The following is a 57,671-nucleotide window of genomic DNA, read 5'->3' as shown; positions in this document are numbered from 1 at the left end:
CAGTCTAGCGAATGGTTGCAATATCGGTGGTATTCGCCATCAGTTTCGCGACACAGAAAAAGGTCTAGAAGCCCGATTCTGCGTCGAATTCCCCAGCCTTTGTCCAGACAGCCTTATCAAAGAACACCAGCTCCACCTGGCCGCCGAATGGTCAAGGTGGATAGCTTGGTGTAGAGAACATAAAGAATGAATTCCCTTTCCTAAAAAATACCTATCAAGCCATACAAAAACAGCCTACTGCCATCTTAAAGAGACCGCAGCAAGACTGTTTTCTTCTTTACCTAATCAAAGACAATCATGGACTTAATGGTCTTGCGTTCATCCATATCTTTATAAGCTTGATCAATATCTTCCAGTTTGTAGCTTGAAGTAAAGACCTTGCCTGGATTAATATCACCATCAAGAACTGCCTTGAGCAAGATTTGCTTGTCGTAAGTTGTGACAGAGGCTGCTCCGCCTGCCACTGTAATGTTTTGAGCAAAGGTAGAACCGAGCGCACGGTTATTGTAATGAGGAACACCAACGAAACCTAAACGTCCACCATTGTGAAGAACCCCAAGGGCTTGATCTACGGCTACTTCTGTTCCGACACATTCGAGAGCAGCGTCGGCTCCGCCACCGAGAATTTCGCGCACTTTGGCAATTCCTTCTTCGCCACGTTCAGCCACAACAGCTGTCGCACCTGATTCCAAGGCCATCTTTTGTCGATCTTCGTGACGGCTCATAAGAACGATTTGGGAAGCGCCACGCATTTTAGCAGAAATCACAGCGCATTGCCCCACAGCTCCATCACCAATCACGACCACCTTATCACCAGGCTTAACATCTGCCACTCGCGCAGCATGATAGCCAGTCGGCATGACATCAGCCAGTGTCAAGAGGGATTTGAGCATGCCTTCTGTATAATCAGAAGGCTGACCCGGAATTTTGACAAGAGCCCAGTTGGCATATTCGAAGCGAATGTACTCCGCTTGCACCCCATTAGACCAATTGGTGCCAATATGGCGGTCACAAGTCCCATCATAGCCAGCGCGACAGGCATCACACTCCCCACAGCCATGGGTGAAAGGTGCAATGACAAAATCTCCCGGTTTGACCGTTGTAATAGCCTCTCCGATTTCTTCGACAATTCCAATGGCTTCGTGCCCACTATTTTGATGGCCGGATTCAATATCTGGATTACGATAACTCCAGAGATCCGATCCGCAAACGCAAGTACGGACAATGCGGATAATAGCATCATCTGCTGCCTCAATTTGCGGGCGACCAATTTCTGCTAGACCAACTTGGCCAGCTTTTGTATAAACTGTTGATTTCATAGTTTCTTCTCCTCTGATATCTTTATAGCAACTATTATACAACTTAAAGCACCCTTCAAGTCAAATATTTGACATCATTTAAGATAAAATTCTTATAAAAAAGGAAACTCCTTTCTCAGAGTTTCCTAGTTTGATTCCCTCACTGCTCATCCTGTTGTCCTGAGCGGAATGAGAAGCGCTTTACTGCTTGGTAAATGTCAGAGTGTCTGGATCATCATCCAATTCGTCCACAATCAGCTGATTGCCATTTTGGCGGTAACTTTTGACATCATCACCAACAATCAGTCTTTGGTTAGCAGCATCTACTTGTACCTGCTTGATTTCCTTACTGCCATCGACCTCGGTCTCAGTCCAGGTACCAGTCGTACCATTGATTTCTAGGACATGCTGGTCACCATCATGGTCGGTTGCTTGGTAGCGCCCGTCTAGATTAGTAGCCTGCCCTGCATTTGATGATGACGAAGGCTGATTAGAGGAAGATGCGGCTGATGACTGCGAAGTCTGATTCTGCGCAGATTGTGATGTCTGGCCTTGTGTATTCTGTGATGAACTAGTATTCCCTCCTTGGTTGGTATTGCCTGAGCAGGCAGCTAATAGGACTGCTGCTGTCAGAGATAGAATTCCGATAAAGGCTTTTTTTGTAATAGTCATATCGCTTTCTCCTTTTTCTACATTTGTAGTTTATACTTATATTCTACACTTGTCTGTTTCATTTGTCAAGAAAAAGCAGTTTTTATTATAAGGAAAATACATCTAAAGGAAATGAAGCACTCTGACTGAACTTTGCTATTCAGACGCTGCTTGTTCTGTTGTCTTTCCGAACTCTCTTGACAAAATAGTTCCCTGTCGTATAATGATTCTTAAAAAGATAAAAGGAGAAGATCATGCCAATCAGAAAAGCCCAAGTCAGCGATATTCCTGCACTCCAAGAACTCCTTCAGCAAATCTTGCTTGTCCACCATCAGGCTCGTCCGGACATTTTCAAGGCCAAGGGCAGCAAGTTTAGCAATGAAGAATTAGAGAAGATTCTGGGTAAAGAGTCCACCCCTATTTTTGTCTTTGAAAATGAAGCTGGAGGAATCCTCGGTCACCTCTTTTTCTCCATCAAGGAACCTGTCAGTCCTGTACTCAATCCCATCAAGACACTTTTTATCGAGGACTTATGTGTAAATGAGAAAGCCAGAGGGCAAAAGGTTGGTGAGCAACTTTACCGCTTTGCGGAAGACTATGCTCGGAAAATCGACTGCTATAATCTGACTCTCAATGTTTGGAACGACAATGTCGGAGCTCTGCGTTTCTATGAGCGGTTAGGGCTTCAGCCTCAGGAAACTGTAATGGAGAAGATACTTTGATTTGAAGGAAAAATTTCAGGAAGCGCGAGCAATAGTTTTCGGCTATACCCTACCAGTATAATTAACTATTTTATTTGCCGAGGAATTTTCGATACAATAGAGCATAATGCCTAATGAAAGTGAGAAAACTTATGACAAAATCAAAATTCCAACTGGTTGGATCTCTTCTGCGCCCAGAAAATCTCCGCCAGTATAAAACAGAAATTGAGCACCGCGACGACATTCAATACCCCTTCTACGACAGCTTCCCAGGCTACCATGAGACGGAGACAGCTGACATCAAGGAGATTATCGCTGAGCAAAAGTCTAAGGGAATTGACATCCTGACGGATGGAGAATACTCCAAGTCTATGTGGCATCTGGACTTTGTCTGGGGACTTAAGGGAATCGAGCGCTACATTGCTGACCACGGCTATACCTTCAAGGACCACGACGGTGGGCAATACGAGACCCGCAAGGATATTGGTATCCGTATCACAGCACCACTCTCTGGTAAAAACCATCACTTTATCGAAATTTATAAGCTAGTCAAGGAAGACGCTGCTGGTGAAGATACTAAGCTGACTGTCTGGGGACCTGCCCATGCTTATACTGAGTTAGCTGTCTTTGACCGCTTGGCTGGACCAGGACAAGTTTACGAGACCAATGAAGATTTGAAAAAAGGCTTGATTCAGGCCTACAAGGAATTTTTGGACGACTATAAGGCTGCTGGCGGACAGATTATCCAGTTTGACGACTGCCTCTGGGAACTCTTTGACGAGTCCAATCCTGCTAGCTTCTTTGCTGAAGGCAATGCCAGTCTGGCTGACCTGGCAGACGAGTTTGTCGCTATTAATAACGAAGTCGTAGACTACGCTCATGAGCTTGGACTGACTGTCTGGACCCACAACTGCCGTGGTAACTACGAAAGCCGCTCTGCTGCTGAAGGTACCTACGAAGCTATCGCGGAAAAATTCCTGCGCGACCAACACTATGATCGCTACTTCCTAGAGTGGGACAGCGATGTAGCTGGTGATGTATCAGCTCTAGCAGCTTTGAAAGACAAGGATGCTGAAGTTGTTTTAGGACTGCTTTCCAGTAAGACGACAGGCTTGGATGATGAAAAGCGTGTCCTAGACCTCCTCGAGAAAGCAGCAACCGTTCTACCGAAAGAGCGTCTCCTGCTCTCCCACCAATGCGGCTTCGCCTCTTGTGACTCTGGAAACGAACTCACCATTGAACAACAATGGGCCAAAATCAAACAAGGCCAAGAAATCGCCCAGAAATTCTGGGGATAATAAGCAAAAAAAGCGGTGTGACCGCTTTTTTCTATGCTTTTAAAATCAATTGTGGACTGTATTAGATCTCTTAGATGAACTCCAGTTTCATCTGCATCTGTTCAACATATTAAATCTTGGAGTATCAGGAAAGTTCAATTCGCTTGAGCCAATTTTCAACCAAGGCCGTAAAGAGAGCCTCCTGATCTATCTGTGCATTATGGCCAGCAAGATCCATTACAGCATGAGTTGCCCTAGGATAATAGTGAGACAGCTGGGCTAACTGCTGGAAGCCCACGACTTGATCCTGCTTTCCTGCTATAAAAAGGCTGGGCTTGTCATAGCCCTTTTCCTGTAGCTCTTGATCCACTTCAAACGAAAAAGCATAGTTTTCTTGCAGCTTTTGGACAAAGGGAGCATTCATCATCTGAAGCCCTGCTAGGATTTCTTTTTCAAATCGTTGATAAGTTTCTTTAGTCTGCAAAATCGCTAAATCAACAAAATCTTCGCTTTTGCCTGCTATATCAAAACCTACCTCTCTAATTAGCAAGCTGTCTTTTGGCAGAATTCTTTCTTGCGGATCGGGTACAACTACTGGACAAATAAGCAGCAAACCATCAATCTCCGACCTTTTCTTAGCCAAAATTCCTCTAGCAAGATAGCCACCATAAGACTCTCCAGCTAAGAGAAAGGTCTGTCCGCCGATTACAGTCTCTATAAAGTTCAAGAGCATCTCTAAAATCGCATCTGCACTTGCAAAAGCAGGATTGGCATCAGACCTACCCATGCCAGGCAAATCTAAATAAATCCTTTTATAGTCAGCTTGTTTCTCAAAAATAGGTTCCAAACATCCTTCCATCAATTCAGATGAACAGCCCAAACCATGAATTGCCAAGACCGGCTTTCCTTGACCAATCACTTTATAATATAATTTATTTTCCTGATAAGTAAAAAACATTATTTCTCCAATCATACCTTAAAGACACGTTTTGCTCGAGGTGAAGCCTTTATCGAAACCAGTCAAAATAATATTGTTTATGAGCCTAACAAATTATTCTTATCATCTACACCCCTCAAAGCTACTAGACGAGCAAGCTTATTCTTTCCCCTTGATTTCAGAGCTTCATGCCTCATCCCCAAATAACAAAGTCGATTTTTGCAGATATGGATTGGGATACTTGAATAGCAGGTCCCTTACAGCTCTTACCAATTCTTTTTGCTCAACCTGACCGGATTGGTAACGAAGCAAAAGATGCATAAAATCTTCTTTTTCTGAAGTGCTGACTTTTTTCTTAAAATAGCCCCAAACATGCTGAAAGGCATTGCAGACCTGACCTCGGTTTTCAGGCAGGGTTACTGCCTGATCAATCAAGTCTTGAACATGTGCTGCTTCCACAGAGTCGCTTTTTAGATATTGGCGGATTTCCAGATAGATCTTACTGGAATGACTGAGAACCAGATATTTATTTCTAGCCCAAAGAGTCTGACATTGGGAGATTTGGTTTACATTTTCCATGATTACTTTACCTACTGATTTTCAATTTCGAATTCTTCTCGTTTCGTCTACATCATTGCTCGCATCCTAGTAAGACAGAAAACAAATCAACTATGATTGGAATAAAATTTCGAAGAGTATTAATCAAAATCCCCAATCACATGACTGGGGAATCGTTCATTAGCGTACTTCTGCTCCGAGTTTTTCGGTCAGGGATTTTTCGATTTTTTCCATGTATTTAGCCACTTCTTCGTCAGTCAAGCTGGCTTCTGGATTTCGGAAAGTCAGGCTGTAGGCCATAGATTTGAGGCCGACACCTAGCTTGTCACCAGAGAAGATATCAAAGAGCTTAATATCTGTCAAGCGTTTAACACCAGCTGCTAGGATTGCATCAAGGACCTCTTGATGAGTGATTTCAGTCTTGAGCAAGAGGGCCACATCACGGCTGACAGCTGGGAATTTAGTGATTTCCGTAAATGGCTGTGCTGGCTGGAGCTGCTCTTCGATAGCAGACAGGTTGAGCTCAGCTACATAAGTTTCAGGAATATCGTAAGCCTTGGCTGTCGCAGGATGGACCTGGCCGACAAAGCCGACAGGCTGGCCATTGATAGAGATTAAAGCAGTCCGTCCAGGGTGCATGCTCTTAATCTGGTTGCTAGCCGCGTATTCAGCTGTCAAGCCCAACTTATCAAAGAGCGCTTCCACTACACCCTTTGCATAGAAGAAATCAACTGCTACTGGCTTGGTCTGGAAGTCTTTTTCATTAACCAAACCTGTCAAAGCAAAGGCAAAGCTATTGATTTCATTTGGCAGGTCTTCCTTAGGATTGCCAGTCTGCTCAAAGACTTTTCCAATCTCATAGAGGGCTAGATTCTTATTTTTCCGAGCTACATTGTAGGCTAGGGAGTCCAAAATGCCAGAAACCATGTTCTGACGGAGAACAGAGCGCTCCACTGTCATCGGCCACATGAGCTCAGTCAAGTTACTAGGATTGAGAGTAAACTCAATCGCCTTTTCTGGTGTCGTCAAAGCGTAGGTGATGATTTCTGTCAGCCCAGCTCCCTCTGCTAAGGTCCGTACTTGACGGCGCAGTTGTTGCGTTGCAGTCAATTCACCAGCAGTCCCGTCATCTTTTGGCAGGCTAGCTGGCAATTTGTCATAGCCGTAAATACGGGCAATTTCTTCATAGAGGTCCGCTTCGATTAAAATATCCCAGCGACGGCGAGGTACACTGACAGTGAACTGTTCAGCATTTCCTGACAAGCCAAAGCCAAGTCTGCGGAAGACATCCACAATATCTGTATAAAGTAAATCTGTTCCCAGCACACGGTTGACATCTGCAAGACTAGACACCACTTCTACATCGCTAGTGTCTAAGCTACCAGCTGATACGATACCAGCCTGAACAGTCGCTCCTGCCAAGTCCGCAATCATGCTTGCTGCCGCATCCAAAGCCTCATTAACAGTTGCCACATTGATGCCTTTTTCAAAACGGGAAGATGATTCCGAGCGCAGGTTAAGGCGACCGCTGGTCTTGCGGATTGATTTACCATCAAAGACTGCTGCCTCCAGAACAACACGAGTGGACTGACCGGAAATTTCTGTTGCTTGACCACCCATGACACCAGCCAGTGCAACTGGCTTATCCGCTACAGTGATGACTAGGTCGCTAACTTCCAGCTCGCGCTCTTCACCGTCCAGCGTCACCAGTTTTTCACCAGCACTCGCTTCCCGCACGACAATCTGGTCACCCTCAAACGTATCCAGATCAAAGGCATGCATGGGCTGACCAAAGTAGAGCAGGATGTAGTTGGTCACGTCCACTACATTGTTAATCGGACGGATTCCTTCTTTCATGAGGAGATTTTGCAGCCACTGAGGACTTGGGGCAATAGTGACATTTTCCAAGATACGAGCCGCATAGTAAGGGGCTTTCTCGGTTTCAAGAGCCACTGATAGACTGTCACCTGCTTGCTTTTCATTTTCCACCAGCGGAAAATCTTTAAAATGTACTGACTTGTCATATATGGCAGCCACTTCATGAGCCACCCCACGCATAGACAGAGCATCTGCCCGATTTGGTGTGATGGAAAGCTCGATAATCTCATCGTCCAAGTCCAGATAAGAGAAGACTTCCTCACCTGGCACTGCTTCTTCAGGCAGGATTTGAATGCCATCCGCAAATTCCTTTGGCACGACAGAATCAGAAATGCCCAGCTCACCGAGAGAGCAGATCATGCCCAGTGACTCCAAGCCACGGATTTTCCCTTTTTTAATCTTATAATTATCCGCAATGCGAGCACCCGGCAGAGCCACCATGACCTTGATGCCTGCGCCAATATTTGGAGCACCACAGACAATCTGACGGTTCTCCTCTTCTCCGACATTAACTTGACAGACATGCAGGTGGGTATCTGGAACATCCTCACACGATACCACCTCACCAACAACAATTTTCGACAAGCCAGCAGCTGGTGATGTCACACCTTCCACTTCAATTCCTGTCGTTGACATTTTCTCAGCCAACTCAGCGCTCGCCACATCAATGTCTACTAACTCTTTTAACCACTTATAACTTACTAGCATATTTAAGATACCAAGGGCGTCAAAAACGACTGAAAAATAGGAGATTTGCTAAGCATTCGATGAATGATCGCAAGTCTATCTTTTTTCCGAGTTTTTAGCCCGGGTTCAATTCCTTTCTCTAATTCTATCGCTGAGGAACTTGACCGATCAAATTTTAGGGACCTGTCTGAAAGCCTGATTTCAGAAACAAATCATCTAAATTTAAAGCTTTTAGGTCGTATTCATTTCCTCTCTTTAAATTTTCTTGTTTATTTCAATTTCTTGCGCAGCAGCCAGTCTGTGTCCACCGTCTCACCAGTGATATAGTCGTGCTGGCTAAATTTTTCAAAGCCGTATTTGAAGTAAAAATCTTGAGCTCTAAAATTCTTTTCCCAGACGCCCAGCCAGACCCAGTCAAAGCCTCGTTTCTCGGCTTCATCTAAGGCAAATTCAAACATTTCCTTGCCCAAACCTTGACTATGATAAGCTTTCAAAACATAGATTCGCTGAACCTCAAAGGCTTGTGGTAGTTCTTGCTCCGTTTGAGCATGTCCCCAGTTAAACTTGAGAAAACCAGCAATTTCACCGTCTTTGACAACAAAATAAGTCTCTGACTCAGAGTCTGTCAGTTCCTTTTCGATGGTCGCAAGCGACAGCTCATTGTCAAAATAATGAGCCATATCAGCTTCCTTGATAAATGGACCAAAGGTTTCTTGATAAGTCGCGACCTCCAACTCTCGTAAGAGACTCGCTTCTTCTTTTTTGACTCTGACTAGCATACTGCACTCCTTTCTCAGAAAAGCTGCATCTATGAATACAGGTTTCTACTTAAACTGCTGAGAAAAACGAATATCTCCTTGGTAGAAGCCACGGATATCGTTGATACCGTAGCGGAGCATAGCTACCCGCTCTTGACCGAGACCAAAGGCAAATCCAGAATATTTCTCTGCATCAATACCGCTCATTTCCAGCACGCGCGGATGCACCATACCAGCTCCCATAATCTCAATCCAGCCAGTCTTCTTGCAGACATTACAGCCGGCACCGCCACACTTGAAGCAGGAAACATCCACTTCAACAGACGGCTCTGTGAATGGGAAGTATGACGGACGCAGACGAATACTGCGGTCCTCACCAAACATTTTCTGTACAATCAGCTGCAGCGTTCCTTGCAGATTTGCCATGGAAATATTTTCGCCAACCACCAAGCCTTCAATCTGATGGAACTGGTGGGAGTGAGTCGCATCATCGGTATCCCGACGGAAAACGCGCCCCGGTGAGATCATCTTGAGTGGCCCTTTAGAAAAGTCATGAGCGTCCATAGCTCGCGCCTGTACCGGACTAGTGTGGGTTCTGAGCAGGATCTCCTCTGTAATGTAGAAAGTGTCTTGCATATCCCGTGCTGGGTGGTCTTTAGGCAGATTCATCCGCTCAAAGTTGTAATAGTCCTTCTCCACTTCAAAGCCGTCAACGACCTGATAGCCCATTCCGATGAAAATATCTTCAATTTCTTCACTAGTCTGGCTAAGAATATGACGGTTCCCTACCGGAATTTGACGGCCTGGTAAGGTCACATCCAAGGATTCCTCAGCCAGTTTCAGAGCGACTAATTGCTCTTCCATCTCTTGTGCAGTCTTTTCAAAGGCTGCTGTCAGAATGTCTCGCGCTTCATTGACGTGCTTCCCGATAATCGGCCGCATTTCAGCTGAGATATCCTTCATCCCTTTCAGGACTTCAGTCAGTGAACCCTTCTTACCCAAGACCGCTACACGCAAGTCCTGTAGTTCCTTTTGATTCTCAGCCTTGAGCTGCTTAAGAGAAGCTAGAGTCTCTTCACGCAGGCTTTTCAGTTGTTCTTCAATCGTTTTCGTCATTTTCCCTCCAAAATAAAAAGCGCGCCAATCTCCATAAGCGGAGCGTTGACACGCGGTACCATCCGTTTTTTATCTGGCAAGCCAGACCTTACTTATCAATCCTAGAGCAAGTGAATTCGCCTAGCTTTCATCTAGAGAGCTTTCAGTCGCTGGCTCCCCTCCCTGTTAAACTTCCCCTAGGTTACTGGTCTTGCGGATTGCTATTTAGTTATATTTCATTCTAACAGATTTCTAAATATTTCGCAAGCTAATCCAGCTGAATTCTAGATTGAACTAAACCTCTACCCTTTCATCCTCTTTTTGAAAATCCAGACAGAAGGGATAAAGAATAGGAAAGCATAGAGCAAAACCCAGAACAGATGTGGCAAAAGTGAATTTAAATCTTGAGCCAATGCCAACTGAACAGCCTTTGCTGCATGGGCAAATGGCAAGGAATTGCAAAATGCTTCAAAACCACCTCCTATCATCTCAATCGGAAGCACTGCTCCACTGAGAAAAACCGTGGCATTGATAAGAATAGTTCCAAAACCACTGACTGCATTACTGCTAGAGAAAGCTGAGCCTAAAAGCAAGCCCAATGAAATAAAGAGCAGAGCTACTGGAATCAAAACCAAGAGGGCGTAAAAAGTTCCCAGATTTAAGGATAAGCCAAAAATCATTGCAGTTGCAAAACTAGCTATGCCCTGTAAAAGAGCTAGAGGCAGAACTGGAATCGAATAGCCTAAGATATAATCCACACTTCTAAGTGGTGTAGATAGCAACCGCATGAGAAAAGAGCTATTGCGGTCTGTGGCCATTAAACTACCAACAAAAATAGTTAACCAGGAAGCACCAAACACCATCATACTTGGGGCAAAATTTTCAATGGAAAATATAGCTGGCATACCTTTGAGGCTCTGCTTCATAAGGGACAGGGCGATAATCAGAAAGACAGGAAAACCAATTCCCATCAGACTGCTGACATAATCACGCATGATTTCTTTGAAATTGCGCTTTGCAAAAATGAAGGCTCTCATGCTCATTCCCCTCCTTCCGTATAGGACAAAAAGGCCTCTTCAAAATCCTTCTTGCCGGAAGCTTGAATAATTTCCTCTGCTGTCCCCAAAATCTGCACCACTCCCTTATCCATAATGCAAAGTCGGTCGGCCAAAGCCTCGGCTTCTTCTAGATAATGTGTTGTCAGAATCACTGTAACTTTTCCCTTTAGCTGCTCAATATTCTTCCATAACTCCCTTCTAGCCCGTACATCCAGCCCCAAGGTCGGTTCGTCCAGAAACAAAATCTTGGGCTGACTGATTAGAGCCATTGCAATACTGAGCTTGCGCTGCCAGCCACCTGACAGGGACTTGGCTCGTTCATCCTGTCTATCCGTCAGGTCAAATGTCTCCATCAGATGCTCTGTCTTTTGCGCCGCTTCTTCCTTAGAAAATCCATATAAACGAGCAATCATCTCCAGATTTTCCCTGACTGTCAGCTTGGGAGCAACAGCTGTTTCCTGAGGTGAAACATTAATCATTTCCTTGATAGCATCTTCCTCCTTGCGAATGCTATGACCTAGCATTAGGGCATCTCCTGCTGTCGGCTCAACTAGACAGGACAGCATCTTAATCGTTGTTGTCTTCCCCGCACCATTAGAGCCCAGCATGGCAAAGAATTCACCCTCTTCAATTTTTAGATTCAAACCATCAACAACCGTCTTTGAGCCGTATTGCTTGGTCAAATCTTGCATCTCAACTGCATACATAAGGACATCTCCTTTCATCAGATATGAGGAAATAAAAAGCGAAATGTTATTTTAAAGATATGACTTTGATATCTAAAGCTAGTCACAACTTACTCATTTAGCTAAAAACTGAGCTATTCTAACTCAATCTCGAAAGAGTTTGGTACGATTTGTATAACTTCTTATACTTATTATACACCTATTCATTAGTAGTAGCAAATAAAAGCAAAAGAAAAAATCTGCTTAAGCAGATTCCGATTTTATAAATCACTTTTTGAATTCTTATCTCCATTGAAGGTCTGATTAAATAGATCTTCATAGAGCTCGTAACGCTGGATGGCAATGCCTTGCTGGGCATCTGCAAAGAGGACCAGAGCATCCCCAGGTTGAATTTCAAACATATCCCTCACTTCTTTGGGAATGACAATCTGCCCCTTGGGGCCAACCTTGACTGATCCCATATAGCGGTTTTTTTGAATATCTTCTTCCATTCTTTCTTGACTAACTCCCTTTCCGCTTCTATCTCTTCGTAAAATCTACTGGAGCAAACTGCACTTCATTTGCTCTTCTCATTCACTTGAGCTAATTCTATTATACAACTGCGAGAAAGGTTTTACAAGATGAGACTATCAAGAAAAAGAAGCCTGTCAAACAACAGACTTCTTTCTTTTTATTTGATAACCTGGCCAGCTTCTTTGAGGACATCTTCTGGTACAGTAATGCCAAGTTCTTTGGCATTTTTGGTATTGATTACAGATTTACCTGTATCGAAAATATCTACTGCAGTGTCAGCAGGTTTGGCACCTTTAAGAACTTTAGCTGCCATTTTTCCAGTCGCAACACCTAGGTCATACTGGTCTACAACGACAGAGGCAAGGCCTCCTTCTTCTACCATGGCTGTCGCACTTGGATAAATCGGCTTCTTAGCTTCTTTATTGCTGGACACAACTGTCGCAAAAGCTGATGCAATGGTATTGTCAATTGGAATCCATATAGCATCAACCTTGCCAGTCATGACATTCATGGTTGAAGCAATTTCATTGGTTGAAGGAACAGAGTATTCCTCTACCTTGTAGCCTGCCTCTTCAGCTAATTTTTTGAACTCTTCTACCTGAGCTTTGGAGTTGTCTTCGCTGCTAGAGTAGAGCGCACCGATAGTTTTGACATCTGGAGTCAATTTTTTAATCAGCTCTAACTGTTGCTTAGCTGGATTGCGGTCAGAGACACCAGTGATATTGCCACCTGGCTTGTCCAGATTTTTCACTAGGTTTGCTCCGACCGGATCTGTGATAGCTCCCATGACGATAGGCTTGTCCTTAGTAGCTGCAGCCAGTCCTTGTGCAGACGGAGTTGCAATCCCAATCAGCACATCATTGTTATTGGAGACCAGCTGCTTACTCATAGTAGAGACCTTACTCTGATCGCCCTCAGCATTCATAAAGTCAATCTTAATCTTGTCTCCCTTATAGCCTTCCTCAGCCAAACCATCCTGAATCCCCTTGTAAATCAAATCCAGCGAAGGGTGGCTAACATACTGCAGCACGCCTACCTTGACTGTCAGACTGTCGCCACTAGTCTTAGTGGTGTTGCCTTTGCTGTTCAAGTTGGAATAGACAATCCCACCGATTGCCAAAACGGCCAAAAGGCCTAAGATAGTCATTAAACGTTTATTTTTCATGTTCTTTCTCCATTTCTATGTTTTATATTTTTTCTGTTTAATCCCTAGGGACGCCATCGTTTAAACATAGGCAATTCTCCTCATTTTTTATAATAAGCAACAAAAAACCTCACACAGGTACTCTGTGTGAGGGCGTAAATCGCGGTGCCACCTCAATTATGGAAAATAGCAAATATTCCCCATGTCTCTATCTTGTCATCAAACAAGCTGCACTGTAAGGTGTGCCTACCGAATTCTTATTGTTTCAAATTCATTTTATCAATTAGCCCAATTTCGTAAAGATTTGCTGCTCATTTCCACCAACCACAAGCTCGCTAAAAACAAATGCATCTACTACTTTTCTAATTTCCTATATTTTAAGTTTTTCCTGAAAAGATGTCAAGACCTTTTTGAAAATTTTTATAAAATGTTCGGATTTGGTTTATAGAGGCAATTATAGACAAAAATTAAATTGCTTTTTGCCGAGACTTTAGAAGCTTTTAGCTTGGTTTTTTGTTATAATTTTCTGTAGCAACTTTCAAGGAGAAAAGTATGTCTTTCGACGGATTTTTTTTACACCACATGACAGAGGAGCTCCGTCGCGAATTGCTGGGCGGCCGTATTCAGAAGATTAATCAGCCCTTTGAACAGGAGCTGGTTTTACAGATTCGCAGTAACCGCCAAAGCCACAAGCTGCTCCTATCAGCCCACTCGGTCTTTGGGCGCGTCCAGCTGACAGATACCACGTTTGAAAATCCAGCTGTTCCCAATACCTTTATCATGGTGATGCGCAAATACCTTCAGGGCGCTGTTATTGAAGCAATCCAGCAAGTGGAGAATGACCGGATTTTGGAAATCAGTGTTTCCAATAAGAACGAAATCGGTGACAGCGTGGCTGTAACTCTGGTCATCGAAATCATGGGCAAGCACAGCAATATCATTCTCTTGGATAAGGCTAGCGGTAAGATTATTGAGGCCATCAAACATGTCGGATTTTCACAAAATAGCTATCGAACGATCCTGCCGGGCTCAACCTATGTCGCACCGCCTCAGACAGGCAGTCTCAACCCATTCACTGTGGGCGATGAAAAGCTCTTTGAAATCTTACATACTGAAGACTTAGAGCCCAAACGCCTGCAGCAAATTTTTCAGGGATTGGGTCGGGATACGGCTACTGAGCTCAGTGGTCGTCTGACCGCTGACAAGCTCAAAACTTTCCGAGCCTTCTTTGCCAGTCCGACTCAGCCAAGCCTGACCGAAAAATCCTTCTCTGCTCTGCTATTTTCCGACAGTAAGACCCAAATGTCCACGCTATCCGAGCTTTTGGACACTTTCTACAAGGACAAGGCTGAGCGCGATCGGGTCAACCAGCAGGCCAGCGAACTGATTCGCCGAGTAGAAAATGAGTTGGAAAAGAACCGGAAAAAGTTGGGCAAGCAGGAGGAAGAACTCCTAGCAACGGAGAATGCAGAAGAATTCCGCCAAAAAGGGGAACTCTTAACCACCTTTCTCCATCAAGTTCCCAACGACCAAGATAAAGTTGAATTAGACAATTACTACACAGGTGAGAAGATCATTATCTCGCTTGACAAGGCCCTAACTCCCAACCAAAATGCCCAGCGCTATTTTAAACGCTACCAGAAGCTCAAAGAAGCCGTCAAACACCTGACCAGCTTGATTGAAGAGACTCGAGCTACTATACTCTACCTAGAGAGCGTGGAAACAGCCCTTGCTCAGGCCAGTCTGACTGAAATCGCAGAAATCCGAGAAGAACTAATCCAGACTGGCTTTATCCGCCGACGCCAAAGAGAGAAAATCCAGAAAAGACAGAAACCGGAGAAATATTTGGCAACAGATGGCCAAACTATTATCCTAGTTGGACGCAATAATCTACAAAATGACGAGCTGACGTTTAAGATGGCCAAGAAGGACGAGCTTTGGTTTCACGCCAAGGATATTCCAGGTAGTCATGTGGTGATTACTGGCAACCTCCAACCTAGCGATGAAGTCAAGACAGACGCTGCCGAGTTAGCAGCCTATTTTTCCAAAGCTAGACTCTCCAATCTGGTCCAAGTAGATATGATTGAGACTAGAAAGCTCAACAAACCAACCGGTGGAAAGCCAGGATTTGTCACCTATACGGGCCAGAAAACCTTGCGCGTCACACCAGATGAAGAGAAAATTAAAAGCATGAAGATATAAAGTTACCCTCTTTAACTATCAAACTGACTTAGGAGCAGGACGGTCATTAGCTAGCTGAAGCTTTCTATTATCTCCATCACTTTCAAGAATTTTTTGATAACAAAACAGGTAGAACATAAGTTCTACCTGTTTTTGCGCTCTCCCGAAATTCTTCTAGTTCGTTAACGGAATTTCTTCAAGCCTATGTTAGTCTTCAGACTTTTTCTTTCTCTTCTCTAATCCAAGCAATCCCAAACCTGATACTCCCGCAAGTAAGCTTGCTGCTAAATATGAGGTTTCTTCCGTACCTGTCTTAGGAAGGGATTTTGCACCCTCGCTCTTAGAAAGAGAAGGTGGTGCAGGCGTAATCGTCCGCTCTGGCTGAACAGGATCTTCTGTCACAGTCGGAACATAGACTGCTGAAATAGTTTGACCATTGCGGTCTTTGCGAATCACTGTCACGCCATCAGCTTGACCGACAAAGCCAGTTTCCGGTACAAAGGTCACAGTGCCATCTGGCGCAATCGTGTAAGTACCTTGACCTGGAACAACCTTTTCGGTGCTGCCATCCTCAAAAGTTGGCGGAACGGTTGGATCCACGTCGCCTTCAAAGATTGGTTTACCAGTCTGTGGCTGGCCTTTGAGACCGGTGCTGCCGGTATCTTCTGTAGCAGTGCTTCCCAAAACAGTTGGGGTATAGGTAGCCGTCACAGCATTTCCATAAATATCTGAACGCTTCACGACAGCTCCGCGAGCAGTTCCGACAAAGTCAGCTTCTGGCACAAAGGTCACTGCCCCTAGCATATTGAACCTGTAAGTTCCCTCACCTGGGACAACCATTTCGGTGCTGCCGTCCGCAAAGGTCGGTGCCACTGCTTGGTCAATCGCCCCTTCAAAGATCGGCGTGCCTGTTTGAGCTTGGCCCTTGCGGCCGCTAGATACACTGTCCTGACTAGTTGATGGTTCAACTACGGTAGGAACATAACGAGCTGTCACTGAGCTGCCATTCTTATCACGACGGACAAGGGTCACACCGGTTCCCTTACCAAGGAAATCAGCATCTGGAGTGAAGGTGACTGTACCACCTGGTTTGATGGTATAAGTTCCCTGACCTGGAATAGTCTTTTCCTTGCTTCCGTCTTCGAAGGTTGGCTCAACTGACTCATCAATTGGAACCAATGGATCACCTGCTTCGAAGACAGGTGTGCCTGTTTGAACATGGCCCTTGATATTTGTAGAGATCGCATCTTTACCAGTTGGAGTTACCTTGGCGAACTCTGGACTGTAGGTCGCAGTTACTGGCGTACCATTCTTGTCCACACGTTTCACAGTGATTGGATCTGGTTTACCTACAAATTGCTTATCTGGGGTGAAGGTCACTGCTCCATCTGGAGTAATGGTGTAGGTTCCCTGACCTGGAATGGTCTTTTCCTTGCTGCCATCGTCGAAGCTTGGCACAACTGAGTCATCAATTGGAACCAGTGGATCACCACCTGCAAAAGTTGGGGTACCGGTTTGCGGAACACCCTGAGGACCGGTGCTAGTCGCTGTGGTGCCGGTTGGAGTTACCTTAGTAAACTCTGGGCTATATGTTGCAGTTACTGGCGTACCATTCTTATCTACTCGTTTTACAGTAATTGGATCAGGTTTACCTACAAATTGCTTGTCTGGCGTGAAGGTCACTGCGCCATCTGGAGCAATGGTGTAAGTTCCTTGACCTGGAATCTTCTTCTCCTTGTTGTCATCTTCGAAGGTTGGCTCCACTGTGTCATCGATTGGAACTAGTGGATCACCACCCGCAAAAATTGGGGTGCCAGTTTGCGCAACACCTTGAGGGCCAGTGCTGGTTGCGTTGGTACCTGTAGGAATCACTTCTTTCACTACTGCTTGATATTTGACGGTGATTGGAGTACCGTTGGCATCCACACGAGTCAATTCAAGTTCTGGCGTTTCACCCTTGAATTGTTTGTCTGGAGTGAAGATCACCTTGCCGTCTGCATTCACTTTGAACTTACCAACATTCGGTACTTCTTTAACTGCGGAACCATTATCAAACAGTGGAGTTGAAGCAGCTGGGAATGGAACAGAGTCATGGCCTGGGGTAAAGCTTACTTGCCCTTCTTGAACTTGGCCTTGCAAGCCTTCTGTCTTAGTGCCAGTACCAGTTGGAGTTACTTTCGTAAATTCTGGGCTGTAGGTAGCCGTTACTGGAGTGCCATTCTTGTCCACACGTTTCACTGTCACTGGTTCTGGTGTACCAACATATTGTTTTTCAGGTGTGAAAGTCACTACGCCATCTGGTGCAATGGTGTAAGTTCCTTGACCTGGAATCTTTTTCTCCTTACTTCCATCTGCGAAGGTAGGCTCTACTGCGTCATCGATTGGAACAAGTGGGTCGCCTCCTACGAATGTCGGTGTGCCAGTTTGCGCAACACCTTGAGGACCAGTGCTAGTCGCATTAGTGCCAGTAGGAATCAATTCTTTCACTACCGCTTGGTACTTAACTGTAACAGGGGTGCCATTGGCATCAGTGCGAGTCAATTCAAGTTCTGGCGTTTCACCCTTGAATTGTTTGTCTGGAGTGAAGATCACCTTGCCGTCTGCATTCACTTCGAACTTACCGACATTCGGTACTTCTTTGACAGAAGATCCATTGTCAAATAACGGAGTCGAATCTGCTGGGAATGGCACAGAGTCGTTCCCTGGTGTGAAGGTCACTCTACCTTCTTGGACTTGACCTTGCAGTCCTTCTGTCTTAGTGCCAGTACCAGTTGGAGTTACTTTCGTAAATTCTGGACTGTAGGTAGCTGTTACTGGAGTGCCGTTTTTATCGACACGTTTTACAGTCACTGAATCTGGCTTGCCTACAAACTGCTTCTCTGGCGTGAAAGTCACCGCGCCATCTGGAGTGATGGTATAAGTTCCCTGACCTGGAAGGGTCTTCTTCTTGCTTCCATCTTCGAAGGTTGGCTCGACTGCTTCATCGATTTGAACCAGTGGATCACCACCCGCAAAGGTTGGTGTGCCAGTTTGAGGAACTCCCTGAGGACCTGTACTATTCACATTAGTACCTACTGGTGTAACCTTAGTAACAGTTGGCGTGTAAGTTGCAGTCACTTCCGTGCCATTTTTATCAACACGTTTCACAGTCACTGGTGTTGGTGTACCTATATACTGTTTCTCTGGAGTAAAGGTGACAGAACCATCTGAGTTGATAGTGTATTCCCCTACTCCCTGAACAGTCTTCTTAGACTGACCGTCTTCGAAGGTCATAGGACTATCCATATCAATTGGAACAGCAGAGTCGCCAGGAGTGAAAGTAGGCGTCCCCTTTTGCGGTTGACCTTGGATACCAGTTGATTCAGCATTGGTGCTGGTTGGTATCACCTTGGTAACGGTCGGTGTATAAGTCGCGGTTATTTCTGTGCCGTTAGCATCGACTCGTTTAACCGTAACAGGTGTCGCCTTGCCAGTAAATTGCTTAACTGGTTGGAAGGTAATGGAACCATCTGAATTAATGGTATAAGTTCCTTGATTAGCCACTACCAAAGTGTCAGTCCCATTTCCAAAGGTCATTGGTTTGGTCATATCGATTGGAACCGCTTGGTCTCCTGGGCTGAAAGTTGGCTTGCCACTTTGCGGCTGACCTTGGAGGCCGGTTGATTCAGCATTTGTACTAGTTGGCGTTACCCGTGTTACCGTTGGCGTATAGGTGGCAGTAACTTCCGTGCCATTCTTATCTACACGTTTAACAGTCACTGGAGCTGGGGTACCCACATACCGTTTGTCTGGGGTAAAGGTGATAGTACCGTCTGAGTTGATGGTATATTCTCCTACTCCTTGAACTGTCTTCTTAGGTTGACCATCGTCAAAAGTCATTGGAGAATCCATATCAATCGGAACTAGCGGATCACCACCTTGGAAGCTTGGGCTACCTGTTTGCGGAACACCCTGAGGGCCTGTGCTAGTCGCGTCGGTTCCTCTTGGAACCACTTCTTTCACTACTGCTTGGTATTTGACTGTAACAGGAGTGCCATTAGCATCGGTGCGAGTCAATTCAAGTTCTGGTGTTTCACCCTTGAACTGTTTATCTGGAGTGAAAGTTACAGTGCCATCAGCATCCACTTCAAACTTACCGACATTCTGTACTTCTTTCACTGTTGAATGGTTATCAAACAATGGAGTTGAACCAGCTGGGAATGGAACAGAGTCGTGCCCTGGTGTGAAGGTCACTTTACCTTCTTGAACTTGACCTTGCAGGCCTTCTGTCTTGTTTCCAACACCAGTTGGCTTTACAGCTGTCACCGTTGCTTGATATTTTGCCTTAGCGATGGTACCGTTGACATCTGCACGACTGACTTCAATTTCTGGTGTTTTACCTACAAATGTCTTGACCGGGGTAAAGGTAATATTACCATCAATATCCACTTCAAACTTGCCAACATTTTCAATTTCTTTCACATTGGTACCAGTGTCAAAAACTGGGGTACTGTCTGCTGAAAAACCTACTTCTGGTCTTCCAGCTTCAAAAGTAATTTTACCATTCTGAACCAATCCTTGTAGACCTTCAGTCTGATCGCCAGTTGCGTTTGGAATAACTTCTTCAACAGTAGGAGTGTAAGCAGCCGTTACTTCTGTGCCATTTGTGTCAACTCGTTTAACCTTGACTGGGGTCGCCTTGCCAGTAAATTTCTTCTCTGGCTTAAAAGTAATGGAACCATCTGAATTAATAGTATAAGTTCCTTGATCAGCTACTACCAATGTGTCGGTACCATTTTCAAAGGTCATGGCTTTGCTCATGTCAATTGGGATTTGTTGGTCACCTGGACTGAAAGTTGGCTTGCCGCTTTGTGGTTGACCTTGCAGGCCTGTTGACTCAGCATTGGTGCTGGTTGGTGTGACACGCGTCACGGTTGGTGTGTAAGTAGCCGTTACTTCTGTTCCATTTGTGTCTACGCGTTTAACTGTTACTGGAGATGGGGTCCCCACATATTGCTTGTCTGGCGTGAAAGTAATCGTACCATCTGACTCAATGACATAAGTCCCGACCTTGTCTACCTTCTTGGTTGTTTGATTATCTTCAAAGGTCATTGGTTGGGCCATATCAATCGGCACAGCTTTGTCGCCTGGTGTGAAAGTAGGTGTACCTGATTGTGGTAGACCTTGAAGACCAGTGCTAGTCGCATTGGTACTTGTAGGAACCACTTCTTTCACCACTGCTTGGTATTTGGCTGTAACAGGAGTGCCATTCACATCTGCTCGAATCAATGTCAACTCAGGAGTGGTTCCCTTAAACTGCTTGTCTGGTGTGAAAGTAACTTTACCATTCGCATCCACTTCAAATTTACCGACATTTGGCAATTCTTTAACAGTCAAACCATTGTCAAAGAGCGGAGTTGTTTCAGCTGGAAACGGCACAGAATCATGACCTGGTGTGAAGCTAACATGGCCTTCTTGAACCTGACCTTGCAATCCTTCTGTCTTATCACCAGTACCAGTCGGAGTTACCTTGGTAACAGTTGGCGTATAAGTCGCCGTCACTTCGGTACCATTTTCGTCAACTCTTTTGACCGTCACTGCGGCTGGGGTTCCCACATATTTCTTATCTGGGGTAAAGGTAATAGAACCATCTGAATTGATGGTGTATTCTCCCACGCCCGCAACAATCTTCTTAAGTTGATCATCATCAAAGGTCATTTGCTTGTTATAGTCGATTGGAATCGCTGGATCACCTTCCTTGAAGACTGGCGTTCCTGTTTGTTGCACCCCTTGAGGACCTGATGAAGTAGCAGGTGTGCTGGTTGGTGTGACCTTGGTCACGTTAGGTGTATAGGTTGCAGTCACTGCGGTACCATTGGCATCAACACGTTTGACCGTCACTGGAGTCGCCTTACCAGTGAATTGCTTAAGCGGCTTGAAGCTAATGGTATCATCTGAATTGATAGTATAAGTTCCTTCATTAGCTACTTCCAAAGTGTCCGTCCCATTATCAAAGGTCATGGCTTTGCTCATGTCAATTGGGATTTGTTGGTCACCTGGGGTGAAGGTCGGCTTACCACTTTGTGACTGACCTTGCAGACCGCTTGACTCAGCATTGGTACTTCTTGGTGTTACTTGGGTTACCTTAGGTTGGTAGCGTGCCCGATGTGCTTTACCATCGGTATCACTGACTTGAACTACCACTGGGTCTGGCGTACCATAAAAAGTTTTGATAGGTTTGAAAGTCACTTGGCCGGTATTTGGATCTAATTCATAGGTCCCGACTTGCTGGCCATTGGACATGGCTGGCACCGTGTTGCCTGCTACTGTCTGACCGTTAGCATCCACAAAGCTAGCCGGACGAGAAGCATCTGGCACGACAGGGGTCGTATTCGCATCATCATCGTTAAAGACTAGCGTTTTGTTTTGTTCCAGTCCCTGAAGACCACTTGATTCATAGTTTGGAATCTTACGAACTGTCGGCACATAACGGCCATCCATTGTAGTCAATTGTTCATTTTGATTAGGATCAGAAGCATCCCCCGAAGTCCATCCAGTCGAGGTACCATTGCTATCTATCCAGCGAATATTAATTCCATCAGCAGTTCCAGAAAAGTCTGCATTTGGAGTGAAGGTTACTTGCACGTCATTGCCATTGACGGTCAAGCGATAGGTCCCTTCTGGACGAATATAGTTGCCATCAACAGGAGTCAGAGCATTGCCTTGTTTATCCAGAACCTGAGGCGCTTGGGTACTCATAACTGCATTAACACTGTCATCTGAACGATCCGTTCCTTTAGGTGTGAAGTGAAGGACAGCAGTTTGAGTCTCACCTGTAAAGCCATCCGTAGTCTGCTTCTCCCCCTTAGGAGGATAAATGCGGTGCAAGAGCATATCTTCTACTTCACCGCTAAAGGCAATACCGGTTGGTTGCTCAATATCGCCTTTATTAGTCGCAATTCGGAAACGCATACCCAATTTGTCCACTTGTCCGCCACTAATATTTGGGTTGGCATTGAAGGTCAAGGTATAGTCACCAGCAGTTGTAACCTCTTGTAGATTGCTACCTTCGCTTTCATTGAAGACTCCATCATTGTTGAAGTCTATCCAGGCCTTGACATAGGATTTAGCATTGCCATTTGGGTTAGCTTTGATTTTAATCGTATAAGTTCCATTTTTTGCTTTGTCTAAATCAAGCAAATCATTAGAAGTACTTAATTGATCGTCCGCTAGTAATTGGCTGGCCCCCTCGTCCTTATGCTCCTTTTTATCATCCAGAACCCAGTCATTGGATGACTCAACATCAATATCAGCTGGCGTTGTTCCCAAATAAGGTTGCTTAATAGGAGCATCAGTCACCGAATCACGTCCCGAAATGGTATGGAAGGCTTCGCCATAACTCTCAGGCCCATCACTCCCATCTACTACGAGAAAGCCCATCATCATGGCTTGTTGCCCAGATGAAGCGACATAGAATCCTACTTCAGAGGCCCCACGCGTCATCACGACTGGAACCGTCCGTTCGTTAGAACGGTTTGGTCCGAAGACCTGAGTACCCAGACCTCCTGTCACAGTATCTGGACTGAGATATTTATACCAGTCTACGCTCTTATCTTTTAAGATTAAAAGACCCCTTAACTTAACGTCCTCATCATCCAACATTTTTTTGGTGATAATCGTATAGGCTTCTTTGGCCTTGCTATTCTTCTTCCACTCACCTAGGTATTCCCAACCCGTACCGTTAGTGGTAAAGATTGCGAATTCACCTGGGTTGGCATCTTCACCATCGGCCATAACCACCGTAGGGGCGACACGCTTACCAAGATAGGTTGCCTCAATATTGAATTTCACTCCCCAGTTGGTTGAGTTCTCTGGGTAAACCAGCTGGGTCTTTCGTCCTTGCGTATTAAAACCTTGATCACGGATGGCAGTCCATTGATTCTGAATAGCTCCTGTCACCGAAGGAGGAGTTTGACCATACTTTGCTGCAGACTTTAAATATCCATTCTGAGCATTTGGGTCATAAGTATTTGCTGTCGGTGTTCCTTCAACCCGTTTTCTATAAGTTTCAGTCGAGTTAAAAGGTTTAAGCTCAGTGACCGTCAGGGTTACTTCATAGCCAGGTGAAATTTCCTTGGTGAAGGTGGTCCCTACCTGAAGACCGCCGCGTTGATCCAAGTTTTTCCAACTGGCAGTATCTGAGAAGTCAAGCCAACTAATCTGCTTGGCTAACTGAACACTGTCTTTCTTAACTGATTCATCCAAGCTTGGTTTAGGTACTCGTGGCGTAGAGGTAGCATCATCTGCCCCAGCTGGCCCAGTACCTATCGGAACTCCTGTTGTTACGCTGTTCTGTTGTCCAGTAGGTGTAGCATCCCGTCTCACACGACGAGAGCGATTAGGCTGAGCTAGATCTGCGGTTGCTTCTGACTTTTCAGCCACGACAGCCGCGTTGGATGTTTCTGGTTGAACAGTGATTGGTTGAGTATTCTCAACTGGTTTAGTTGTTGTAGATTCAGTAGGTTCTTCAACTTTCTCAGAATCTGAGCTTCTTGGACTAGGATTATCATCTGATTGAGGGGTATCAGTAGCAAAAGGAAGTGCTGAACTTTCTTTTGCATGTAAATGTTCAGAAGCCACAGTTTCAGCAGAATTCACTGATGATTCGGCTATTCCTGTTTGCGAAACTTCGTTTTGGGCACCAGAATCACTAGCTTCATCAGCACTAACTTGTGCCGCTGCTCCCAAAAGAAGCAGGGTTGACAAGAGCACAGAACAAACACCGACGTTTAGTTTTCGAATCGAAAACTTACGCAGGTGAGGATTAAATAAATCTTTTCCCATAATAATCTCCTAAATAATCATCTAGTTACAATAGTTTTATTATACAACATTCCATTTTAGTTAGCTATATATATAACTATAATTATATAAAAAATTTTTAAAAAAATTGACACAAAGCATTTTATAGTCTATTTTTGAAAACAAAAGAAAAAATAGACCATAGAAAAATCCTTATAAATTAAATAAATCTGAGAGTATCTCAGATTCTACTTTAATGTTTAACATTTTAGAAATGCTATCATGAAGTTTTTAAGATCTATTTCTTTGAATATAAAGAAAAAAGATTCACTAATGAATCTTTCCTCTTTTAATTCAGTATCTGAAATCTAAATTCTTAATTTTTAGTCTTCAGACTTTTTCTTCCTCTTCGCTAAGCCAAGCAGTCCTAAACCTGATACTCCCGCAAGTAAGCTTGCTGCTAAGTATGAGGTTTCTTCTGTACCAGTCTTAGGAAGGGATTTTGCACCCGCACTCTTAGAAAGTGATGGCGGTGCAGGTGTAATTGTCCGCTCTGGCTGAACAGGATTTTCTGTCACAGTCGGAACGTAAACCGCTGAAATCGTCTGACCATTGCGGTCTTTGCGAATCACTGTTACGCCGTCAGCTTGACCGACAAAGCCCGTTTCCGGTACAAAGGTCACAGTACCATCTGGCGCAATCGTGTAAGTACCTTGGCCTGGAACAGCCTTTTCGGTGCTGCCATCCTCGAAAGTTGGCGGAACGGTTGGATCCACATCTCCTTCAAAGATAGGTTTACCAGTCTGAGGCTGGCCTTTAAGCCCCGTACTTCCACTGTCTATAGTATCAGTGCTTCCCAATACAGTCGGAGTATAAGTCGCTGTTACGGCATTGCCATAAATATCTGAACGCTTCACGACAACTCCGCGAGCAGTTCCGACAAAGTCGGCTTCCGGCACAAAGGTCACTGCTCCCAGCATATTGAACCTGTAAGTTCCCTCACCTGGGACAACCATTTCGGTGCTGCCATCCGCAAAGGTCGGTGCTACTGCCTGGTCAATCGCCCCTTCAAAGGTAGGCGTGCCTGTTTGAGCTTGACCCTTGCGACCGCTAGATACACTGTCCTTGCTAGTTGATGGTTCAACTACGGTCGGAATATAGCGAGCCGTCACTGAGCTGCCATTCTTATCACGACGTACAAGGGTCACACCGCTTCCTTGACCAAGGAAATCAGCTTCTGGAGTGAAAGTGACTGTGCCGTCTGGTGCGATGGTGTAAGTTCCCTCACCTGGAATGGTCTTTTCCTTACTTCCATCTTCGAAAGTTGGCGCAATCGTTTCATCAATTGGAACCAATGGATCACCTGCTTCAAAGACAGGTTTGCCAGTCTGAACATGGCCCTTGATATTTGTAGATGTGGTATCTTTACCAGTTGGAGTTACCTTGGCGAACTCTGGACTGTATGTCGCAGTTACTGGAGTGCCATTTTTATCTACTCGTTTCACAGTGATTGGATCAGGTTTGCCTACAAACTGCTTGTCTGGAGTGAAAGTCACTGCGCCATCTGGAGTGATGGTATATGTTCCTTGACCTGGAATAGTCTTTTCCTTGCTTCCGTCGTTGAAGCTTGGCTCTACTGTGTCATCGATTGGAACTAGTGGATCACCACCTTGGAAAGTTGGGATGCCAGTTTGTGGAACACCTTGAGGGCCAGTGCTAGTTGCGTTAGTGCTAGTTGGCGTTACCTTAGTCACAGTTGGCGTGTAAGTTGCAGTCACTTCCGTGCCATTTTTATCCACACGTTTTACTGTGACTGGTGTTGGTGTACCAACATACTGCTTCTCTGGTGTGAAGGTCACTGCCCCATCTGAGGCAATCGAGTATGTTCCTTGACCTGGAATGGATTTCTTCTTGCTTCCATCTTCAAAGGTCGGCTCAACGGTTTCATCGATTGGAACAAGTGGATCGCCTCCTTGGAAAGTTGGGATGCCAGTTTGTGGAACACCTTGAGGGCCAGTGCTAGTTGCGTTAGTGCTAGTTGGCGTTACCTTAGTCACAGTTGGCGTGTAAGTTGCAGTCACTTCCGTGCCATTTTTATCCACACGTTTTACTGTGACTGGTGTTGGTGTACCAACATACTGCTTCTCTGGTGTGAAGGTCACTGCCCCATCTGAGGCAATCGAGTATGTTCCTTGACCTGGAATGGATTTCTTCTTGCTTCCACCTTCGAAAGTTGGCTCAACTGTTTCATCGATTGGAACCAGTGAATCACCACCTTGGAAGCTTGGGGTGCCAGTTTGAGGCACACCCTGAGGACCTGTACTAGTCGCATCGGTGCTGGTTGGGGTTACTTGAGTCACTGTAGGTTGGTAAACTGCTTCTGCTGTAGAACCATTCATATCCCTTACACGAAGACGCGCAGGAGTAGGCGTCCCATGGAAATCTGGTGCAGGTTGGAAGCTAATATCTCCATTAGTTTGAACAGTATAAGTTCCTTGTAGCTTGCCACTTGCATCATGAACAAGCAGACTATTAGATTGTTGAATTTGCCCATTAACTACGAATTGTGGTCCCTCTGGCGCTAAAGGCACCGTCGCATTCTGTCCATTAATACTTGCTTGACCTGGAGTAAAGTTTAGGTGACTCGTTTGAAGTTTCCCTTGGAGGCCAGTAGTCTGCATATCTTGACCTGTTGGAGTTGCGGCCTTAACTTCGGCTTGATAAGCAGCGGTTACTTCTGTCCCGTTCATATCAACACGTTTAACAGATTCAGCACTTGGACGGCCAGTGTAGCTAGGAACCGGTTGGAAGGTTACGCGACCTGCGTTATCAACCATATAAGTTCCAACATTCGGAACAACCTTAGTTGTTTGACCGTTATCAAAAGTTGGAGCAACTGCCTCATTAATTGGCACACGATTATCACCTGGTGTAAAAATCAAATTACCAAATTGTTCAGCACCTTGAATACCCTCAGAGTTTGCTCCTTGTGCTGTTGGAACAACACGCGTTACTGTCGGTTGATAGGTTGCACGGTGCTCTGTTCCATCGGTATCATACAATTGTAGGTTAACAGGGTCAACTGTCCCCACAAATGACTTATTCGGAGTGAAAGTCACACGCCCAGTAGCTGGATCTAACTCAAAAGTTCCCACTTCTTGGCCTTGCGAGGTTGCCTTCACGTTTATTCCAACAATACGATTGCCATCAGCATCCAAGAAAGAGACAGGATTCGTTGAAGATGGTTGAACAGGTGTCTTAGCAGGATTTCCATCATTAAAGACAATATCTTGCACTTGAGGCAAACCTTGGGAGTCCGTCGAACGATGTTCCGTGAAATTCAAAACAGTCGGAATATAGCGGGCATCCATGTTATTCAACTTATCGTTGATAACAGGCTCTCCATTATTCTTCGCAATCCAATCTGTACTTGCACCATTAGTATCAACACGGCGGATATTAATTCCTTGAGTAGTACCGGTATAGCCAGTGCTAGGTTCAAATATCACATCCACATTTGCACCCTTGGCTGTTACTTTATATCGTCCCTCAGCAGTATTGTACCAACCGTCGCCATCTGCTGCTAATGTATTGCCAGCATTGTCCAAAACAAGAGGTGCTACAGTTGTATCAATAGCCGCTTTCTTGCTTTCATCATTTTGATCAATACCTTGAGGTGTAAACTGAAGAGTAGCTTTCTGAGGCTGGCCGATTATTCCCGTACTTTGCCTCTTATCACCTTTTGGCGGATAGGTCAAGATGACTTCTAAGTCTTCAACTTCCCCACTAAAGGCTGTTCCCGTAGGTTTTTCAATATCTCCCTTATTTAGGGCAATGCGGACCCGCATTCCCAGCTTGCTAACTGCAGGATTGGTCATCGCTGGATTATTCTTAAAATTAACAGTATAGTCACCAGCCGTTGTTACTTCAGTAAATTCGCTGGCCTCATTTTCATCAAAAACACCGTTTTGATTGAAATCAATCCAAGCACGAACATAGGCCTTGCTATTACCATTGGCAGAGGCTTGCAAGCGAACTGAGTAGTCACCATTTTGAAGACGATTGACTCGGAAAAGGTTATTCGTCTTACCTGTCAAATCAGAAGGCAAGAGCTGATTAACCCCTTCGTCTGCGTGATCAGTATCGTCATCATGCCTCCAGTCATTACCCGAAGTAGTATCAATATCAGCTTCAACTCGACCCAAGAATGGCTGAGGAGTTCTTGCACCTGTATTGGCATCATAACCAGAAATAGCATGAACAGCATTTCCATAAGAAGCTGGTGCATCCCCCTCATCTACTACCATAAAACCAATCATAGCAGCTTGCTGACCAGAAGAAGCAATATAAATCCCAACTTCTGAAGCACCACGTGTCATCACAATCGGAACTGTGTGATCTTTAGAAGTATTAGGACCAAAGACCTGAGAGCCCAAGCCTCCTGTTTTTTGATCTGGATTAGTAAAAGCAGTCCAGTCGATTACAGGTATAGTCGCATTATCTCCTATATATTGACCATATCTGTTAGGGTTCATCGGTGCATAAGTTTCGGTAATTTCCCGACCGTCTGGCAGGACACGTTTCCATTCTGCCAAGTGTTCCCATCCTTGGCCATTGGTCGTGAAGATAGCATATTCCCCTGGGTTGGCTTCTTCTCCATCTGCCATGATAACTGTTGCTTTTACAGGTTTCCCAAGGTAAGTCGCTTCTACCTTGAATTTTATACCGTAGCTAGCACCATTTTTAGGAACTTGTAATTGAGTCTTTCGGCCATTGGTGTTAATCCCTTGGTCTCGGACAGATGTCCATTGATTCTGCTCCGCTCCTATAATTTTTGGTCTAGCTGAATCTCCCTCAGCTTCTTGCTTTTTATAGTCTTCATTTACATACCTGAACCAAGTGTTTTTCGCATTCGGATCATAGCTATTTTCATACGCAGTACCCTTGACGCGGTCACGATAAATCTCTGTTGAGTGGAAAGGTTTTAATTCCGTCACTGTCAGTTTGATACGATAGCCTGGTGAAATTTCTTTTTCATAGACAGTACCAACTTTAAAGGAATCGTCCGTATCTAAGTTGCTGATGGCACTTTTATCACCAAGATCCAGCCAGTTAATCTGCTTCATCAAGTCTGTCGGGTTCTTTTTTTCAGAATCAGCCAAAGTAGGCTTCTCAATGGTGTTGTTAGGGTCACCATCTCGCAGACCAGTAGGTGCCGCATCCCGTCTTACGCGACGAGAGCGACTAGGCTGAGCTGTCTCTGTAGTCCCTGCCGGTTGAGCAGGAGCTGGTTGGGCATTATCTTCAGTCTTAACTTCTGCAGGAACAACAGCTGGTGCAGAGGTAGTTTCTGTCGCTGGCTGCTCACTTGTTGACTTGCCATCTGAATCAGGCCTTGCAGTCGCTACCGCAGACGCATCTTCTGCTTGAGCCGCGAAAGTGGCAGGCTTACTTTCCTCAGCTGGTGAATTTACTGATTCTGCAGTACTTCCTGCGGAATCTGCTGTACCTGATTGCGAAACCTCGCTTTGGGCATCAGAACCAACAGTTTCATCAGCGCTAACCTGTGTTGCTGCTCCCAAAAGAAGCAAGGTTGATAAGAGCACAGAACAAACACCGACGTTTAGTTTCCGAATCGAAAACTTACGCAGGTGAGGATTAAATAAATCTTTTCCCATAATAATCTCCTAAATAATCATTTAAATTGCAGATTTTATTATACACTATTCTATTTTAGTTATCCATATATATAACTATAATTGTAAGAAACCAACATTATAATTAGACACTTTGTTGAAAACAGTCTATTTTTAACAAAAAAAGAGGAAAGATCCATAAACGAATCTTTCCTATTTTGATTTAGCGGTTAGAAGCTAAGTTCTCACCTCTTAGTCTTCAGACTTTTTCTTTCTCTTCTCTAAGCCAATCAGTCCCAAACCTGATACTCCCGCAAGTAAGCTTGCAGCTAAGTATGAAGTTTCTTCTGTACCTGTCTTAGGAAGGGATTTTGCACCCTCACTCTTAGAAAGAGATGGTGGTGCAGGCGTAATCGTCCGCTCTGGCTGAACAGGATTTTCTGTCACAGTCGGAACGTAGACTGCTGAAATCGTCTGACCATTACGATCTTTGCGAATCACTGTCACACCGTCAGCTTGGCCGACAAAGCCCGTTTCCGGTACAAAAGTCACAGTGCCATCTGGCGCAATCGTGTAAGTACCTTGGCCTGGAACAACCTTTTCAGTACTGCCATCCTCGAAAGTTGGAGGAACGGTTGGATCTACGTCGCCTTCAAAGATTGGTTTACCGGTCTGAGGCTGTCCTTTAAGACCCGTGCTGCTGGTATCTTCTGCGGCAGTACTTCCCAAGACAGTTGGGGTATAGGTAGCCGTCACAGCATTGCCATAAATATCTGAACGCTTCACGACAACTCCGCGAGCAGTTCCGACAAAGTCAGCTTCTGGTACAAAGGTCACTGCTCCTAGCATATTGAACCTGTAAGTTCCTTCACCTGGGACAACCATTTCGGTACTGCCGTCCACAAAGGTCGGTGCCACTGCCTGGTCAATCGCCCCTTCAAAGGTCGGCATGCCCGTTTGAGCTTGGCCCTTACGGCCACTAGACACACTATCCTTGCTAGTTGATGGTTCCACCACGGTTGGAACATAGCGAGCTGTAACTGAGGTACCGTTCTTATCACGACGAATAAGAGTCACACCGCTTCCCTGACCAAGGAAATCAGCTTCCGGAGTGAAAGTGATTGTACCGTCTGGTGTGATGGTATAGATTCCCTCACCCGGAATAGTCTTTTCCTTGCTTCCGTCTTCGAAGGTTGGCGCAATCGTTTCATCAATTGGCACCAATGGGTCACCTGCTTCGAAGACAGGTGTGCCAGTTTGAACATGGCCTTTGATATTCGTAGAGGAAGCATTTTTACCAGTTGGGACTACTGCTTTCACTATTGCTTGATATTTGACAATAACAGGAGTTCCGTTAGCGTCTAAACGAATCAATCCCAGTTCTGACGTTTCACCCTTGAATTGTTTTATCGGGGTGAAGATCACCTTGTTATCCGCATCCACTTCGAACTTACCAACATTTGGCACTTCTTTAATATTCTTTCCGTTACCAAAGAGTGGAGTCGAACCAGCTGGGAATGGAACTAATTTATGTCCTGGCGTAAAAGTCACTTGACCTTTTTGAACCTGACCTTGCAGACCTTCTGTCTTGGTACCAATACCTGTCGGAGTTACCTTGGTGAACTCTGGACTGTAGGTCGCAGTCACTGGTGTACCATTTTTATCTACTCGTTTCACAGTGATTGGGTCCGGTGTGCCTACAAATTGTTTGTCTGGGGTGAAGGTCACTGCTCCATCCGGAGTGATGGTATACGTTCCTTGACCTGGAATGGTCTTCTTCTTGCTTCCATCTGCAAAGGTTGGCTCAACTGTCTCATCGATCGGAACTAGTGGGTCTGCACCTTTGAAAGTTGGAGTGCCGGTTTGCGGAAGACCTTGTGGGCCAGTGCTCGTTGCGGTGGTGCCTGTTGGAGTTACCTCTTTGACTACCGCTTGGTACTTAACTGTAACAGAGGTACCATTGACATCAGTGCGAGTCAATTCAAGTTCTGGCGTTTCACCCTTGAATTGTTTGTCTGGAGTGAAAGTAACCTTGCCGTCTGCGTCCACTTCAAACTTTCCAATATTTGGTACTTCTTTAACTGTGGAACCATTGTCAAATAACGGAGTCGAACCTGCTGGGAATGGAACAGAATCATGGCCTGGAGTGAAGGTAACTTTGCCTTCTTGAACTTGGCCTTGCAAGCCTTCTGTTTTAGTGCCGGTACCTGTTGGAGTCACCTTAGTAAACTCTGGACTGTAAGTCGCAGTTACTGGAGTACCATTCTTATCCACACGTTTAACAGTGATTGGATCAGGTTTGCCTACAAACTGCTTGTCTGGAGTAAAGGTCACTGAGCCATCTGGAGTAATGGTGTAAGTTCCCTGACCTGGAATGGTCTTTTCCTTGCTACCATCGTCGAAGCTTGGCTCAACTGTTTCGTCAATCGGAACCAATGGATCACCACCTGCAAAGGTTGGGGTGCCCGTTTGAGGAAGGCCTTGTGGGCCAGTGCTAGTTGCGGTAGTTCCTATTGGGGTCACTTTCTCAACAGTAGGCGTGTACTTAGCCGTCACTGGGGTACCATTCTTATCTACTCGCTTAACAACAACTGGGTCTGGTGTTCCAACAAATTGCTTGTCCGGTGTGAAAGTGACAGATCCATCTGGTGTTACTTCGAAGATTCCGACATTTGGAACTTCCTTGCGTTTGCTTCCATCATCGAAAGTCGCTGGAGTATCATTATCCAGTGGTACATTCGGGTCGCCACCAACAAAGTTTGGTTTACCAGTTTGTGGACGGCCTTGTGGGCCAGTGCTGGTTGAGGTGGTACCTATTGGAGTTACCTCTTTCACTACCGCTTGGTACTTGACGGTTACTGATGTTCCATTGGCATCCACACGAGTCAATTCGAGTTCAGGTGTTTCACCCTTGAATTGTTTGTCTGGAGTGAAAGTCACCTTGCCGTCCGCATCCACTTCGAACTTACCAACATTTGGCACTTCTTTAACTGCGGTACCATTATCGAATAATGGAGTTGAACCTGCCGGGAATGGAACTGAATCATGGCCTGGAGTGAAGGTGACTTGTCCTTCTTGAATTTGACCTTGCAAGCCTTCAGTCTTAGTACCGGTGCCTGTTGGAGTTACAGCAGTCACAGTCGCTTGGTAGTTAGTCTTAGCTACTGTACCATTGACATCGGCACGGCTGAGTTCGATTTCTGGAGTTTTGCCTACAAAGGTTTTGACTGGAGTAAAGGTAACATTACCCTCCATATCAACCTCCAACTTACCGACTTTGGCAATTTCTTTGACATTCGTGCCAGTATCAAAGACTGGCGTGTTATTCTCAGGGAAACCTACTTGCGGACTTCCCGCTTCAAAAGTAATCTTACCTTTTTGAACCTGGCCTTGCAAGCCTTCTGTCTTATCACCAGTACCTGTTGGAGTTACTTTCGTAAATTCTGGACTGTAAGTCGCAGTCACTTCCGTGCCGTTCTTATCTACACGTTTCACAGTGACTGGATCTGGTTTACCAACATATTGTTTTTCAGGTGTGAAAGTCACTACGCCATCTGGTGCAATGGTGTAAGTTCCTTGACCTGGAATCTTTTTCTCCTTGCTGCCATCTTCGAAAGTTGGCTCTACTGATTCATCAATTGGAACTAGTGGATCACCACCCGCAAACGTTGGAGTACCGGTTTGTGGAACACCTTGAGGACCAGTGCTTGTTGCATTAGTACCTATTGGAGTTACTTTAGTAAACTCTGGACTGTAAGTTGCTGTCACTGGTGTGCCGTTCTTGTCCACTCGCTTAACTGTGATTGGGCCTGATTTACCCACAAATTGCTTGTCCGGTGTGAAGGTCACTACGCCATCTGGAGTAATGGTGTAAGTTCCTTGGCCTGGAATTTTCTTCTCCTTACTTCCATCGTCGAAAGTTGGCTCAACTGTTTCATCGATTGGAACTAGCGGGTCCGCAGCTTTGAAGGTTGGAGTTCCTGTTTGCGGGATACCTTGTGGACCGATGCTCGTAACGGTGGTAGCTGTTGGAGTTACTTCTTTCACTACCGCTTGGTATTTAACTGTTACTGAAGTACCGTTGGCATCCACACGAATAATTCCTAATTCTGGTGTTTCACCCTTGAATTGTTTGTCTGGAGTGAAGGTCACAGTGCCATCAGCATCTACTTCAAACTTACCGATATTTGGTACTTCTTTAATATTTTTTCCGTTACCAAATAGCGGAGTCGAGCCTGCTGGGAATGGAACTAATTCATGGCCTGGCGTGAAGGTGACATGACCTTTTTGAACCTGACCTTGTAATCCTTCTGTCTTATCACCAGTACCGGTCGGAGTCACAGCGGTCACAGTCGCTTGGTAGTTGGCCTTGGCTGCTGTACCGTTGACATCTGTACGGCTGAGTTCAACTTCTGGTGTCTTACCGACAAACGTTTTGACTGGTGTGAAAGTAACATTCCCCTCTGTATCAACCTCGAACTTACCGACTTTGGCAATTTCTTTTACAGTAGTACCAGTATCAAAGACCGGTGTGCTGTCGGTTGGGAAGCCGACTTGCGGACTTCCTGCTTCAAAAGTAACCTTGCCTTTTTGAACTTGGCCTTGAAGCCCCTCCGTCTGAGCACCTGTCGCTCTTGGAGTCACTTTCTCAACAGTTGGCGTATACTTGGCTGTCACAGGAGTGCCATTTTTGTCCACTCGCTTAACAATAACCGGATCTGGTGTGCCAACAAATTGCTTATCTGGGGTAAAGGTGACAGAACCGTCTGGTGCCACTTCAAAGATACCGACATTTGGAACAACCTTGCGCTTGCTTCCGTCATCGAAAGTAGCCGGAGTATCATTATCCAGTGGAACTCCCGGAGTGCCACTCACGAAGTTTGGCTTGCCTGTTTGTGGACGGCCTTGCTCACCAGTGCTGGTGATATTTGTTCCCGTTGGAACCACTTCTTTCACTACAGCTTGGTATTTGACGGTGACAGGAGTGCCATTCACATCAGCTCGAACCAATGTCAGCTCAGGAGTGGTTCCCTTAAACTGCTTGTCTGGCGTGAAAGTAACCTTGCCATTGGCATCCACTTCAAATTTACCAACGGTTGGAACCTCTTTAACAGTCAAACCATTGTCAAAGAGCGGAGTTGTTTCAGCCGGGAATGGTACAGAGGCATGACCAGGTGTGAAGGTAACATGACCTTCTTGAACCTGACCCTGCAATCCTTCAGTCTTATCACCAGTACCAGTCGGAGTGACTTTCATGAACTCTGGACTATAAGTCGCAGTTACTGACGTTCCGTTCTTATCGACACGTTTTACAGTAATTGAATCTGGCTTTCCTACAAACTGCTTCTCTGGCATGAAGGTCACTGCGCCATCTGAAGTAATGGTGTAAGTTCCTTGACCTGGAATAGTCTTTTCCTTGCTGCCATCTGCGAAGGTTGGCGTGACTGCTTCATCAATCGGAACTTGCGGATCACCACCTTGGAAAGTTGGGGTACCAGTTTGCGGGATACCCTGAGGACCGGTGCTAGTCACATTAGTACCTGTTGGAGTTACTGATGTAACCGTCGCAATATAAGTAACTTTCGCTGCAATACCATTTGCATCTTTGCGAGAAATGCTAATTTCTGGCGTTTCACCCTTGAACTGTTTGTCTGGCGTGAAGGTGACATTGCCCTCTCCATCTACTTCAAACTTACCGACTTTAGCAATTTCTTTTACATTCGTACCTGTATCAAAGACTGGCGTGCTGTTGGCTGGGAATCCGACTTTTGGATCGCCAGCTTTAAAAGTTACACGGCCCTTTTGAACTTGGCCTTGCGGACCTTCTGTCTGATCTCCAGTTCCCGTCGGAGTTACAGCAGTCACAGTCGCTCGATATTTGGCCTTAGCTACTGTGCCATTGATATCTGCGCGGCTGAGTTCAACTTCTGGTGTCTTACCGACAAACGTTTTGACTGGAGTAAAGGTGACATTACCCTCTCCGTCCACCTCGAACTTACCGACTTTGGCAATTTCTTTCACATTCGTGCCGGTGTCAAAGACTGGGGTGCTGTTTTCTGGGAAACCAACTTGAGGACTTCCTGGTTCAAAAGTAACTTTTCCTTTTTGAACTTGACCTTGAGGGCCTTTTGTCTGAGCACCTGTTGCTCTTGGGGTCACTTTCTCAACAGTAGGCGTATATTTAGCTGTCACAGGAGTGCCATTTTTGTCCACTCGCTTAACAAGAACTGGATCCGGTGTACCAACATATTGCTTGTCTGGTGTGAAAGTGACAGATCCATCTGGTGCCACTTCAAAGATTCCGACATTTGGAACGACCTTGCGCTTACTTCCATCATCGAAAGTCGCTGGAGTATCATTATCCATCGGTACATCTGGGTTACCACTGACAAAGTTTGGCTTACCTGTCTGTGGACGACCTTGTTTACCAGTGCTGGTGATGTTTGTCCCTGTTGGAGTAACAGCAGTGACTGTTGCCTTGTAGATAGCTGTAGCTGTGCTACCATTCGTATCTGTACGAGTAATCCTGATGTCCGGCGTAAGGCCTTTAAATTGTTTCTCTGGAGTAAAGGTTACATTTCCATCCTCATCCACTTCAAACTTACCAACAGTAGCCACTTCTTTAACAGTCGAACCATTGTCGAAGAGCGGAGTTGAGCCAGTTGGAAAGGCCACCGTTTGTTTTTGACCGTTGACTTGCGCAGAACCTTCTGTGAAGCTGACTTTGCCTCGCTGAACTTGGCCTTGTATGCCACTGGTTTCAGCATTCGTCGCACTTGGTGCTGCTGCTTTTACATCAGCCTGATAGGTAGCTGTTACTTCTGTTCCATTGACATCTAGTCGCTTGACAGTCTCTGCCGCTGGACGTCCAGTATAAGTCGGCAGTGGAGTAAAGGTTACTAGGCCTTGATTATCCACCTGATAAGTGCCGACACCAGCAACTGTTTTAGTTTGGCTGTCATTATCAAAGGTTGGCAACTTCTTGCTATCAATAGGCACACGATTATTGCCCGGATTGAAGGTCAGCTGTCCTGTCTGAACTGCACCTTGAATGGCCTCGCTGCTGGCACCTTGAGCAGTTGGTCTGACAGGTGTCACCTTTGGCTGATAAACAGCTTGATGCGGAATGCCTTTGCCATCAATCATTTGAACAGACACAGGGTCTACAGTACCAACAAAGTTTTTGTTTGGTTTGAAAGTAATCTTACCTGTTGCAGATTCGACTTCAAAACGACCGACTTCCCGACCATTTGATAAAGCTGGAACTCTAGTATCATCTGTAGTCGTTCCATCCGCTTTCACAAATTTTACTGGATTTGCTGCCGTCGGACTTGCCGGAGTTTTGCCAGCATCACCATCATTAAAGACAGGCGTCTTTTCTTGCGTTAATCCTTGAGCATCCGTTGTTTCATACTTAGGAACATTCAGCACAGTTGGCACATAGCGTCCATCCATCGTATTCAGTTGATCATTGATGACTGGTTCAGCCTGATTTTTGGCAATCCAATCCGTACTTGCGCCGTTAGTATCGAAACGACGGATGTTAATTCCCTGAGCTGTGCCGACAAAGCCTGCCTTAGGCTCATATACCACATCTACATCAGCACCGTTTGCTGTTACTTTATAACGGCCTTCAGCAGTATTGTACCAGCCTGCTGCATCAGCAGTCAGGACGTTTCCTCTCGCATCCAATACAATCGGAGCTTTAGTAGTATCAATCGCTACTCTCTTATTCTCAGTATTTTGAGCAATCCCCTGCGGAGTAAAATGAAGAGTGGCTGTCTGTCTCTGATCACGGATCCCAGTACTTTCCTTCTTCTCACCTTTTGGTGGATAAGTCAGTTCAACTTCTAGATCTTCCACCTCACCACTAAATGCTGTTCCAGTAGGCTTTTCAATATCTCCCTTGTTCAAGGCGATACGAACACGCATTCCCAGCTTGCTAAGTTCAGGATTAGTCATAGCTGGATTCTTCTTAAAGTTGACAGTATAATCTCCCGCAGTTGTTACTTCGGTAAATTCACTGGCTTCGTCTTCGTCAAAGACACCATTATTATTGAAGTCAATCCATGCGCGAACATAGGCTTTTTCGTATCCGTTAGCTGAAGCATGGATGCGGAGAGAATAATCTCCGTCGTGCAGACGGTTTACTGGAAAAAGACCATTAGTTTTCCCGACTAAATCATCAGACAAGAGCTGATTAATACCTTCATCGGCTAAATCATTCTGATCGTCATGCTTCCAGTTGTTTCCAGATGTGGTATCAATATCAGCCGCAACACGGCCCAAGAATGGCTGTGGATTTTGACCGCCAGTTTCTGCATTGTATCTTGAAATAGCATGAATCGCTTTTCCATAGGAATCCGGTGCATCACCTTCATCAATTGCCATAAACCCAATCATCGCAGCCTGCTGACCAGAAGAAGCTATGTAAATACCAACCTCTGAAGCACCACGAGTCATCACAAGTGGAATTGTATTGTTTCTAGAAACGTTCGGTCCAAATACTTGACTTCCCAGTCCGCCAGTCTTTTGGTCAGGACTGACATAGGCCTGCCAATGAACCCCAGTACCGTCATCTCCAATAAATTGGCCTTCTGTAGTAGGCTTCATTGGCTTATAGGTTTCTGTAATCTCAGTCGTCACACCATTTGCGTCTGTAACTGTACGCTTCCACTCGGCCAAATGTTCCCATCCCTTACCATTGGTTGTAAAGATAGCATACTCACCAGGGTTTGCCTCTTCTCCATCAGCCATGACAACTGTTGCTTTAACTGGCTTCCCACGATATCTAGCTTCAACTTTGAATTTCACACCATAGTTGGCTTCATCTTTAGGAACCTGCAGTTGGGTCTTACGACCTTTAGTATCAATTCCCTCTGACTTAATAGCTGAATATTGATTCTGAGCAGCACCAGTAATTTTAGGACGGTAATCATCACCATACCAATACTGATAAGCATAATTATTGCTATTGGTGTATTGAAGCCAAGTATTTTTTGCATTGGGATCATAACTGCTTTCGTACTCAGTCCCCTTTACTCGATCACGATAGATCTCTGTCGCATAGAAAGGTTTCAATTCCGTCACAGTCAGTTTGACCACATAGCCCGGTGAAATCTCCTTTTCATATACTGTTCCAACTTTAAACGAGCCATCTTTATCTAGATTTCTCAGTGATTTCGTATCACCAAAATCTAGCCAGTTCACTTGCTTCATCAACTCATCAGAGCGTTTTCTTACTGATTCTTCCAGTGTTGGTTTAGAAACTGTAGGATTAGGTGTTGCATCTTGTATAGCAGAGCTAGCTTGACCAGCAGGACTGGCTGTACGGAATGAAGTTCCTGTCTCCATTGGCTGTCCGTTACGATCAGACCTTGGCATAGCCGCAGAACTTGGTTTTGGCGTATATTGCACTGAATAAGAGCGCGTCCGACTAGCTTCAGCAGGTCTTGCTTCATTAGAGGTCTCAGCTGTCTGATTAGCTTCTTGTGCCTTTTCAGATGTCGCTTGATCTGGAGCTGCAGCTGGACTTACCAGCTGATTTTGATCAGCACTTGCTTCTAAGTTAGCTGCTTCAGAAACTGCAGATGTTGCTGTATTCTCAAGAGCAGGCTGACTGACTGTCTGACTCACAGCAGAGTCCGTTGGTTTTTCTGGCAGTGAGATATTATCATCTACAGATCCGCTGGCAGTTTCATCTGCATTGACCGTAGTCGCAGTACCTAAAAGGAAAACGGTAGATAATAATACCGAGCAAACTCCGACATTTAATTTTCGAATCGAAAACTTGTTTAAATGGGGGTTAAATAATTCTTTTCCCATAGAATCTCCTATATTAATATTTAATAGCAATTGGTATTATACAACATTTATATTTAGTTAGCCATGGATATGACTGTAGTTGAGGGGCATAGTGTCCAAAAATAGACACATAAAAAAAAGACTCCATTTTTATAGTAAAAAAAGAAGATCCGCAAACGAATCTTCTCACTTTTGACTTTCTGATAAAACCTTATCTAATTTTTCCTGTAGGGCTACTAATTCCCAGCCTTCGATTTCTTTTAGTTCATGATTGGTCACTGCCAGCCCCTCATATTCGAGTCCGCAGTTCTGGCAAAAGCGACTCATCACGTAGTCCAGCATTTCAATTTCTTTGCTAGGCTGAGAACCTTGCAGGAGGAAAAACACCTTTTTGCCCTTGAGTGCTTCCTGCGGCTCATGCACATCAGCTACTCGGTCCAACAGAGTTTTTAGCAAGCCTGAAAAAGACCACCAATAAATAGGACTGGTAAAGACCAGTACATCAGCCTGACTCAGCTGCTCATAGACTTGAAAGAACTGGTCGTTTTCTGCTGACTGGCCATATTGCTCAATGTGGTAGTCCACTAATTGAAGGGCCTCATAATCTCTATCCCGCAGAAAAAAATGCCCCAACTTAAAACTATTACCATTCCTATTCGGGCTGGCGTTTACCAAATAAATCATAGCTTCTCTTCTCCTCTATTCTTTAAAGAGGGCAGCAAACAATGCTAGACCCTGCTATTTATTCTGACTTTTCCATATCTTCTTTCATTTCTTCCATATTAAACTTAGCAAAGAGATACTTGCGATCTTGTACTGGGAAACGCTGATCCAGCTGGTCTACAGCACCCAACTCGACGACACCTTCCTTGATGACAAAGTCCATGACGTGTCCGCCAAAAGTCAGATCATCCGATACAAAATGCAGATGATAGCCTGCTAGACTAACCCCGTGGAAAATCTCAGGCGTCCAGATACCAACGATGGTGCCTGTGACATTTTCCTTACGATACTCAGGCTGATTGACCGCTACTTCTGCAAACTTCCGCTCTGTCGTAGACTTGGGAATCATCCGAACATGCATGCGGGCGAAATCGCCGTGAATCTTGATAGAGCGGAAAAGATTTTCCCCATCATAGTAAGACTCAATCCGCTTCTCCAACTCCTTGTCATCCATCTCAAAGCGCTGACGGAAAATGACCTCCGCCTGATGAGGAACAACGGCCGCGTAAGGTACTGTCATATCTGGTGACACCTCAACCACTTCTGGCACTTCTCCAGAGCCCTTTGCCTGATAAGCCTTACCATTAAGAACAATGAGCTCACCATCAATAGAGTCCAATGTCCCCAAGCCCAAATCTCCATACTGCAGCAACTCCCCAACAGTCATACTGCCGTCGTAAAGACCAGCCATCAAGGCTCCCAAAGTATTATATTGAAATAATTTGATTGGTTCTGCCATTCTTTTTCCTTAATCTTTCTCTTCCTAAAAATATTATTGCCCATCCAGCTAACCTTTTTTCATCTTTATTACATTGGCTTACTGAATTTCTACGCCAATCATTATACCATAAATCTCGGGAAATGGCTGATCGAGTGCTTTTATAAGCTTTCATAAAGCTCCTGCATACTCCCATCATCAGGTATCAATCTCAGGTAAGAAGCAGCAGCCCTTTTAGCTTCTTCAAATCGGCCTAGTTCTCGTAAAAGATAGACATACTGCTCCAGAAACTCTGGATTGTCTTGCAATTCGCGAGCCAGTTGATCATAGAGTTCTTCTGCTTTTTCCAGATTTTCCAAAGCCTGATAAGCACGCGCCAGATTCCAGCGGGTCAAGGCGTTATCGACTTCTTGCTCAGCAAATTCTAAAATATCCTCATAGCGTTCCTGCTCCAAGTAAAGAGTAGTCAGTCGCAAGGCAATCTCTTCCAAATCATCCGCATCTTCCTGAGCCTGCAAAAGATAATTTTCAGCAGCTTTCTCATCATGAAGTTCATAAGAAAGCTGTGAGGCTAAAAGCAAGAGTCGAGTCTCAAAAGGATTCTTAGCCAAGCCCTGCTGGGCAAGAGTCAAGGCTTCAGCCGTCCGATGCTCCGCATGAAGAGACAGGGCATAGCCATATTCGTAGCCTTCAAAATCCGGTGACAGAGTATCCAGTTGCTTGAAATAAAGATTGGCCTTCTGGTATTCTTCCTGGTCCGCTAATATAGTTGCTAGCTCATAAACCGCAGCATCATCGTATTCCAGCTCAACCGCTTTCTCCAAAAACTCAATGGCCGCTACAAATTTTCCAAGGCTGGCATAACAGACCCCAATCCGCTGATAAGTTGAGACGCCTGTCTGCTCAAAGATTGTACGATTGTCCAGCTGGGCGTATTCCTTAATCGCCTGTGAAAAATCCCCCAGCTCCAAATCTATCTCAGCCAGACCAAAGATTACCAAAGGCTCATCAGTCAGCTCTGCTGCCTGAGCCAGTTTCTCACGAGCTACATCAGGAAGCCCCTCTAGCTGATAGAGATCAGCCTTAGCCAAGAGAGCAGCAACATACCAGTCACTGTCTGGCTGAATCTCCTCCAGATAGGCAAATGCCTGCTCCAACTCTCCATCATCACTGGCAATAGCTGCCAAGCTGATATAAGAAGCCGGATAGTCAGGAGCCAACTTTTCAAAAATACGCTTGGCCTGAGGGAAAAAGCCGATACTCTCTAAGTAATCGGCCAAATCCAATAATTCTTCTTCGCTGTCTGTAATCAGGGCTTGCTCGAAATAGCGATCAGCCAGAGCTAGGTCCTGCTCCTGTAAAGCTGCCAACATTTGCTCACTCTTGCTCACTGATTTCTCCTTCTTGTTCAAAATCGGCTTCGTAGAGGCCACTTACTTTCTGATACCACTTAAAGATGGCCGCAATAGCTACCTTAGCCGAAGCATAGGCGGGAATTCCCAGGAAAACGCCCCAAATCCCAAACATGGTGCCAGAAGTCAACAATACGAATAAAATCGTAATTGGATGAATGCTGAGCTGACTGCCCAAGACCAGGGGAGAAACAAAACGCCCCTCGATTGTCTGCTCAACGATGAAAACAACAATGACCTTAGCCAGCATCACTGGACCGCCAGCAATCAAACCGATGGCCAGAGCTGGAAGCATAGCCAAAAAGCTGCCCAGATAAGGTACCAGATTGAGAACTCCCGCAATTACTCCAAGAGTGACACCATAGCGCAGACCAATAATCTTGAAGAAAACGATAAACATCAGAGCTACAATGATAGCAACCGTCACCTGACCGCGCACATAGTTGGCCAGCTGGCTGTTGATATCCGTCATCACTTGACCAAAGGAAGCGCGGAATTTAGTTGGCAGAAACTGGGTCACATAGCCTTTCAGATTTTTCCCGTCTCTCAGCAGATAAAAAAGGATAAAGGGCATGATGATAATAGCCACGATAATCTGCGAAGTTGTACTGATTAAGTTCCCCGCCCAATTAACTGCTCTAGATGAAAAATTGCTGGCCCAATCGGTAATCTGGCTAGATAGATTGCTAGTGTATTCTTCAATCTGCGGCTTAAAATCTGCCGAAATATACTTAGTCACAACATCGTCGATGAACTTGTCAGCCTGCTTCAGATAAGCCGGAACATTTCTGACAAAGGCCATGACCTGATGCTGCAAACTAGGAATAGCAACAGCCAAGCCCCAGATAATCAAAAAAGCAATTAAGACAAAGACAATGGTAATAGCAACCAGTCGATTAATCTTATGCTTTTCCATCCAGTCGACGATGGGATTTAACAGATAATAAAGCAGGCCAGCTAAAATAACCGGCAACATGATTACTCCCAAAAATTCGATGACTGGGCTAAAAATAAAACTGATTTTACTAAGTATAAAAATATTCAGTCCCATCAAAAGGGTTACTAAAAATACTGTAATGGCCTTGTTATCTAAAAACCATTTAAAAAACCAAGATAGACTAAAATCTTTTTCTTTGTGCTCCATATTCTCCTCCTTTGACTTGTCATTTCATTGTAACATTTTTCGGAGAAAAATTCTCTGCTCAGCTATAGGGAAAAGCAAAAAAAGAGAGGAGCCAGAAAACTTGTATTTTTCGCAAAATACAGCTTCTGACTTCCCTCTTCGGTTCCTGCAAGGCCAGCTAGAATGCAAGGTTATTTCTCGACAGTTGGCAGATAAATGCTAAAGCGCATTTTCCGACCATCAACGGCTTCAAACTGGTAACGAAGACCATGCTTGTCCAAAATCTGCTGAACGATAAAGAGTCCCAGGCCAGTCCCGCCATCCTTGCGATTGCGACTGTAGTCTGGCCGATAGAAAGGCTGAAAAATCTGCTGAATTTGATCTTTGTTTAAGACTCGTTCTGCCTCATTTTCGATGACTAGCTTACGCTCTTCCAGCCTGAGTAGAATCTGTCCGCCTTCTACTGTATAATGAAAGGCATTGTCCAGAAGATTCTTGATAGCCTTAAGCAGATAGGTGCGGTTCCCCTTGACCTTCGCTTCTGCCAGCTCAACTTGAAAATGGTAGTGTCTGACATCTGCTAAAACTCTATAGGTGCTCAGATTCTCCTCCAAGACCTGCTTGAGTGAAAAGACTTCCTGTTCTGTTTCAGTCTTCATCTCCAGTTTAGAAATGGCTAAGATAGATTGGACTAACTCCGACTGCTCCTCTAGAATTTCTCGGCACTTCTGCAAGTACTTGTCTCGATCCTTGAACTCTCCTACTCCATAGATCATGCCATCAACCATCCCCATCATGCTGGTAATGGGTGTCTTGAGCTCATGCGATGTCATCCGCAGAAACTCAGCCTTTTCCCGCTCGCTTTCTGCTACCTTTTCATTTTCCAGGCGCAGAGCCTCGATACTGGTCAGTAGATTAGCATAGAGATGATTGATGTCTTGAGCCAGTTCGGCAATCTCATCACGCCCCTTGACCTGACAGGTCACATCTGGAGCCAGACTCGTCATTTGACGGGTGCTCTTAGAGATAGCTTTGATTCGCTGACTGGAAGTCCGGCTGTAGAGATAGGCAGCCAGACCACCCAAACTCAGAGATACGATCAAGACAAATGGATAGAGATTGAGCAAAATCCGACTTGCATCAGAAACCGGCTGTAAGGAATATTCCCCTCTCAGGACAACTTCTTTACCATCTGAAGTTCGAAAGCTTTCTGATAAACTCTTGCTCTCATAGTCGCTGTTGGCAATCGTTGGAACGATGGCCAACTGCAAAGAGCTTTCATCGCCAGCTTCGAGTGAAGGATAGAGAATCGTATTGTCTTTGGCCAGCAAGGTAAACCAAATCAGATTGCTCTTTTTACTATAATCGCTCAAGAGCTCGCCGATTTGCTGACTGGACTTTCCTTTGACTTGCTTGGAAACTTGGTCAAATTCTCTCTTAGCTTCTCCACTCTTAACCTGCTGATAATACACCGGCATGGCAAAGTAAAGACTGGCTAGAACGATAGTCACTACCACGAAAATGATGGACGAGGTCAAGAGAAAGTTCTTTTTGACAATTTTCACTTGTCTTCTCCTCCAAGCTGGTAGCCCATACCTGTAATGGTTTTCAGCGGCACACCAGGAATCTTTTTGCGGATATTCTTGATATGATTATCCAGTACCCGACTATCCAGCTCGCTGTAGCCCCAAATGGTATTCATCAGCTGATCTCGGGTCACCAAATGCCCCTTCCTCTTAGCCAGAGTCTGCAAGATTTCATATTCTTTCTTGGTCAGAGGCATCTTCTCACCCTGCCAGTAAACCGTGCAGTCATCAATAGAAACCGTCAGGTCGCCAACAGCAATCTCTGAAGCAACCGTATTTCTGCGCAGAATATTCTCAATCCGTTTGACCAAGATTAGCGGTGAAAAAGGCTTGGTTACATAATCACTGATGAGATGGTTAAAGCTGACCAGCTGGGTATACTCGTCATCAAGTGCTGTCAAAATCATGACCGGAATCTGAGAAGTCTTGCGGATTTCCTTCAGTACTTCCAGACCGCTCTTGGTCGGCAACATCATATCTAAGATGACCAGATCAAAGGGCTCTTCTTCAAAAGCCTGCAAAGCATCGCCACCATCAAATACTGGCCTCACCTCATACTGACTTTCCTTTAAAAACTCGCAAATCACTTGATTAATCGTCGTATCATCTTCCACCACTAGAATCTTGTGCATACTTAGATTTTTCTCCTTTACCTATTCAAATCGCAGGGCTTCGATCGGATCCAGCTTGGATGCTTTCACAGCTGGCAGGAGCCCAAATACTACTCCTATTATACAACAAAAGAGCAAACTTACAAAGACAGAAAAGAGGGATAAAATATACGGATAGGCTAGAGACTGGGTGATGGCAAAGCCTGAGGCGATACCAGCCACCACGCCAATAATTCCTCCCATCAGAGTCAGGATAACTGCCTCAATAAGGAACTGCTTGAGAATGATCTTCCGCCGAGCTCCCAGAGCCTTTTTAATCCCGATTTCACGAGTCCGCTCTGTCACTGAAACCAGCATGATATTCATAACACCGATACCTCCGACTAGGAGGGAGATACTGGCAATACCTGCTAGCAAGACGAAGTTAGACTTGTTGAGATTGTCCAGCTGCCGTTCAAATTCCTGCAGGTTGAGCACACCAAACATATAGTCTGACGGTGGCATTTGCTGATTGAGATAATCACTGACCTTCTTGGCCACCTTCTTCAAATCATCAGCCTTGTGGGTTTGGACAGTCACTTCTGGACTGACATTAATGGTATCAAAAATCCGATGCCACTGCTGCAGGGGAATATAGGCCACCTTTTCTGCACCAGCTGTTAAACCACTCTGCTCTGTGGACTCAAATACACCAATAACCTTAAAGGGATTGCCCAAGACTTCCACATACTTGCCGATACCATCCCCCTTTGGAAAAAGACTGTCATAAAGTGACTTTTCCAGATAGGTCACCTGCTCTTGATTTTTAAAGGCTTCTGAGTCAAATCCTTCACCATCCAGCAGACGTTGCTGCTTGATGTCAGCGGCTGTCTGCGAAACAGCCTGAATCTTCCCAGATGACTTTTGGCTCAGGTAGTAAATCTTCTCATCTGTACCGTAGGTCAGCAGAGCATTCTTGACCCCGGAGATTTCCTTAATCTTGCTTAATACATCCTCTCCCATAAAGGGAATATAAGAAGGCTTCTGAGCTTGAGATTTCTCTGGGATGGTCGGATCGATGGCGCTTTTCTTGTCATAGACGACCTTGATTGTGTTATTATTCCCGCCGATGAGCTGACGCTTGGTATTCTCCGTATTTCCCTCAATGATAGAAAAGATAGCGATGATAGCGCCTATCCCGATGATAATCCCCAACATGGTCAGCATAGAGCGCATTTTATGCGACAAGATTGAATTCAGAGCTACAAAAATATCTTCCATACAGCTTCCTTTCTATCCTATCGCTTTGCTCTCTATATTACCGTCCCGCAGGATAACCGTCTGCTTGCAGAGTTGGGCTACTTCCGGCTCATGGGTAATGATAACAATGGTTTTGCCCTCATCATTAAATTGCTTGAAAAGGTCCATAATCTGCACACTGGTCTTGGTATCCAGGGCCCCCGTTGGTTCGTCACCAAGGATGAAGCTGGGATTAGTTACCAAGGCTCGTGCAATGGCTACCCGCTGCTTCTGACCACCGGACAGCTCCATAGGCTTAAAATCACTTCTTTCTTCCAGCCCGACCAATCGCAACATTTCCAGTGCCCGCTCCCGTCTCTCCTTTTTAGGAATTTTCATGTAAGTTAGAGGCAGTTCCACATTTTGACAGGCCGTCAGCTTGGGCATGAGGTTAAAATTTTGAAAAACAAAGCCAATCTTCTGATTACGCAAATCGGACAGCTGATTGTCGGACAGTTCAGACACATCGGTTCCTTCAATATGATAAGTTCCTGAACTTGCCTTATCCAGACAGCCGATAATGTTCATCAGAGTGGACTTACCAGATCCAGACGGTCCCATGATAGCTAGAAAATCCCCCTCTTTCACATGCAGATCAATCCCTTTTAAAATTGGAAATTCCTGACTGCCCTGCTGATAAGATTTATGGATATCCTTAAGCTTTAACATGCTGTCCTACCTCCATCCCTTCTTCCATACCTGCTCTCGGTGTTGAAATGGTATCCTGCATAGTCAGACCTTCTGTAATCTCTACTAAACGGTCAGAAACTTTCTTGGTCTTGACTTCCTGCAATTTCAGAGTCTTGCCCTCTACCTTCCAGACATAGGTCTTGCCATTTTTACTGAAAGTATATGCCTTATTGACGACTACCTTTCCTGCCTCAGGAGCATTCTCCACGATGTTGACATAGGAATGGGAGCCCACCAGTGGCATTTCGCCACCCTGATCCAGCTCAACTGTATAAGGATACTTACCTTGGTTGGGATTTTCCTGTTGCTTATTCCCACCATTATTATTGGAAGTATTTTCTGCTGTCAGACTGCCGACCTGAGTTACCGTACCACTCCAGCGTTTCTTAGGATCCTTGCGATCCACCACTTCCACTTTCTGGCCGACACTCAGCTTTTCACGGTCAAATTCACTGACAGTACCTTTGACCAGAGTTTTGGACTTGTCCATAATCTCAATAAAGTTTTCTTCTTCCTTTTTGGCCTTGGACTGATTGGGCAAATCTTCATTCATAGAGGTAATTGTTCCTGCTGTATCGGCAGTCACAGTATCATACTTCATCCGGTCTGATTCTGTCTGGGCTGTCACTTGGGCCTTTTCAGCCTCAATCTGAGCTGTCGTCACTTCACTATCCGCAGTCTTAGCATCGCTCAACGCCTGAGCCAGCTCGTCTTCAGCTGACTTTATCTGCTCCAGCAATGACTCATCCTGACTGGAATTGTATTTGTCCTTGAGTGAGTTTAAGCTGGCCAACTTGCGATTATAGGTTTCCCATTTAATCGCAGCGCTGTTTTGAGCGGCTGTAATGCCATTTGCCTTGGACTGGGCATCATATTGAGCCGACTGGGCTGTCAATTGCTGCTCTGTCGCATAGGAAAAGAGCGGCTGTCCTTGTGTAACGGTATCACCATTTTTGACAAATACTTCCTTGACTTCCCCTTTAGACGGGTCAATCTTGACCTTACTGCTATTGTTGGCAACTACTTCCCCAGATAAAACCAGGCTTGTTTTTTTACTGTTATTGACAGCTTCTTGGACTGTCAGCGAATCAATCGTCTTATCAACCATTTTCATGGCCTGTTGTTGATTGATCTGTCTAAAATACAGATAGCCTCCCAGCCCAGCACAAGCAAGAATGACCGTGCTGCCCAATAGAATGGTCTTACGATTCATTTTTTTTCTTCGAAACATATTGCCTCCAACCTACATGTTTTAACCTTTATTCTGCTTCTGAGCTAGATCCTGATCCATCTTCTGGAATTTCCTCGCCATCTGCTGGGATTTGAATAACATTTCCATCAGGCATTGTGTATTCAGTCACTTCTTTGCCATCGACTGTCTTGGTCTTCTTGTCAACAGCATCCTTCTGGAAGTCCACTTGTTTCCCGTCCTTAATTTCTGAGTTATCTGCTTCTTTATTTCCGCATGCGGCTAAAAAGAATCCTGACATTCCGATAAGAGCAACTAGCATAGCAATTTTTTTAACGTTCATTTGATTTCTCCTTTGTTTTAGCAAGCAGGAAGTTTGTTGTTTCCTGACAGTAATTGTTTTTTTGAACAATTCTATTCTAACAAAGCCATCTATCCCCTTCCTACCCACTATCTGTTTTTTATCTATTTTTTCAAAAACAATACTTTTCTGTTGAAAATCAGGCAAATCCTCTGCTCTAAGCCCTATCTTCTGCTTTTATGATATAATAGTAGCAAGTAATCTAAATATATAAGAGGTAATGTCATGACACAAACGGTTTACTTTGGAACCTATACTCGCAGAGATTCCAAGGGAATTTACAAGGCAGATTTTAATTCTAACAAAGGAACTTTAGAAAACTTGACCTTGGTTGCTGAAGAGCCTAGTCCAACCTATCTAGCCTTTGATAAGGCTGGGCATCTCTATTCTGTCGGAGCAAAGGACGGACAGGGGGGGATTGCAGCCCTTGACCAGGCAGGTCAGCTCCTCAACCATGTTGTTGAAGAGGGAGCTCCGCTTTGCTATGTCGCAGTCGACGAAGAGCGTGACTTGGTTTACGGTGCCAATTATCATAAGGGGCAAGTCTTGGTCTACAAACGCCTGACTGATGGCAGACTTGAACTAGCTGACTCAGCTACTCACCAAGGTCAAGGATCACATGCCAACCAAGCTTCAGCCCATGTCCACTACGCAGACCTTACACCAGATCAATACCTGATCACCTGCGACTTGGGAACTGATGAAGTAACCACTTATGATGTTGCTGAAGATGGAAAGATTACCCCTCTGGATACCTACAAATGTGCTGCTGGAGCTGGTGCCCGCCATATCGTTTTCCACCATCATTATAAAATCGCCTATTTGATCTGTGAACTTAATTCTACTATTGAAGTCCTGATTTACGATGGAGTCGGCCATTTTGAACACCTGCAAACTGTCTCCACCTTGCCAGAGGATTTTGAAGGCGCCAATGGAACAGCCGCTATCCGTCTGTCTGCTGATGGCAAGTTTCTCTACGGTTCCAACCGCGGTCATGACTCTCTTGCCGTTTACAAAATCTTAGCTGACGGCAGCTTGGAGTTAATCCAGATTGTACCTACCAATGGTCAAAATCCGCGGGATTTCAACATCACACCAGATCAATACCATATCATCGCCGTCCATCAAGACTCTGATAATGCAACCATCTTCAAACGCGATGCAGAGAGTGGAAAATTAACAGAAATCTCCCACGATTTCTACGTTCCCGAAGCTGTTTGTGTGACCTTTAAATAAGCAGAATTCTTGTCTTTCTATTAGAAATTTGATTAAATAATATAAAAAATTATCAAGGAGCAACAACCATGAATCCAGTAGATTTATTTAATCAAGCAAAAGAAATGATTGAAAAGAAAGACTTTGATGGTGCTAAAAAGTTTATCGAAGAAAACAAAGACAAACTCGGTGAATACCTAGATCAAGCTAAAAAATTAGTAGCTGGAAATGAAATGGCTAGTGACGCTATTGATAAATTTAAAGGTTTGTTCGACAACTAAGAAAACAAAAACGCTTGATTTTTCAAGCGTTTTTTGTGTATCATTTTTTATACAATTAATGGTAAGAAAATTTGTGCTAAGCCTAGAAAAGCTAGATAACCTAACACATCTGTTGCCGTGGTAATGAAAATGGTCGAGGCGAGAGCCGGATCCTGCTGCAGTGTCTTGATAATCAGTGGTACAAAGTAACCAAATAGAGCACCACATGCTAAATTAATCATCATAGCCAATACCACAATAACAGACAGATAGAAATTTTGATAGAAGACAAACATGACAATCGCTGCAATCAAACCAGTAAAGAAGCCATTAACCAAAGCTAGCACGATTTCTTTGAATACTAAATTCCGATCTTCTTTCAGATCCAGTTTCCCCAAAGCAATTCCCTGGATAACCAAAGCAAGTGTCTGAGAGGCAGAATTTCCGCCCATTCCTGTGATAATAGGACTAATCGCTGCTAATGCTACAACTTTTGAAATCGTATCATCAAAAAGTGCCACTGTCGCAGAAGCTAGAAAGGCTGTCACTAGGTTAATCATCAACCAAGGTAAGCGTTTCTTGAGTGATTCTTTGAAAGGTCCTCCAATTTCTTCACTTTCTTGGACACCCCCCATCCGCAAGATATCTTCTTGATACTCTTCTTGCAAAACATCGACGATATCATCAATTGTGATGATTCCTAGCAATACCTGCCGATGATTGACGACCGGTACAACAGATAAATTATATTTGGCAGAAAGCTGTGCCACTTCCTCTTGGTCAACCTCTGGCGTTACACTCACTATCTGAGTATTCATAAATTCACTGAGTTTCATCTCCGCATCATGAATAAACAAATCACGAATATCAATCCAGCCAACTAGCGAATGATGCACATTTCTAATAAATAAGGTATCAATAACTTCCGTATTGGGCGAAATCTCCCTCAATTTATTGAGAGTTGCTGAGACGGTCAGATTTTCATTTAAGGTGATGAATTCTGTCGTCATCAGACCACCAGCTGTCTGAGGATCGTAAGCCAACATAGCTTTCAAATTCTCTTGACTGGCATTTTTCATCATACTTAAGTATTGCTTACGCAAGTCCACACTCAAGTAACCCAAAATATCTACTACATCATCATCTGGCATAAGATGAAAAAGAGTGCTGGTACGTTTGAAAGAAATCGATTGGATAATCTGTCGTTGCAACTCCGGCTCGGCTTCTTTTAAAATCTCTACCAATTGATCATCACTAGCCATTTCTGTAAAGGTTTTGAGAAGATTCCCTTCCTCATCCTCCAAGGCCTCCAAAGAAAGAGCAATATCAATGGGATAGTAATCGTCAAATATCTGATTGAAAACTTCACTATCCTGTGATAGTAAGACCTGATTTAATAATTCTTCCATTGTACTCCTCCTTCCACTTTGCTAGTATACCATAAAAGACTGATTTTGATACAAGAAAGCTATAAAATCTTCAATAAATCACTCACTTTTTCAAGCATGTAGTCACAAGGAAACGCAGGGATTACTTGATTATATTTTCCTTASCAAAAGCTATCATCTTGTCCCCCAATTTTTCAAGGGAAAGAGCATGACCAGCCCTACACAGTACTTCTAGGCAATTTTCTAGGAAAAGATGATAAATCTCCCTCTTATCAATTAGGGTTGATCCTAAATCAAAAATATCCATTGTTATATCTTTACACATCAAAAAAGCTAGGACTAAGTCCTAGCTCCTCTTATAGGTTGTTAGATTATTTTTTCAAGTTATAGAAAGCTTGAAGACCTTTGTATTGAGCAACTTCACCAAGTTGATCTTCGATACGAAGCAATTGGTTGTATTTAGCAATACGGTCTGTACGTGAAAGTGAACCAGTCTTGATTTGACCTGCGTTAGTTGCAACTGCGATGTCAGCGATTGTTGAATCTTCAGTTTCACCTGAACGGTGTGATACAACTGCAGTGTAACCAGCTTCTTTAGCCATTTCAATAGCTTCAAAAGTTTCAGTAAGAGTACCGATTTGGTTAACTTTGATAAGGATTGAGTTAGCAGCACCTTCTTTGATACCACGTGCAAGGTAGTCAGTGTTTGTTACGAAGAAGTCGTCACCAACAAGTTGTACTTTCTTACCAAGACGTTCAGTAAGAGCTTTCCAACCTTCCCAGTCATTTTCATCCATACCATCTTCGATAGTGATGATTGGGTATTTGTTAACCAACTCTTCAAGGTAGTCGATTTGCTCTGCAGATGTACGAACAGCAGCGCCTTCACCTTCAAATTTAGTGTAGTCGTATACTTTACGTTCTTTATCGTAGAATTCTGATGATGCACAGTCAAATCCGATAAATACATCTTTACCTGGAACATAACCAGCAGCTTCGATAGCAGCGATGATAGTTTCTACACCATCTTCAGTTCCTTCAAAACGAGGAGCGAATCCACCTTCGTCACCAACGGCAGTTTCCAAACCACGAGATTTAAGGATTTTCTTAAGAGCGTGGAAGATTTCAGCACCGTAACGAAGAGCTTCTTTGAATGTTGGAGCACCAACTGGCAAGATCATGAACTCTTGGAATGCGATTGGAGCATCTGAGTGAGATCCACCGTTGATGATGTTCATCATTGGAGTCGGAAGAACTTTAGTGTTGAATCCGCCAAGGTAGCTGTAAAGAGGGATTTCAAGGTAGTCAGCAGCAGCACGAGCTACAGCGATAGACACACCAAGGATTGCGTTTGCACCCAATTTACCTTTGTTAGGAGTACCGTCCAAGGCGATCATTGCACGGTCGATAGCTTGTTGGTCACGAACATCGTAACCGATAATAGCTTCAGCGATAACGTTGTTTACATTATCAACTGCTTTTTGTGTACCAAGACCACCGTAACGAGATTTGTCGCCATCACGAAGTTCAACCGCTTCGTGCTCACCTGTAGAAGCTCCTGAAGGAACCATACCACGTCCGAAAGCACCTGATTCAGTATAAACTTCTACTTCAAGTGTTGGGTTACCGCGTGAGTCTAGGACTTCGCGAGCGTAAACATCAGTAATAATTGACATTTCTTACTCTCCTTATTATTTAAAATTATTTACTAGTCTATGATACCTCAAAAACGCTTTTTTTTCAAGGAAAAATAGAGAATCTAAGCAAATTTGAGAAATATTGCACAAGAAAACGATTCCAAATTTACAATATAAATGCTTTTCCAGCAAATCAGAAAGAAGATTCGACCTTTTAGAATTTCTCCTTTTATGGTACAATTTTATTATGACTGATATTAATAAAGTAATCATGGAAAAAGCTCAGGGCGGAGTCAAGCTCAATCCTGATGAACAGCGTAGATTTTTAGGGACTTTTGAGGAGCGAGTACTGGCTTCCTGCACTATTGAACAAGCCAACGGCTCTCTTATACGTACGCATTTCAAGGAAATACTCAATAGCATCATGAAAAAATGCCAACCGGTAATTGTCAAAATTTCCCCAGAAGTCGAGTCTGGCAATCAAATCTTTTATCTAAAAACCTCCAAGGAACTAGGCTGCGAAGCCACTATCGTCTCAAGTGATTACCAGGCTTCTCCTTTTGGCCTGATTGTCCATAGCGACCATCTTGTCCAAGTAGATGACAAGGATATGAGCCAACAGTTTGCTAGTCTCCTTCAGCCAGCAGAAAAACCAGCAAAAGAAAAGCGTTCCCTCTGGAAAAAATGGTTCGGATAAGATGACAAATTTAGAAAAACTTTTTGCCTTCTTTGAAGCAGAAAATCAGCGCGATTGGCAAACCTATCAGACCTTTCTTTCTGATCACGTTAGCTGGGAATTACAGGATGACACAATCGAAATCATCAAAGGTAAAGCAGACTACTTGACTAATATTCAAAAAGTCTACCATAACAACCCCGTTCAGTTTCGTTGTACTTATTATCAGCTTAGTCCTGACCAGAATCGGATTGTGACTCTTTTAGAAAATGACTTTGGTGACCTGTCTTGTGACATCTTCTTCTTTGAAAAGGGCATGATAGTCAAAGAAATTGAATACCTACTAAAAAAAGCGGACTAACCGCTTTTTTTCATTTTTAGTACATTGCCAATATTTCTGGCCGTGCGAATCAAATTTTGCTCCGCCTGCTCTAGAATCCTATCCAAACTATCTGCTCGCGCAATGATCGGAAAATCTGCCTGGATATTCTCAACTGGGAAATCCGGTAAATCATCAGCCAGGCTACCACAAATCGCCAGTACAGGAATGCCTTCTGGTGTTCGTCTGGCGACCCCGACCGGTGCCTTGCCCGCCAGAGACTGACGGTCCATCCGTCCTTCGCCCACGACGACCAAGTCCGCTTTTTTGACTCTTTCATCAAAATCCAGTAAGTCTAGACAGGTTTCAATACCCGAAACAATTTTTCCTCCGGCAAAAGCAACCAGTCCTGCAGCCATTCCGCCTCCGGCCCCAGCTCCATCCATATCAATCACCTGAGGATTGACCAACTGATAGAAATCAGCCATGGCTTTATCCACTTGAGAGAATAATAAGGGAGCTAGACCTTTCTGTCCTCCGAAAACAGTTGTCGCACCGCGCACTCCGCATAGAGGATTGTCTACATCCGTCAAAATCTCAATCTCAACTTCTTGCAAGTAAGCAGGAACCTGCTCAGCAGATATCCGGGCAACCTTTTCTAAAGACGAGCCAATGGGGCGCAATCTATGGTTATCCGCATCGAAAAATTCATAGCCTAGGCCCGCTGCCAATCCAATCCCACCGTCGTTACTGGCCGAACCTCCAACGCCAACTAAAATCTTTCTGACACCGTCTTCAGCCAGATGAAAAATTAATTCCCCCAATCCTTTGGTCTCTATGGCCAAGGGATTTCGTTTTTCCTCCGGAATAGAGGCGAGCCCGACCAAATCAGCCATTTCAAAAAGCGCTTGCTGACCATTTCTGGCGTAGGGCATTTTTACTGGCTGGCCAAAGGGTCCGGTCACAGTGTGGTAAAATTCAGCCCAGCCCAAGGCTACTGTCAGCGCAGCCATTGTCCCCTCGCCACCGTCACCAACCGGCAGCAAGTCAAAGCTGGCATCTGGCAAGGCCTGAGAAAATCCTGTCTGAAGAGCTTGAGCAACCTGAGCCGCTGACAAACTTTCCTTGAAAGAATCCGGTGCAATTAGAATATGCATACCTCTCTCCTATACTTTTCTATTGTCTAAAAGATCAATGACCCGATAGAGATTACATTCTTGAATCTGATAAGGAGCCTGCTCTCGCACAATTGGCTTGGCTATAAAGGCAATTCCTATTCCTGCTGCCTGAATCATAGGCAGATCATTGGCGCCGTCCCCCATAGCAATCGTTTGATTTAATTCCAACTTATTTTCAGCCGCCCATGCTTTTAGCATGGCGAGCTTGGTATCCTTAGTGACAATCTCTCCTAAGACTCGGCCTGTCAAAAAGCCATGTTGAATTTCCAAACGATTTGCCTTGACGTAGTCAATTCCAAGCTGCTCAGCCAGTCTGTCCACCGTCTCATGAAAACCACCTGACACCAAGCCTACTTTATAGCCACGTTTATGCAGCTCATCGACCAGTTCCTCGGCTCCCGGAGTGAAGTGAATCCTTTCAGCAATTTGAGTAAAAATATCCTCTGGCAGACCTTTTAAAAGGGCGACCCGCTCACGTAAAGCAGCTTCAAAGTCCAACTCTCCTCGCATGGCGCGCTCTGTAATAGTCGCAACCTGAGCTCCTACACCCGCCTCCTCTCCTAGCAGGTCAATCCCCTCTTCCATGATTAAGGTGCTGTCTACATCCATGACTAACAAGCCTTTGACTGTTTTCATCTCTTACTCCTTCCCAATTATTGATTAGCCATCTTATTGTTTAAATATCATTAAATCTATTTGAACAACCTTATCCTTCGATTTCATTTGGATTGAAATCCCATAGATTGTTCCACTAGAGTGTTTTATTCTTATTCGACAGGTAGTACCCTCTCGCATATCATACTTGTTTTTGAGATGTTTAAAGAGCTCAGAGTGATTTTCTGGCTGGTAGATAATATCAYGAAGCTCTGTTTCTGCACTCTTAAAAGTCTCTTTCACATCTAAGGATTCAAAATRATTTCTTTGAACAACTAAGTTAAGAATCTCTTCATCAAATAAAGGACTTATCTCTGAGCTGTAAKTTAGTTTGCCGTTAGAATAAGTAACRGGAACAGTCTCTTCTTTATCACCGATTGTTATTGTGTAATCACCCTTAATATCAGCTTGAGTAATATCTAAATCCACTGAATATTTTTTGACTTCGTCTCCATGCTCTATATAAACAYGACTTATGTAACCCTTTAATCCAGTAAAATCCTTTTTCTCTTGCTCTAAAAACTTAAACATTGGCACAAAAGTGCCTTCAAAATCATACTGTTCTCTTGTTCTGTTTTTTGGAAWAGTATAATCATCTAAACGCCAGCCATTTAATGATGCTGCAGTTATAAGACCTATCAATGAAGTTATGACCCATAAAATAATTTTTATTTTTCTCATGTATACTTTACTCTAACATCTAAAAGTTTGCTTTATTTCATTTCTACTCTACCATAAAAATAAATGGGAAGCTGACTATTTTCCTTTCGCTAAATAAATTGCAGTACTGATTTGTATCACTTTTTCTTTAGATTCTAAACTTAGTAGGACATCATATCTATCATAATACGCATACCCAATACTAACTGAAAGTTTCGTGTCTGATGGCAGGTTATACTTTTCCACCATTTTTTTATATAACTCTGATTGTTCTTCTGGTTTGTAGATAATATCATGAAGCTCTGTTTCTGCACTCTTAAAAGTCTCTTTCACATCTAAGGATTCAAAAT

General features: G+C 44.5%; 38 protein-coding genes, 2 pseudogenes and 1 other annotated feature (1 of these 41 running past the window's edge). Of the genes and pseudogenes, 8 read left to right on the top strand and 32 right to left on the bottom strand.

Going from position 1 to position 57,671, the window contains the following annotated elements:
* Positions 1-190, top strand: the 3' end of a protein-coding gene (locus tag K4H96_RS04980) for a hypothetical protein (protein ID WP_223336724.1). It extends 536 nt beyond the left edge of the window; 190 of the gene's 726 nt are visible here — the last part of the coding sequence; the start codon falls outside the window, past its left edge; it ends in the stop codon at positions 188-190.
* A gap of 91 nt (positions 191-281) precedes the next feature.
* Here the strand turns inward: K4H96_RS04980 and K4H96_RS04975 are convergent, their stop codons facing one another.
* Together K4H96_RS04975 and K4H96_RS04970 are read right to left on the bottom strand one after the other, a co-directional pair.
* Positions 282-1,319: a zinc-binding dehydrogenase gene (locus K4H96_RS04975; RefSeq protein WP_125383355.1), complete on the bottom strand. Its 1,038-nt coding sequence runs from the start codon at positions 1,317-1,319 to the stop codon at positions 282-284.
* A 180-nt stretch (positions 1,320-1,499) separates the two neighbouring features.
* Positions 1,500-1,970 carry an SP_0198 family lipoprotein gene (locus tag K4H96_RS04970; RefSeq protein WP_002917416.1) on the bottom strand — a complete coding sequence of 157 codons (471 nt, stop codon included), beginning with the start codon at positions 1,968-1,970 and terminating at the stop codon, positions 1,500-1,502.
* 233 nt (positions 1,971-2,203) lie between these two features.
* Between K4H96_RS04970 and K4H96_RS04965 the strand changes: the two genes are divergently transcribed.
* Complete coding sequence (locus K4H96_RS04965) at positions 2,204-2,671, top strand: GNAT family N-acetyltransferase (protein WP_223336723.1); 468 nt, start codon at positions 2,204-2,206, stop codon at positions 2,669-2,671.
* Positions 2,672-2,802: 131 nt separating this feature from the next.
* A complete protein-coding gene (locus tag K4H96_RS04960) occupies positions 2,803-3,948 on the top strand; it encodes a cobalamin-independent methionine synthase II family protein (protein WP_048774348.1) in 1,146 nt (381 codons plus the stop codon).
* Between the two features lie 124 nt (positions 3,949-4,072).
* Here the strand turns inward: K4H96_RS04960 and K4H96_RS04955 are convergent, their stop codons facing one another.
* The 9 genes from K4H96_RS04955 to trpX form a co-directional block, all read right to left on the bottom strand.
* On the bottom strand, positions 4,073-4,900 hold the full coding sequence (locus K4H96_RS04955) for an alpha/beta fold hydrolase (protein WP_223336722.1): 828 nt from the start codon (positions 4,898-4,900) through the stop codon (positions 4,073-4,075).
* 150 nt (positions 4,901-5,050) lie between these two features.
* The gene (locus K4H96_RS04950) at positions 5,051-5,443 is read right to left on the bottom strand and encodes a YbgA family protein (RefSeq protein ID WP_223336721.1); all 393 of its coding nucleotides are present in this window, start codon (positions 5,441-5,443) and stop codon (positions 5,051-5,053) included.
* A gap of 159 nt (positions 5,444-5,602) precedes the next feature.
* Entirely contained in the window at positions 5,603-8,008 is a 2,406-nt protein-coding gene (pheT, locus tag K4H96_RS04945; RefSeq protein ID WP_223336720.1) for a phenylalanine--tRNA ligase subunit beta, read from the bottom strand.
* Positions 8,009-8,256: 248 nt separating this feature from the next.
* On the bottom strand, positions 8,257-8,766 hold the full coding sequence (locus tag K4H96_RS04940; RefSeq protein ID WP_048774339.1) for a GNAT family N-acetyltransferase: 510 nt from the start codon (positions 8,764-8,766) through the stop codon (positions 8,257-8,259).
* Between the two features lie 45 nt (positions 8,767-8,811).
* Positions 8,812-9,861, bottom strand: a complete 1,050-nt coding sequence (gene pheS / locus K4H96_RS04935) for a phenylalanine--tRNA ligase subunit alpha (protein WP_002900605.1) — start codon at positions 9,859-9,861, stop codon at positions 8,812-8,814.
* 281 nt (positions 9,862-10,142) lie between these two features.
* Positions 10,143-10,877 (bottom strand): ABC transporter permease, encoded by a 735-nt coding sequence (locus K4H96_RS04930; protein WP_009660468.1) that lies wholly within the window; start codon positions 10,875-10,877, stop codon positions 10,143-10,145.
* Positions 10,878-10,879: 2 nt separating this feature from the next.
* Complete coding sequence (locus K4H96_RS04925) at positions 10,880-11,623, bottom strand: ABC transporter ATP-binding protein (protein WP_004187351.1); 744 nt, start codon at positions 11,621-11,623, stop codon at positions 10,880-10,882.
* Between the two features lie 221 nt (positions 11,624-11,844).
* On the bottom strand, positions 11,845-12,075 hold the full coding sequence (locus tag K4H96_RS04920) for an AbrB/MazE/SpoVT family DNA-binding domain-containing protein (RefSeq protein WP_002910015.1): 231 nt from the start codon (positions 12,073-12,075) through the stop codon (positions 11,845-11,847).
* Positions 12,076-12,254: 179 nt separating this feature from the next.
* Positions 12,255-13,262, bottom strand: coding sequence for a tryptophan ABC transporter substrate-binding protein (trpX, locus tag K4H96_RS04915; protein ID WP_223336719.1), 1,008 nt, complete (start codon positions 13,260-13,262; stop codon positions 12,255-12,257).
* A 125-nt stretch (positions 13,263-13,387) separates the two neighbouring features.
* Positions 13,388-13,622 (bottom strand) — a binding site (T-box leader).
* A gap of 171 nt (positions 13,623-13,793) precedes the next feature.
* Between trpX and fbpA the strand changes: the two genes are divergently transcribed.
* Positions 13,794-15,443, top strand: a complete 1,650-nt coding sequence (gene fbpA, locus K4H96_RS04910) for an Rqc2 family fibronectin-binding protein FbpA (RefSeq protein WP_223336718.1) — start codon at positions 13,794-13,796, stop codon at positions 15,441-15,443.
* A 186-nt stretch (positions 15,444-15,629) separates the two neighbouring features.
* Here the strand turns inward: fbpA and K4H96_RS04905 are convergent, their stop codons facing one another.
* The 15 genes and pseudogenes from K4H96_RS04905 to K4H96_RS12325 form a co-directional block, all read right to left on the bottom strand.
* Entirely contained in the window at positions 15,630-24,245 is an 8,616-nt protein-coding gene (locus K4H96_RS04905) for a CshA/CshB family fibrillar adhesin-related protein (RefSeq protein ID WP_223336717.1), read from the bottom strand.
* 341 nt (positions 24,246-24,586) lie between these two features.
* On the bottom strand, positions 24,587-29,881 hold the full coding sequence (locus K4H96_RS04900; protein WP_223336716.1) for a CshA/CshB family fibrillar adhesin-related protein: 5,295 nt from the start codon (positions 29,879-29,881) through the stop codon (positions 24,587-24,589).
* 210 nt (positions 29,882-30,091) lie between these two features.
* Positions 30,092-39,664 (bottom strand): CshA/CshB family fibrillar adhesin-related protein, encoded by a 9,573-nt coding sequence (locus K4H96_RS04895; protein WP_223336715.1) that lies wholly within the window; start codon positions 39,662-39,664, stop codon positions 30,092-30,094.
* 165 nt (positions 39,665-39,829) lie between these two features.
* A complete protein-coding gene (locus K4H96_RS04890) occupies positions 39,830-40,327 on the bottom strand; it encodes a flavodoxin family protein (protein ID WP_125401514.1) in 498 nt (165 codons plus the stop codon).
* 58 nt (positions 40,328-40,385) lie between these two features.
* Positions 40,386-41,105 (bottom strand): acetolactate decarboxylase, encoded by a 720-nt coding sequence (gene budA / locus K4H96_RS04885; RefSeq protein ID WP_125377488.1) that lies wholly within the window; start codon positions 41,103-41,105, stop codon positions 40,386-40,388.
* On the bottom strand, positions 41,074-41,259 hold the full coding sequence (locus K4H96_RS04880; RefSeq protein ID WP_223336714.1) for a hypothetical protein: 186 nt from the start codon (positions 41,257-41,259) through the stop codon (positions 41,074-41,076). The genes budA and K4H96_RS04880 overlap by 32 nt, the downstream gene beginning before the upstream one ends.
* Positions 41,246-42,475, bottom strand: coding sequence for a tetratricopeptide repeat protein (locus tag K4H96_RS04875; protein ID WP_223336713.1), 1,230 nt, complete (start codon positions 42,473-42,475; stop codon positions 41,246-41,248). Before K4H96_RS04875 ends, K4H96_RS04880 begins: the two co-directional genes overlap by 14 nt.
* Positions 42,462-43,640 (bottom strand): AI-2E family transporter, encoded by a 1,179-nt coding sequence (locus K4H96_RS04870; protein WP_002910029.1) that lies wholly within the window; start codon positions 43,638-43,640, stop codon positions 42,462-42,464. The genes K4H96_RS04875 and K4H96_RS04870 overlap by 14 nt, the downstream gene beginning before the upstream one ends.
* Before the next feature lie 170 nt (positions 43,641-43,810).
* Complete coding sequence (locus tag K4H96_RS04865) at positions 43,811-45,184, bottom strand: sensor histidine kinase (protein ID WP_223336712.1); 1,374 nt, start codon at positions 45,182-45,184, stop codon at positions 43,811-43,813.
* On the bottom strand, positions 45,181-45,837 hold the full coding sequence (locus K4H96_RS04860) for a response regulator transcription factor (RefSeq protein WP_002897805.1): 657 nt from the start codon (positions 45,835-45,837) through the stop codon (positions 45,181-45,183). Before K4H96_RS04860 ends, K4H96_RS04865 begins: the two co-directional genes overlap by 4 nt.
* Positions 45,838-45,858: 21 nt before the next feature.
* Positions 45,859-47,013, bottom strand: a complete 1,155-nt coding sequence (locus K4H96_RS04855) for an ABC transporter permease (protein WP_404969028.1) — start codon at positions 47,011-47,013, stop codon at positions 45,859-45,861.
* 75 nt (positions 47,014-47,088) lie between these two features.
* Positions 47,089-47,763, bottom strand: coding sequence for an ABC transporter ATP-binding protein (locus K4H96_RS04850; protein WP_002895848.1), 675 nt, complete (start codon positions 47,761-47,763; stop codon positions 47,089-47,091).
* Positions 47,750-49,015, bottom strand: coding sequence for an efflux RND transporter periplasmic adaptor subunit (locus K4H96_RS04845; RefSeq protein ID WP_223336710.1), 1,266 nt, complete (start codon positions 49,013-49,015; stop codon positions 47,750-47,752). Before K4H96_RS04845 ends, K4H96_RS04850 begins: the two co-directional genes overlap by 14 nt.
* A gap of 28 nt (positions 49,016-49,043) precedes the next feature.
* Positions 49,044-49,316 (bottom strand): YgdI/YgdR family lipoprotein, encoded by a 273-nt coding sequence (locus K4H96_RS04840; RefSeq protein WP_002895853.1) that lies wholly within the window; start codon positions 49,314-49,316, stop codon positions 49,044-49,046.
* Positions 49,313-49,481 (bottom strand): annotated as a pseudogene (locus K4H96_RS12325) (preprotein translocase). The gene K4H96_RS04840 and the pseudogene K4H96_RS12325 overlap by 4 nt, the downstream one beginning before the upstream one ends.
* 78 nt (positions 49,482-49,559) lie before the next feature.
* Between K4H96_RS12325 and K4H96_RS04835 the strand changes: the two are divergent.
* Both K4H96_RS04835 and K4H96_RS04830 read left to right on the top strand, forming a co-directional pair.
* A complete protein-coding gene (locus K4H96_RS04835; protein WP_061592792.1) occupies positions 49,560-50,570 on the top strand; it encodes a lactonase family protein in 1,011 nt (336 codons plus the stop codon).
* A gap of 68 nt (positions 50,571-50,638) precedes the next feature.
* Positions 50,639-50,830, top strand: a complete 192-nt coding sequence (locus tag K4H96_RS04830) for a hypothetical protein (RefSeq protein WP_061592791.1) — start codon at positions 50,639-50,641, stop codon at positions 50,828-50,830.
* A gap of 47 nt (positions 50,831-50,877) precedes the next feature.
* On the opposite strand, the gene mgtE is transcribed toward K4H96_RS04830, so the two are convergent.
* Entirely contained in the window at positions 50,878-52,218 is a 1,341-nt protein-coding gene (gene mgtE / locus K4H96_RS04825; protein ID WP_061592790.1) for a magnesium transporter, read from the bottom strand.
* 350 nt (positions 52,219-52,568) lie between these two features.
* Positions 52,569-53,873, bottom strand: coding sequence for a surface-displayed alpha-enolase (gene eno, locus K4H96_RS04820; protein WP_002904241.1), 1,305 nt, complete (start codon positions 53,871-53,873; stop codon positions 52,569-52,571).
* Positions 53,874-54,081: 208 nt separating this feature from the next.
* On the opposite strand from eno, the gene K4H96_RS04815 reads away from it, so the two are divergent.
* Together K4H96_RS04815 and K4H96_RS04810 are read left to right on the top strand one after the other, a co-directional pair.
* Positions 54,082-54,531, top strand: a complete 450-nt coding sequence (locus tag K4H96_RS04815) for a DUF1694 domain-containing protein (RefSeq protein WP_061592788.1) — start codon at positions 54,082-54,084, stop codon at positions 54,529-54,531.
* Position 54,532: 1 nt separating this feature from the next.
* Positions 54,533-54,871, top strand: coding sequence for a nuclear transport factor 2 family protein (locus K4H96_RS04810; RefSeq protein ID WP_061592787.1), 339 nt, complete (start codon positions 54,533-54,535; stop codon positions 54,869-54,871).
* Here K4H96_RS04810 and K4H96_RS04805 read toward each other — a convergent pair.
* The 4 genes and pseudogenes from K4H96_RS04805 to K4H96_RS04790 all read right to left on the bottom strand — a co-directional run.
* Positions 54,868-55,986 (bottom strand): glycerate kinase, encoded by a 1,119-nt coding sequence (locus K4H96_RS04805; RefSeq protein ID WP_061592786.1) that lies wholly within the window; start codon positions 55,984-55,986, stop codon positions 54,868-54,870. The genes K4H96_RS04810 and K4H96_RS04805 overlap by 4 nt on opposite strands.
* A 9-nt stretch (positions 55,987-55,995) precedes the next feature.
* Positions 55,996-56,643, bottom strand: coding sequence for a phosphoserine phosphatase SerB (gene serB / locus K4H96_RS04800; protein WP_061592785.1), 648 nt, complete (start codon positions 56,641-56,643; stop codon positions 55,996-55,998).
* A gap of 33 nt (positions 56,644-56,676) precedes the next feature.
* Positions 56,677-57,342, bottom strand: a complete 666-nt coding sequence (locus tag K4H96_RS04795; RefSeq protein WP_227956385.1) for a hypothetical protein — start codon at positions 57,340-57,342, stop codon at positions 56,677-56,679.
* A 75-nt stretch (positions 57,343-57,417) separates the two neighbouring features.
* Positions 57,418-57,671: pseudogene (locus K4H96_RS04790) on the bottom strand (hypothetical protein); the annotation flags it as partial.

The sequence above is a fragment of the Streptococcus sanguinis genome, from assembly GCF_020729765.1.
Lineage (GTDB): Bacteria > Bacillota > Bacilli > Lactobacillales > Streptococcaceae > Streptococcus > Streptococcus sanguinis_Q.
This window is presented reverse-complemented; position numbering and strand designations above follow the sequence as displayed.

What these genes read in the sequence shown, in the direction of transcription:
- K4H96_RS04975 (WP_125383355.1), bottom strand. Translation starts at nt 1,319, where the DNA reads ATGAAATCAACAGTTTATACAAAAGCTGGCCAAGTTGGTCTAGCAGAA.
- K4H96_RS04970 (WP_002917416.1), bottom strand. Translation starts at nt 1,970, where the DNA reads ATGACTATTACAAAAAAAGCCTTTATCGGAATTCTATCTCTGACAGCA.
- K4H96_RS04965 (WP_223336723.1), top strand. Translation starts at nt 2,204, where the DNA reads ATGCCAATCAGAAAAGCCCAAGTCAGCGATATTCCTGCACTCCAAGAA.
- K4H96_RS04960 (WP_048774348.1), top strand. Translation starts at nt 2,803, where the DNA reads ATGACAAAATCAAAATTCCAACTGGTTGGATCTCTTCTGCGCCCAGAA.
- K4H96_RS04955 (WP_223336722.1), bottom strand. Translation starts at nt 4,900, where the DNA reads ATGATTGGAGAAATAATGTTTTTTACTTATCAGGAAAATAAATTATAT.
- K4H96_RS04950 (WP_223336721.1), bottom strand. Translation starts at nt 5,443, where the DNA reads ATGGAAAATGTAAACCAAATCTCCCAATGTCAGACTCTTTGGGCTAGA.
- pheT (WP_223336720.1), bottom strand. Translation starts at nt 8,008, where the DNA reads ATGCTAGTAAGTTATAAGTGGTTAAAAGAGTTAGTAGACATTGATGTG.
- K4H96_RS04940 (WP_048774339.1), bottom strand. Translation starts at nt 8,766, where the DNA reads ATGCTAGTCAGAGTCAAAAAAGAAGAAGCGAGTCTCTTACGAGAGTTG.
- pheS (WP_002900605.1), bottom strand. Translation starts at nt 9,861, where the DNA reads ATGACGAAAACGATTGAAGAACAACTGAAAAGCCTGCGTGAAGAGACT.
- K4H96_RS04930 (WP_009660468.1), bottom strand. Translation starts at nt 10,877, where the DNA reads ATGAGAGCCTTCATTTTTGCAAAGCGCAATTTCAAAGAAATCATGCGT.
- K4H96_RS04925 (WP_004187351.1), bottom strand. Translation starts at nt 11,623, where the DNA reads ATGAAAGGAGATGTCCTTATGTATGCAGTTGAGATGCAAGATTTGACC.
- K4H96_RS04920 (WP_002910015.1), bottom strand. Translation starts at nt 12,075, where the DNA reads ATGGAAGAAGATATTCAAAAAAACCGCTATATGGGATCAGTCAAGGTT.
- trpX (WP_223336719.1), bottom strand. Translation starts at nt 13,262, where the DNA reads ATGAAAAATAAACGTTTAATGACTATCTTAGGCCTTTTGGCCGTTTTG.
- fbpA (WP_223336718.1), top strand. Translation starts at nt 13,794, where the DNA reads ATGTCTTTCGACGGATTTTTTTTACACCACATGACAGAGGAGCTCCGT.
- K4H96_RS04905 (WP_223336717.1), bottom strand. Translation starts at nt 24,245, where the DNA reads ATGGGAAAAGATTTATTTAATCCTCACCTGCGTAAGTTTTCGATTCGA.
- K4H96_RS04900 (WP_223336716.1), bottom strand. Translation starts at nt 29,881, where the DNA reads ATGGGAAAAGATTTATTTAATCCTCACCTGCGTAAGTTTTCGATTCGG.
- K4H96_RS04895 (WP_223336715.1), bottom strand. Translation starts at nt 39,664, where the DNA reads ATGGGAAAAGAATTATTTAACCCCCATTTAAACAAGTTTTCGATTCGA.
- K4H96_RS04890 (WP_125401514.1), bottom strand. Translation starts at nt 40,327, where the DNA reads ATGATTTATTTGGTAAACGCCAGCCCGAATAGGAATGGTAATAGTTTT.
- budA (WP_125377488.1), bottom strand. Translation starts at nt 41,105, where the DNA reads ATGGCAGAACCAATCAAATTATTTCAATATAATACTTTGGGAGCCTTG.
- K4H96_RS04880 (WP_223336714.1), bottom strand. Translation starts at nt 41,259, where the DNA reads ATGAAAGCTTATAAAAGCACTCGATCAGCCATTTCCCGAGATTTATGG.
- K4H96_RS04870 (WP_002910029.1), bottom strand. Translation starts at nt 43,640, where the DNA reads ATGGAGCACAAAGAAAAAGATTTTAGTCTATCTTGGTTTTTTAAATGG.
- K4H96_RS04860 (WP_002897805.1), bottom strand. Translation starts at nt 45,837, where the DNA reads ATGCACAAGATTCTAGTGGTGGAAGATGATACGACGATTAATCAAGTG.
- K4H96_RS04855 (WP_404969028.1), bottom strand. Translation starts at nt 47,013, where the DNA reads ATGTTGGGGATTATCATCGGGATAGGCGCTATCATCGCTATCTTTTCT.
- K4H96_RS04850 (WP_002895848.1), bottom strand. Translation starts at nt 47,763, where the DNA reads ATGTTAAAGCTTAAGGATATCCATAAATCTTATCAGCAGGGCAGTCAG.
- K4H96_RS04845 (WP_223336710.1), bottom strand. Translation starts at nt 49,015, where the DNA reads ATGTTTCGAAGAAAAAAAATGAATCGTAAGACCATTCTATTGGGCAGC.
- K4H96_RS04840 (WP_002895853.1), bottom strand. Translation starts at nt 49,316, where the DNA reads ATGAACGTTAAAAAAATTGCTATGCTAGTTGCTCTTATCGGAATGTCA.
- K4H96_RS04835 (WP_061592792.1), top strand. Translation starts at nt 49,560, where the DNA reads ATGACACAAACGGTTTACTTTGGAACCTATACTCGCAGAGATTCCAAG.
- K4H96_RS04830 (WP_061592791.1), top strand. Translation starts at nt 50,639, where the DNA reads ATGAATCCAGTAGATTTATTTAATCAAGCAAAAGAAATGATTGAAAAG.
- mgtE (WP_061592790.1), bottom strand. Translation starts at nt 52,218, where the DNA reads ATGGAAGAATTATTAAATCAGGTCTTACTATCACAGGATAGTGAAGTT.
- eno (WP_002904241.1), bottom strand. Translation starts at nt 53,873, where the DNA reads ATGTCAATTATTACTGATGTTTACGCTCGCGAAGTCCTAGACTCACGC.
- K4H96_RS04815 (WP_061592788.1), top strand. Translation starts at nt 54,082, where the DNA reads ATGACTGATATTAATAAAGTAATCATGGAAAAAGCTCAGGGCGGAGTC.
- K4H96_RS04810 (WP_061592787.1), top strand. Translation starts at nt 54,533, where the DNA reads ATGACAAATTTAGAAAAACTTTTTGCCTTCTTTGAAGCAGAAAATCAG.
- K4H96_RS04805 (WP_061592786.1), bottom strand. Translation starts at nt 55,986, where the DNA reads ATGCATATTCTAATTGCACCGGATTCTTTCAAGGAAAGTTTGTCAGCG.
- serB (WP_061592785.1), bottom strand. Translation starts at nt 56,643, where the DNA reads ATGAAAACAGTCAAAGGCTTGTTAGTCATGGATGTAGACAGCACCTTA.